Consider the following 57,671-nt stretch of genomic DNA (forward strand, 5'->3'; position numbering starts at 1 on the left):
ATCATTAGTAAATAAGGATTCAATTTTTTCTTACCCATCATAATCCTCTCCTTTTATGAGGAAAGGGGCTCTTGTGGTCCCTTTTTTGTATTATTGTCTCGATTGTACTTTATCCCACTCATTGTCCATTGTTTGCAAGAATTGATCGACGTCTTTGTTAATTAAAAACTCTTGAATTAAGTTCTCTACTTGCATACCTGGATAGTAGTAGTGATCAGCAAAACTTGTAATCGTACCTTCTTCAAAGTGTACTTGCAAATCCGCAACTGTTGGGTCTTTTTGGAAGACATTTTCTACAGCTGAAAATAGTTTTTGCTCATCAATGTAGAATTGAACGTTTTCTTCTTCTAGTAGAAATTCCACAAATGTTCTCGCTTCTTCTGGATGTTGAGCTGTTGCTGAAATTGTAAGGAGCGTATCAACACCAGAGACTAAACGGTTTTCATCCGCGTTGTTTGATGCAGGTAAGGCAAATGCACCCAATTCGATATCAGGGTTGGCTTCTTGAATTTGGCTAATTGCCCAAACACCCATCATATACATCACCGATTCGCCATTGGCAAAAGCTGTGTTTGCTTGGTTATAGTTTGTTCCAAATACATCGTTATCTGTATACTCTAAAAGGGTTAGCATTTTTTCTGACACTTCTTGATAACGATCAGCAAATGTTGTTTCTTCTGCGTGGCGCTTTTCAAAGAAGTCATCTCCATGCAAGTTTGATGCTAATGCGTTAAAAGGTGGTAATGCCGTCCATGCTTCCCCGTAAGGAGAGTAGAAAGGTGTTTCTCCTGCCGCTTCAATTTCTTCAGCTAGCTCGATAAACTCATCCCACGTTGTTGGGATTTCTAATCCTAGCTCTTCAAATTTGGTTTTGTTATATAATACGGTGTTTGCGTTTGCAGAGTGTGGTAATCCATTAATCTGCTCGTTATCTGAGAGTAGGTTGATCATATCAATATAAGATGGAATAATTTTTTCAACTATTTTATCACCTGTAAAATCAACAAATGCACCACCCTTAGCCGCTTCACCATAAACTTTGTCTCCGTTATAAGCAACAATTTCCGGAACATCATTTTGTGATAAACGAGACATTAATACCGTACCTGGTTCAGGAACATGATTTTGTTCAATTTTGATGTTTGGATGTTCCTCTTCAAACTTAGCGATTAACGTATCATACGTACCTACTGCTTCTGATTTGAACTGGAAGAATTCTAATGAAACTGTGCCATCATCACTAGCACCACTTTCTCCTCCGCCACAACCAGTTAATAAACCTACTACTAAAAAGCCTGACATTATAGTACCTAATAATTTCTTCATTTCATTTTCCTCCTAAAATAAATTCTTTTTTATTGTTTGCAGTATTTACTACTAATTCAGTAAATGATTCCAGAATCAAATTTCTAATTTAAAGTCGCTCCACATGACTCTCTAACAACTAATTTAGTCGGAACAACAACTTTTAGTGGAATGACTCTGCCTTTTATTCGTTCTTGCAGCAAATTAACGGCTGTCCTCCCCATTTGTTCGGTGTAAACCTTTACAGTTGTGAGCGGAGGACTAACAAAATTGGATATTTCAATATCATCCACACTCACTATTGCTACTTCATGTGGAACTTTAATACCAGCTTCATGTAAAGCGCGAATTGCTCCAATCGCCATCGGGTCACTTCCAACAAAAAACGCGGTTGGCAGATTGCCTTTTTCAATCGCCTTTTTCATCGTTCGGTAGCCTCTAGGCGTTCCCCAATTATCTAAATAGATATCGCTTTCATTTAATCGATTATGTTTTTTCATGAACGATTCATATGTTTTCTGTCGTATATCCCCCGTTTTTCCTGACTCAAAAACTTCATGCATTTTCATGCCACTTCCAGGTCCACCAATGTAGCCAATTCTTTCATGACCTAATTCAAGTAAGTGAGACATGACTTTTTCACTTGCTCCCTCTAGATCACATATTACAGAATCAAAGACTTCTATTTCAGCAGGTGCATCGACAAAGACGATATTTTGGTTGTGGTTGTAACGCTTGTTAATTTCGCTTTTATCAATATGACCGACTACAATCAGTCCATCTAAATCTTCAAATGACTGTTCATTCGAAGCGTTCTGCAATCGAACAAATCTAGAAATTCTTATATTTTTTTGTGTACATTGCTTTTCAATCCCTTTTCGAATTGATAGAAAATAAGGATCATCAAATTCGTCTTCTTGACTACAGCCCATTAACAACCCAATCTTAGCGCTTTCATTTCGGGATAAATCCTTGATTACATTTTTCTTTTTAGAAGAATAATTTAATTCTTTTGCGACCGCTAAAATCCGGTCTCTTGTTTGTTCCATCACTGTAATCGTCTCATCATTATTTAACACTCTTGACACCGTTGAAATTGAAACATTTGCTCGTTTTGCAATATCCTTTATTGTAGCCATCACATCACCGCTTTTCTTTTACCGGTAAATTTTGTGTAATTTATTTACCAACTATTTTAGTTTAGCAAACTTTTTTCATTAAAACAATCTTTTATTTTACTATTTTTTTGTTATTTTTTACTAATAAAACAAATTACCGATCGTTTTAAATGTGTTTTTCGATAAATACCAACAATAAACTTACTTACATCATAAGTTTACCGGTAAAAAAATTATTAATTTTTACTAAAAAACGCATACCTGATTAAGATATGCATCCCTAGTATCTTTAACCTTTCAATTCATAACTATCCCTTGTCACTTCTTTCTTTCTTACCAATGCTAGACGGTATATTATAAAACTAATTGTTCCCATTGCCGCAAGCATCGCCATGCATAAATATAGGTTTGCCATTCCAAAATGATCAATGATAACTCCTCCAGCTAAAGAACCTATCAATCCTCCTACTCCAAAGATAACTGTCAGAAAGAAAACATGACCTGTCGCTAGTAAATTTTTCGGTAATATTTTCGTTACATATTGAAAAGCACTTAAATAAAACACACCAAAACTCGCTCCATGTAAGAGTTGTAGAAAAAGAATGCTTTCCGGGGAACCAATAAGGGCCATGCCTATCCAGCGAAAACTATACAGTGCTCCACCAATCATAATAAATGTTAGCTCATGAAATCGTCTAAACCACAACCATCCAAAAACAAAAACAAGCGATTCTGTTATCACTCCAATAAAGATCGCCCATCCAATTAAAGATTCGCTCCCACCCAATTCAACGATATAAATACCCATGAAGTGGTCATTTGTACGATGAGTGGTAGTAATCAGCAATGAAAAAATCAAAAAACAAAGGAACTTACGATCTGTCCCCATTTTGAGTGCATCAATAATCGTAGCTTTTTTATCAGTTGTATTTACATCAGATAATTTAAAACTAATCAATAAGGTGAGGGTAATGACTAATAAGAAAGGATAGAGAATGTTTTCAATTCCAATAGCGGCTAGTATGTATCCTGACACCAACGCTGTAATCGCAAACCCAAGAGAGCCCCACACTCTAATTTTCCCGAATGACACGTTTTCTTTCATTGCTGTCTTCTGTGCCAGGCTTTCCCCTAAAGGATTAATTGGTGAGAAAAAACAAAAGAAAATAAATAGCAGTAAAGCAATTACCGCAAAAGACTGAACTTGAAATAGAATGCAAGCCATTAACACGACACATCCCAAACAGACAATTAAAGTCCCCTTTATCGATTTGTATTTATCACTCAAATACGCACAAAAAGGCTGGGCAATTATTGAAGCTACAGAAGCAATGGCTAATAACCAGCCTATTTCCACACTCGAAAATCCAATATCTTTTAGATAAACAGGCAAATAGGTCCCCAATATGGTCATGGCTGAAAAGAAAAAAAACATGAAAGCCATTAAACAAACAGATTTATTTTTTAATGGCATATAGACCTCCTTCCAATTCTTGAATAACTAAGTTTACCGCAATTTCTAAAAAGATATAGTTATATTTGGGAATTTTTATTAAGTAATCTTAGTTACTCTTTATTAATTACACATGACAGCCTTTTATACACTTAATTGTGTATCACCTTACCTCATAATCTCTCAAAAAAAAGAAAAGAGCAAATCTAATTTTAAATAAATATAATAAGCTAACATCCCGTAATGGTAAGTATGCTCCTGAAAAATTAATCATGAAGCAACAATTTGAAAAAATTTTTTTATCGATTAAATAAAAAGAACCGCATGACCTCTGCAGTCATGCGGTTCACGGTATGGTTTTGGTGGAGACGGTGGGACATGTTCTTCCAAGCTTTCGCATTGGCACTGACTATATCTTGAACTTAAGATACCTCTCAAGTCCCTTGGCGTATTATGAAGCATATAAATTTGCCAGACTCCTGACTGAATGCTCCATCCTAGTACTACCTAAGCTAAGCAGGCAGCCTATAAGTCGATACACGGCTGTTGGATTGCTCCACATACCGCTCGATATTACCTTATCATCTGATTAGATGACGTAGACTTCATCGATAAAGCCAAGTTATCACTCATGTGTCACCACACGAGGCGACTATTTCCATAATCGAACCCACGTCCAAGAATAACGACACTTACGCTTCTACGAGCGTATTCACTGTATTAGCATTTCGCCAACACTTCGGCCCAGCAACAGGCTTCTGTGAGGCTAGTCTGATTGTTCTCTTCCTTCACCCTCAGACGGAGGGTAACCGGCGTAGCCCACTTAGAGTGAGTCCCAGATCCTACCACATGGGCGATGGAGGGTGGAACCGCAAAGCGCTATTAAGCTGCTAGTGCGAAGTTATTGTTTTCTTTGCCAGTTAATTGGCTTTGGCGTTTTAACGAGGCCGACCCCCTCGACTCGCAACGCAAGCACGACCTATCCCTGTCGAATCCAGAACGTCCCCAAGTTTGTGTTAGCTAAGAGGTTTTCTCTAAAGCTAAGCGATAAAAAATAATTCGTCCAGAACAAGAAGATATAAGTAACTCTCGCTCTGGATCTAATTATAGCATATTGAGTAATTGTTGCAACTGGTAATTATCTACCAGAAAAACCAAAAGAGCTGTTACCCTTTCATACGCTCTTTCAATGCACGGTCGACTTCACGCTTGGCATCCTGACGTTTTAACGTCTCACGCTTGTCGTAGTTCTTCTTACCTTTAGCAACACCTATTAATACTTTGGCAAAGCCATTTTTGATATACACTTTCAAAGGAACAACTGAATACCCTTTTTGCTGCGTTTGCCCGATCAATTGGCTAATTTGCTTTTTATGAAGAAGAAGCTTGCGCGCACGTGTTGGATCATGGTTGTATCGATTTCCTTGCTCATACTCACTAATATGAGCATTGTGAAGATACATTTCTCCATTAGAAATACGGGCAAATGAATCCTTTAAATTCATTCGACCTGCCCGCATTGATTTGATTTCCGTTCCTGTTAAAACCATTCCTGCTTCATATGTTTCTTCAATAAAATAATCATGACCGACTCGCTTGTTTTGAGCGACCACATTACGATCTTTATCTTTTACAGCCATTTGCTACACCCTTTTGCTTCATGACATTTTCTTAATGATAGCAAATACTAGAGAAAGGCGTCAAAGAGATTATTAAAAAAGGTTGATTTTCACCTTTTTTAATAATCTCGAAGCGATGAGCGGAGCCACTGCCTTGTTTTGAACAAGCGCAACTACTGAAACTCGGACAAAGAGAATCAACTTTTACTCTGTTTGACTCCAAGGATGAGTAAATCAATTACCTACACCACCCTTTATTTCCGACGCTTCTTCCCTTTCTTTCGCTTCGCACTTGGTGCATTCTCGTAAAATTTCTTTTTCTTACGCTTTTGTCCTCCGGCTTTTTCCTCTGTTTTCACAGCATCTTTGCCACTGCCATTGCGTCCTTCTCCACTAGAGCCACGCCCTCCACGGCCTTTTCCACCGCCTCGTCCGCCACGAGGTTCACGTTTCCCACCGACAATAACTTTCGGACGATCTCTCGGTTCTCGGCGTTCTCTCGGTTTCATGCCGACTACTTCAAAATCAATCGAGGCTTCATCAACATTGACATTCGTCACTTTAACTTCGATTTCATCCCCGATGCGGAATGTTTTCCCTGTCCGCTCACCAATCATCGCATATTGCTTTTGATCAAAGTGGTAATAATCGTCTGTTAAATAACTAACGTGAACAAGCCCTTCAATTGTATTCTCAAGTTCCACAAACATTCCAAAGTTCGTGACCCCGCTTATCATCCCAGTAAATGTTTCACCAATTTTATCTTCCATGTACTGAGCTTTTTTAATGCTATCTGTATCACGTTCTGCTTCAACTGCACGTCTTTCCATTTCAGAAGAATGGCGAGTGAGATCAGGCAATATGGCATTCATCTTCTCTTGTGTTGCCTCATCGACATTTTTATTAATTAAGTATGTTCGAATGAGACGGTGCACAAGTAAATCTGGATAACGTCTAATCGGTGACGTGAAATGTGTGTAAAACTCTGTTGATAACCCGAAGTGACCAAGGCTATTCGTGTCATACTTTGCTTGTTGCATCGAACGAAGCATAACCGTGCTAATTACCGTTTCTTCAGGTTCTCCCTTTACTTCTTCAAGAAGTTTTTGCAAGGCACGAGGATGAACGGTATTGGCATTGCCTCGAACAACATAACCAAAGTTTGTGATGAATTCAAGGAATTTCGTTAACTTTTCAGCATTTGGGTCTTCATGTATACGGTAAACAAATGGAAGTTTTAACCAATGAAAGTGTTCAGCAACCGTTTCATTTGCCGCTAACATAAATTCTTCAATTAATTTTTCCGCTACAGATCGCGTTCTGAGCACAACATCTGTTGCTTTGCCTTCTTCATCAACAAGAACCTTTGCTTCTTTGAAGTCAAAATCAATCGCACCACGATCAAAACGCTTTTTCCGTAAAATCCCGGCAAGTGCCTCCATCTCTTCAAAAAATGGTACTAGTGATTCATAGCGATTGCGCGTCTCTTCATCTTTATCGACTAGAATTTTATTTACATCTGTATACGTCATTCGTTCGGTCGTATTAATTACACTTTGAAAAATTTCATGATTGACGACTTGCCCATTTGAATCGATCTCCATCTCACACGATAGCGTTAAGCGGTCAACTTTCGGATTCAAACTGCAAATTCCATTCGAAAGTCGATGCGGAATCATCGGGATAACACGATCAACCAAGTACACACTCGTTGCTCGTTCTGCTGCTTCTTCGTCAATCGGTGAGCCTTCTGTTACATAATGAGTCACATCAGCGATTGAAACACCTAAAAGATAATTTCCATTTTCAAGTTTTTTCACATGAACCGCATCATCTAAGTCCTTCGCATCGGCACCATCAATTGTAACAATTGTTTCAGCACGTAAATCACGGCGGTCCTTGAGATCATTTGGATCAATTTGATCTGGAACTGAATTTGCATGCTCAATTACTTCATCTGGAAATTCAATTGGAATTCCGTGCTTGTAAATGATCGAAATGATGTCCATTCCAGGATCATTTTTGTGTCCGAGCACCTTAATCACATGACCTTCCGCACTCATCCGTCCTTCAGGGTACTTCGTAATTTTCACAACAACTTTATGCCCATCAACAGCACCTTGCGCATTGTTTTTCGGAATGAAAATATCGTTTGCAACCCTCTTATCATCAGCAATCACAAAACCATAGGAATCTTGATCAACATAGGTACCGACTACTTCTGTCGTCCCACGCTCAATAATTCGGATCACTTGCCCTTCTGGTCTTGTTCCAGAAGATTTTTGATTTAAACGGACAAGAACGATATCTCCGTTCATTGCACTATTCATATCTCCACTTGTTACATACACATCATCCATGCCTTCTACTTCAGGAATGATAAAAGCAAAGCCTTTCGCATGACCTTGTACACGACCTCGAACTAAGTTCATTTTCTCAGGAATGCCGTAGCGGTCTGTTCTTGTTCGAACGACAAGCCCCCTGTTTTCTAATTCATTTAATGCCTTAACTAACTCTTTAAAGTTGTCACTGCCCTCTACCTCAAATGCTTCTTCAATTTCACTTATAGAAAGAGGCTTCTCCGCTGTTTCGCGGAAATATGTTACTAGTTGCTGTATTAATTTTTCATTCAATGTTACTGACTCCTTTCATTCAAACAGCTTCTTTCTACTCGTGATTAACTCGTCCAATCAAGTTTCTCTAAAAATTGATAGACATCCTCATGAAGCTGTTCTTTCTCTTTATCTAATGTAATGACATGTGTTGAATCTTCGTACCATTTTAAAGTCTTTTCTTCTGATTCAACATGATCATGAATGAGATTCGCACTTTCAATATCAATCATTTGATCATGTCTAGCCTGAACGACAAAAACCGGCGAGTAGATGAAATCGAGATTGTCTCTCACGTCATCAATTAAGCCTTGTAATGCTTGCAGTGTTCCCATCGGTGTTTCTTCAAATGCTGACATCTCTTTTTCAATTTGTTCTGGTGATTTTTTTTCAAGTTGTTTGTATTGTTTAGCGTAAGCTAAAACTCCTTTGTAAATCGCATCTTTTGTTTTGGGCCTCACCGGTGCACACATCGGCACGATGCCCTTTATAGGTAGAGTGTACCCGATTTTAAGGGAGAATACCCCTCCAAGCGACAGGCCGCAAACAGCTATCTCTTCATGCCCTCTCTCTTTTAAGTACTCATATCCATTAACAACGTCTTGCCACCAATTTTTTGGACCTGTATGTACTAATTCTTCAGGAGGGACACCATGTCCTTTATATAACGGAGCATGACACGTATAGCCTTGCTTTTGCAAGTGACGCCCAAGCATTCTTACATCAGCTGTTGTCCCTGTAAAACCATGTAATAACAATACGGCACGATCTCCTCCTTCAAACGTAAATGGTTTAGGAGTCACCACTTTCATCTTCATCTTCCTCTCTACACAAAAATGCCTCAATCTTATTAATTAATAAAGCTTTTTCAAAGCCATGGCAAATCAAATGCTTCGATTCAGGCAAAAAAGCAAGTTCTTTTACTTTAGATCCTATCATTTCATATAAATACAATGCACTTTTCCGTGGCACAATACCATCTAATTCTCCTTGTAAGATAAGGGAGGGGACGGTTACTTTTTTTAAAGACGGTTTAATTTTTTTCACAACTTGCATAAATTGAAGAACGGCACCTAAAGGTGTTTCAGTGATTTTTTTTCGGTAAAGTTGGTAGTGTTCATCGTTGTCGTGCTCACCTAGAACACGCAACCATACTTTCTCTTTTAAATCTTGTATGAGTTGCAGCGGATTTCCGTAGTAAGCCGCTGCACTTAACAGAACGAGCTTTGACACTGGATATTTAGCTGCGATATAACATGCGAGCATTCCACCCATCGAAAAACCAATCACATACACTTTCTCACAGCGGTTTAACAACTCACGAACAGCCACTTCCGCTGTATAGACCCACTCTTGATAAGTCACATCTTTCAAGTTTCCGTTTTGACCATGTCCAGGCAAAGTCGGTGTATAAACAAGCCAATGTTTTTTCTCGAGAAAATATGTTGAAATCGGCTCTACTTCCCACGGCTCTCCTGTAAATCCATGCAAACATAGACAACCAATCATATTCCCCTCACACCTTTCTTAGCATCGCTTTTGGAAAAGGACCAGTTTTCTTATGGTAGTGAGTTTCTTGTGTTTTACTTTTGACTGTTTGTGATCGCGTTCCGGACTTGTGCTCATATCTCGATCTGTTGCTCGTTTTCCCGTCTTTCACAGTCGAATTCTGGTCTTTTCTTCTCATATTCCGGTCGATCCGGTTCACATTGCGGTCTTTTCCACTAAGATTCCAATCAATTGCTTTCGTACTCCAAACATTCCCATTTTACTCTTACCGCTAATTCAATTCTCTAAATCCACAGTACTACAATACCCGATCTACCTTGCCACTAATCTTAATTATTGGAAGATCCTACTATTTTATAATATAAAGAAAGCAGCAGGCTTAGCACCTGCTGCTTTGACATTACAAGAAATATGCAACCGTAACGGTTAAGACAAAAAACAATACAGCTAAAACGACAGTTGCTTTACTTAGTACCGCATCAATTCCACGTGCTTTCTGTTTTCCGACAAGTTGTTCAGCACCGCCAGAAATCGCTCCTGAAAGACCTGCACTTTTTCCAGATTGTAATAATACAACTGCAATTAAGCTAATTGATACGATAACGAGTAAAATTGTTGCTAACGTTTGCACTGCTCTACACCTCCAAGCACAGTATGCGCTACTACTAATGTAGCATAGAGTTTGTCAAGAACGCAATATTATTTTGCATCGTAGTCTCAAGAGTTTGCTCAAACTTCCAGGAATATTAGTAATCACTAACATAAAATAACTCTACCCTTTCACCTAACAAAAACTCTTTTGGATTTTTCACCGCTTAGGAAGCTTAGTCACCCTCTGTTTTGAAACAATAAATGCTACGTTCACTATTTAAGTGTTGACTGTCGTACTATTAGCTTGATCGGTAAATAGTCAATTGACTTTTCTATTTTTCGTTTATTATCAATGACATCAAACATCACTTCCATTGCTTTTTTTCCAATCTCATTTACTGATTGTTCAATTGTTGTTAAAGGTGGATCGATCACTTCAGCAAGCGGCTGATTATCAAACCCGACAACCGCCATGTCATCAGGTACTTGCAAGCCCCTCTCTTTAGCTTCAAGAATAACACCTACAGCGACCTCGTCACTTCCTGTAAAAACGGCTGTTGGTCTATTTTCTAATTCGAGAATGGATTGAAGAACCGATCTTCCATCACATATACCAAATGAGTCTGGAAACTCCCAACTTTTGTATACTGGCAATCCAGCCTCTTCCATCGCTTTCCAATACCCCTTTTGGCGATCTTGGGAAAGATGGCCAGACATGTCTCCACCACAATAAGCTATTCTTTTATGGCCCAAATCAATCAAATGCTTTGTACCAATATAACCACCTTTCACTTGATCCAGCCGAATCACTGGTATCGTTGCGTCATCATGATACTCATTACACATAATAATCGGCCCATATTGACAGAAAGGTTCGATATCTTCCCACTTATTTTCAATTGAGACTAATATAATCCCATCTACTTGTTTTGTTTTAAGCATTTCTAGGTACTTCAATTCATTTTCTTTGTTACACCTTGTATTACACAAAATGAGTTTAAAGCCGCTCTTTGAAGCAATCAACTCCATTTCATCCACTAACCGGCTAAAGAAAGGGTTGATGATTCTAGAAATCAAAACAGCAACGGTTTCTGTTTTATTTTTTCTTAATCGTTGGGCGGACGAATTAGGTACATAACCCAATTGGTCCATTGCTTCTAATACTAATTTTCTTTTTTCTTCTGTAACAAATGGTTCATTGTTTATAACACGTGAAACTGTTGTACGTGATAGCCCAGCTAGCTCTGCGACTTCTTTGATTGTTGCCATGCTACTCCCCCAAACTCTCTGTTACTCGATGCATTCTATTCTTAATTATATCACCTATTTAAAAAAAGGAATGAAAATAAAATGGCTACCAATCATTAGTTGGCAGCCATTCTATCAGTAAGAACAGAGTCAAGTAGACAAAATTCCAATCCTAATCATATCATTATTCTTTAACCGCACCTGAAGTTAATCCCGACACAATTCGTCGTTGGAACATGAGAACAACCAGAACGATTGGAATCGTCACAAGTACCGTGGCTGCAGTAATATCTCCCCACGGGACCGTGAATTGACTTTGATACATGGAAATACCTACAGGAATCGTTCTCCAACTATCAGTAGTATTAATCGTTAATGCAAATAAATATTCATTCCAAGCAGCAATAAAAACGAGAATGGCCGTTGTAAATACCCCCGGAGCTGCTAGTGGGAAAATAATTTTCCTGAATGTCTGGAACGGTGTTGCCCCGTCTAGTTTCGCTGACTCCTCTAAGTCAATCGGAATTTTCTTGAAAAAGGTCGCCAAAATCCAGATTGCAAGAGGTAAGCTTACTGTGATATAAGGGATTACTAGACCCATATGACTATTTCTTAAACCAAGACTCGTTATCATATTATAGATCGGTGAAATAATAGCGATTTGTGGAAACATCGCTGCCGCTAGCACGGTTCCAAGGATCAAACCTTTAAAGCGAATCGGTAAACGAGTGAGCGAATACGCAGCAAATGATGCTACTCCTATTGCAATGATTGTTGTTAACGTTGAAACGACAAGACTGTTCCACATATAAGTAAGCAGTGGTCTCGTTGTTAAGGCCGACACGTAAGACTCAAAAGTAGGATTTGCTGTAAACCAACGATAGGACGAAGCGAATATTTCACTCGGTGACTTAAACGACGTTAAGAATACCCATATAAATGGAAACATCACAAGAAAGATAAATATTGTCAAAAACACATAAAAGCCAATGCCAGTACGCTTATTCATAATCAACTTCCTCCTTTCACGCGTTTATCAAACAAATCAGAACCAATGAATTTAATAAATAAGAAGCTAATGAAAGCAACAGATAAAAAGACAATAACTGACAACGCTGAACCAGCACCAAAGTTTTGCTGTGCAAACAACGTTTTATAGGCATAAACAGAAATGGACTCTGTTGCATTAGCAGGGCCCCCACCTGTCAGAACATAGATTAAGTCAAACACACGGAACGCATCTAATGTTCTAAATAACAACGCTACTAAAATAGCTGGTTTCAACAACGGTAACGTAATTTTATAGAACTGCTGAAATTTATTCGCACCATCTACTCCTGCTGCTTCATATAAAGGTTTTGGAATCGTTTGAAGACCTGCTAATAATAGTAACGCCATATAAGGGGTTGTTTTCCATACATCAGCAAAGATAATTGAAAACATTGCTCCCGAACTAGTTGTTAATAAGACAGAGGCATCAGATATAATTCCTATTTGTTCAAAATAATGAGCAACGATACCCGCTTGACCATCGTATAGATAACGCCACATCATGGCTGCTACTGCAGTTGGTACAGCCCAAGGGATTAAAACAGATACTCGAACAAGTCCCCGTCCTTTAAATGAACGGTTGATCAATAGCGCAATCATTAGCCCTAATACCAATTCACAAAATACTGAAACAATTGTAAATAAAGATGTATTCCACATGGAAGCCCACATACGACTTTCTTGGAAATATCGTTTATAATGAGCAAGGCCAATAAAGTTCGAATCCATAACCGATTGACTCGTTGTTTCAAGATAATTGCTTAAATTTTGTAACTGCTCGCCTTCAACTTGTTGAGTAAGCAATTCAACTTGCTGAGATGACTCTTGTAAGAATATTTTGTAATCTTCAGCGAAACGGTTATCAATCTTTACATATCGTAAATCACTATCTCTAACCGGTTGAAAACTCATAACGATTTCCTCAACCATTTCATAGCGCTCCTGAACATCAGATTTGCTTAAAAGCTGGTCATGATGAGCTGAAACCCCTTCATTAATGGTTATGATTGTTTCGTAATGGTCACTTTCTACATTCTCATTTACAAGTCTATCCATCTCTCGTTCTAAGTAGTAATAATTGTCTACATAGTTTTCTAAATCTATTGTAGAACTAAGCATTGTTTGTGAACGTGCGGGATCATTTAGTTTGTAATCAAATAAACTATTGTAAAAGGATATAAAGACCGGCCAAATAATGATTGTTACCACAAGTAATATAGCTGGAAAAACCATTAGATATCCTAATTGTTTTTCATTTAAACTAAAATTTCTTTTCTTCTTAGGTTCTATTGGTTCTGTATTAGGTTTCGTATTGAGATTCGTTCTATCATTCTTTTTAGGATTTGTCAGCATAAAAAACCACCCTTTAAATGATAGGAGAGGAATATTCCTCTCCTTTACAATTATTCTGCAATTGCTGCATTCATTTTCTCTTCCATACTTACAACCGCTTCTTCCGGTGTGCTTTCACCAGCCAATACTCGCGATAACTCGATTTGCATAATATCTGAAATGACAGGATAAATTGGCGTTATAGGACGTGGAACAGCATTTTGTAATGTCTCAACAAATTCTTCATTTGCAAACATAGATGATGCTTCTCGAACTTCCTCGTCTTCATATAAAGCTTCTAATGTTGGAGCTCTATTCCCATGAATTGCATTAATTTTTTGACCTTCTGGACCAGTCAAAAACTTCACTAACTCCCACGCAGCTTCAGGATTTTCGGAGTAACGATTAATCATTGTCATCCATCCGCCAAGACCCGATGCAGACCCAGCATCTCCAGATGGAAGCATTGCAAAATCTACTTTGCCAGCAACCTCAGATTCCTCGCCATTCGCCATTGATTGCATATACGGCCAGTTTCTTGCAAATATTGAACGCCCTTGAGTGAAGTTGTTAGCTGTTTCTACCTCAGTAAATCTTAAAATGTCTCCCGGCACAAAATCAGATTGGACAATTTCAGCTAGTTTCTCAATCCCTTTGATTGCCTCTGGGCTATTAATCGTTACATCGCCATTTTCATCAATCACCTCACCACCGTATGCAGCGATAAATTCCGTGGCGTTAACAACAAGACCTTCATACTGATTAGACTGTAGTAAGTATCCAAAATCAGTTCCTTCCACACCTTGGAACTCACTTGCCATTTCAATTAACTCATCCCATGTAGAAGGAGCCTCATCAATAATGTCACTACGATAATAAAGCAATCCCGCATCTGTAAATGTTGGCATTGCAAATTGTCTACCATTTACATTACCAGCCTGAGCAGTTCCAGGGAAATATTCATTCATATCAATATCATCTCGTTCAATAAAACGGTCAAGTTCTAGCCCATAACCTGCTTGTGCAAATTCAGCCGGCCAAATGACATCAACAGCAAATACATCTACTTCTGAGCTTTGCGAACTAAGTGCTGTTACATATTGATCGTGTTGAGCACCTGTATCTGCTGGCATCTCTTGATATTCAACTTTAATATTAGGGTTCTGTTCCATAAATGCATCTAGAATTTCTTGTATTGTACCCGTTGCATCATAACCACTTGAATATGTAATTTCTACTACTTCTTCATTATCCGTGCTTTCATCTGGCGTGTCACTTTGCCCATCTGGGTCTGCGGATGTTTCACTGCCACCTCCACATGCTGTTAACAAAATTGATAGTGACAAAGCAACAGATCCAAATAAATTTCTTTTAATCGCTTTCATTTTTTATTCCCCCTTTAGTTTTTTGGAATCGATTCCAATAAGTTTTTTTGATCCCATTACATGTTAAACAAAAGATTAATCAATCATTTTGGAATCGATTCCAAATAAAGTAATCGCTTTCATAAACAAGTGTAAATGAAATATTTAAAAGATTCAATATGTAATTATAAAATATACCCTTTTTTATCGACAATATGTTACAGGACATGACAATAAACTAATTATGAATAGTGTCATGTCCTACTATGAGTCCTGTATACCTTTTCAATTACTCAAACGGTTTTGCAATTGTAAATGATTTCGCCACTCGTGCAACCCGCTCACCTAAACGCCCAGCCATTTTCAGTTCATCTTGACAAGGTGTTCTCGAACCATCCGGTCCTGCAAGAGTAGATACACCATACGGGGAGCAACCTACCGCCTTATCTGTTAAGTATTCAGGATTTTGTGTATAGGGAAGCCCGATAAAAATCATCCCTAGATGCAAAAGTGGTACAAGCGAATTAAGCAACGTCGCCTCATGTCCGCCATGGATCGAACCAGCACTTGTAAACAAAGCAGTTGGTTTTCCTTCAAGCTCTCCAGTCGTACAAAATTGACCTGCCTGATCAAGAAATGATTTCACTTGAGCCGGCATTGATCCTAAATAAGTTGGAAAGCCCCATACGATTCCATCTGCTTCAGCTAAATCATCAAGTGTGGCGACCGGGATATGAAGCTGTTCTTGTTGGACTCTTTCATAGTCTTCCACTCGTTTGGTCAGTTTAAAGTGCTGTCCCAACCCTTCTTCATCTTGATTACTTCTTTGATTGACAACACGAATGCTTCGGTCTGCAAACTCAGGAATTCGAGCATGCTTGTAGGTCACTCCATCAACTCTTTGAACACCATCTGCTATCGCTTCGCTAAGCGTTGCAATGTGACCAAAGGCACTGTAATAAATAATTAAAATTTTCGTCAACGTAATCCCTCTTTACATTTTAATAGTTGGATTAAGGCTATACTCACTTACTGCATTGGTCATGGCTACCCAACGCCCCGCACGATACACTGCTCGAGTTTGCGTAAGCTCTGCAAATAGTCCTTCAATCGTTGTTGCATTTAATAAAACAAAGTCTGCCTCCTCACCAACCTTTATCCCTTTTGATTGTTTTCCCACAAGTTGCGCCGGTACATCGGTAATCATTTGCAAAAGCGTATACAGATCAGCTTTTCCTCCCATATGCGCTGTGTAGCCTGTTAGTTGAGCGATTTGCAAAAGGTCGCCTCTCCCAAACGGATGAAACGGGTCACATACATTGTCAGAAGCTGTAGCTATCGGAACATTTGCTTCTAAAAGTTGGCGTACGCGTGTAATGCCACGCCTTACAACACCTCGATCTTCTCTTCCTTGTAAATAGAGGTTTGCGGCCGGTAACGTAATCGCTCCTAATTCTGCTTCTTTCATTTTGGCAATTACCGATTCGGCTTTTTCATGATCCATTGCCGCTAACGAACATAAATGATCAACAACTACTTTTCCTTGGTAGTTAGCTTCGATTGTTTTTTCAGCAATGTACATGACCGTATTGACAGTCGGGTCATCGCTTTCATCTGTATGTAAGTCAATTGGTAAGGTAAAGCGTCTAGCATAAGAGAAGATTTCATCGATACACTCAAGTGGACATTCGCTTATATGCGGCGCGCCACCGACACCGTCCACACCAAATGTGAGCATTGTTTCGATCTTCTTCCGATCTTGTTCTTCGTAAGGATAGTAAGGAAGCATCGGAAACACTTGTATATCCATAATAGGAGCCAGTTCTTTTTTTAACTCAAGAGCCATTCTTACACCACGAAAAGTCGTTTCTTCGTTTACTCTTGTATTAAAATCGATATGTGTACGAATCGTTGTTGTTCCATGAGCTAACGCTGACAGAGCTGTTTTTCTCATTCTTGCTAAAACATTTTCATCTGTAAACGTTTCAGAGGCTTTCGTGTAACTTTGAATCGCTTCAAGCAACGTGCCACTTTTATTCTCGGCAACTAAAAGAGAATGCGATTTATCCAAATGCATATGAGCGTCGACCATTCCTGGTAGGAGAATTCGCCCCTCTGCGTCCCAACTGACATTATCATCCTGTTCATGTTCAGACAGAAGAAACGAAAACGGTCGGTCTGCCTTTTTCTTCTGTTGGTAAGAATCCATTTTCGTAATCTGATCATGTTCGATTGTCACATCATAATATAAACCTTGATCTAAAGTTGGTATTTTCACGTTCATTATTCTCATATACGCGACCCTCTTTCGTTATCCTATTCCTTCTAAAACCTACGCTGAAACATTCATACTTATTCAAATTTGCTTGTTAGCCTTTATCTCAAAAAACCGCTCCATTTTGTTTCCTGATTTGGGGTTTCCGCAAGTATTTGACCATTAGCTATTACAAGTTCAGCTACTGGCTGTCTACGCAATAAGTCGTGGGCATTTGTCGCTGATACGAGGATAAGATTCGCTCGATGCCCTTCCTTTATTCCGTAACTTTTGATCCCTAACACTCTCGCTGCATTAATTGTCATCATTTGTAAGATGGCATCAAAATCATCTTCTCCTGTCATATGAGCAAGATGCAAAAGCATATGCCCAGCATTTAGCATCGATCCCGTTCCTAGCGGGTAAAACGGACTTAAAAAGTCATCATGAGCAACGGCAACGGTAATTCCAGCTTGGTGGAGGTCTTTCACACGGGTGATTCCTCTTCCTTTCGGCCATGAATCAGATCTTCCTTGCATCGCACTATTGATTAGCGGCGCTGTCACAATATTAATCCTAGAAGACTGGAGCAACCCTAGTAACTTCCGCACGTACGCCTCGTCGTAATAGCTCATGGCATTGGCATGACTTGCCGTAACCTTCTCATGTAACCCTGTCTCAATCGCCAGGGATGCTACGACTTCTAGAAAACGAGACTGACGATCGTCGATTTCATCACAAAAAATGTGGACAAAACGCTTATGCTCTAATGCTAACTGAAAGCATAACTCTAGCGATTTAACCCCTTTTTCACGTGTTGCTTCAAGATGAGGAACTGCACTAATTCCATCCACTCCTAATTTAATCGCTTTTTTAAGTTGTGAGACTCCATCGCTAGAAGACAGTAGGCTATTTTGAGGAAAGCCAACAAGTTGAAGGTCCATAAAGGGTGAGACCGTACGTTTTACCTCTAACAGCGCTTTTAGCGCAGTCAACTTAGGGTCGGAAACATCAACCATACTCCTCATAAAAAGAACGCCCTGTCCTGCCATCATTTTGATAACGTTTTTTGCACGAGCGACAACATCTTCATGAGAAAGAAACTCCTCTTTATATCTGTTCCACACTTGAATCCCTTCAAACAATTCCCCTGATTGATTAACATATGGCTTTCCACTTGTTAAGGCTGTATCCAAATGCAAATGAGATTCTACATAAGGAGGTAAAACCCATCTTCCTTTTCCATCAATTATTTGGTTTGCCGGCTCGGAAATGGAGCCAAGTTTGTAAATGCAACCATCTTTTATCGCAATGTCTATTGTCACTAACGGATCGACTCGAACTTCTTTGATAATTAGATCATACATCTCGTTCACCCGCTACTGTTGCCGTTGTTTCACTTGAAATCAGCTTTGTTTTCCCTGAATTGAGAAGAGAATAGTGTTTCACTTGTTGCAAATAGTGATCAAGATGAAAGCGACCTTGCAAATACGTATCGTTGTTATGCTGTTTTAGCCACCATAGCGTAACATGGTTCCAATTAAAATCACTAACACGTAGTTTATTTGTTTGAACATAGTTGGAAAATATATCATCATGTTCAGCGTTTCGCGGGGTTTCTTCCATGGTTATAATCGTTAACGCCAACTTATTTTCTTCATCCCACAACGTACCGTATTCAATGGAGCCGATGCCCCCTGTCCCTCCAGCAATAAATCCTGCTAATGTTGATTTCATAAACGTACTCGGAAAGAATCGCAACTCTTGATTAGATTCACGTAATGTTCTTTCGATCATACCAAGTTTTATTCCTGCTTGAAACGTACCTTTCCCTTCTTTGATTTCAATCGTTTGATTCAACTTACTCGTGTCTAACACAATTCCTCCATCTAAAGGAATGATTTGACCATAATTCCCCGTTCCTCCTCCTCTTGAAATAAGTGAAATTTTCTTTTTCGCTGCAAACGACAAAACCGCGATAAGTTCATTTTCATTTCTTGGTGCAATGACACAATCACCATAGCGATTTTCTAACTGTTTTTTTAAAATAGGAGAATACCAATAGTAGTCTTGAGACATTCTTTTTACATCAGAATCTTTCATGTTGATCATATCTGCGTCAAACACTTCTGCTAGTTCATTTAACCAGGTAATCGAACGATTCATACGTGCCTCCTTTGAATAGATTACTTGAATATCAGTACTTTTCTGTTCTCTTGACTAAATAATAGCTGTTCTTTCTACAAAAGAAGACGAGCTTTTCAAAGAGGGCACTGAAAAAGGTTGCTTTTTACCTTTTTCAGTGCCCTTTAAGCAATGAGCGTAGCCGTTGCCTTGTTTTAAAGCCCGCTATGAGTGGGTTTCTCATAGCAGGCGCGCAACGTGCGGAGCCATTGCCGCTTCCTCGATGGACTTTTTCAGTGGCCTCCGGTTTTTACCTTTTCCAGTGGCCTTTAAGCAATAAGCGCAGCCATTGCCGCTTCCTCGATAGACTTTTTCAGTAGCCTCGAGGTTCTTTTTAAGGTCGTTTTTTAGTGCTCCTTTTTCATGCGTGTTTACTTATGTTTCAGCCACAAATTGCTGAATCGTTTAATGTTGTAATCCTTTAGAAATCCCCCCTACTAAATTACTAAATTCAGGAGTGCTACGGAACGACTCATCCCGATCATACGGAGGAACTTCAAATACATTTGTAACTCTCCCAGGTCTTGCACTCATAACGGCAATTTTTGTTGATAGAAACACAGATTCAAAGACATTATGTGTAATAAATAAGACCGTCATCCCTGTCTTTTTCCATATTTTTAATAGTTCATAATGCAAATTTTGTCTTGTCATTTCATCCAATGCTCCAAATGGTTCATCCATTAGAAGCAGCTTTGGTTTTGCAATAAGAGAACGAGCAATCGATACCCTCATCTGCATCCCACCAGAAAGCTGCCTTGGAAGAGCTTTTTCATAGCCTTTTAATCCAACCATTTCTAGCACTTCCATACCTTTTTCTTGACGTTCTTTTTTTGATACACCCTTTAACTCTAGGGGCAAGCCGACATTATCCAATACGGACTTCCATGGTAATAATGTCGCATGCTGGAAAACGAACCCAACCTCGTTTCGATCCATCATCGTTTCGGTTTTCGCTGGACTCACCATCTCGATCGAACCTGATGTTGGTTCACTTAAGCCTGCAATGATTTTAAAAATAGTAGATTTTCCGCAACCAGAAGGTCCAACAAACGACATAAATTCACCTTCTGAAATGTCCAAACTTACTTCACTTAAAGCTGTAATCGTTCCATCATAAATTTTACTGACGTTGTTGATTCGTAGCATTGCCCCGTTTTCTTTTTTCACCTTGTTCGTTTCTAGCGTTGCAGTATTCATTGTTATTGCTCCTCTCTTTAAGTTTGTTCATGAGGTTGCCATTGTCTTTTTCAAATTTTCCATTTCAAATGTACTCATTGTAACAAGTGTTTTCGCTATCTTTTTACTTAACAAGGCGATTGATTCTTCCCCTTTGCTCTTCGTTGCTGCTTGTGCATTTCCTGCAACACCAGATTCCGAAATATCATCAACAACCCACGCTACATACGGCGCACCTTTTATATCGAGGTGCTCGTGATGATAAAATTCATTGGGGGCTTCCTCCATCTGAACCCACTTCTCTTTTAAAGCTAAAATTACCGATGTTTCTATATCACCGCCATGAATCCCGTAAGTCAGCTCCTCTGCCGAGAATAGATGCTCTAACTCTGACTTATAATCCATTCCGTTCATTCGAAACACGATTAAACCCGTTTCAATCCTCAATTCACGAGCAACCATGTTTAAGAGGTCGTTGTTTCCTCCATGGGTGTTAAACAAAACGATTCTTCTAAATCCACTTGTACTTATACTTTTCCCGATGTCGAGCACCACTTGCTGAAGCGTTGCAGCAGACAAGGAAAGCGTTCCTGGATGCCCTAAATGTTCTGTGCTTTTTCCGTAAGGGAGTGGCGGCAACATCCATATATTTTGATCATTTGATAAGTGGTTGAATGTCGCTTCTAGTATTCCAGTTGCTATTAATGTATCTGTATAGACAGGAAGGTGAGGGCCATGCTGCTCAACAGCGCCAACTGGTAAGACAACTAACCCTTTGTCCTTGTCGAGCTCTTTTACTTGTTTTGTAGATAAGCGTGGCAAAAATAATTCCTGCCACGCTTTGCTATTAGAACGTGTCAAAGCGAAGTCCTCCTTTTAGTTAGTGTAAAAAATCTGTCGTAAACACATCTGTTGCTGGGATTTGAGAATCGACTAATTCAAGTTCATATAGTTGATCAATCAATGTTTCCCAACGTTCCTCCCTCATGTAGCCGACACCATGTTCAGCTGCATCACCACCAAAGACGAGATCTTCCATTTGTTCAGTCGCATAGGCCATTTGTTCTGCCGTTTTTTCTGGCTCTAGCTCAATAATATAATCATAGATTTTTTCAGGGTCAGCTTTAAACGCTTCCCACCCTTTTGTAATAGCATCAACGTACGCTTGGATGATTTCAGGATGCTCTTCCATAAAGTCTTTTGTTGTAAACAATACGTCGCCATACGGTGAATAACCAGAATCAGCAATCATCAAATGACCTGTTTCCACCCCTTGCTCCTGTAAGTAGAATGGTTCAGATGTGACATACATTTGTGAAGCAGCTTTATCGTTTGAAACAAAGGCTGAGCTATCCCCTGTATAAACACGATTTTGAGATTTCTCAATGTTATACTGACTAACTAAGTACTCCCAATACCCAGCACCAGCCGCCGTGTAAATTTCATAACCATCAGCTAAATCATCAAATGTTTCAATAGGCTGATCTACATGAAACATAATCCCTTGTGGCGTCTTTTGAAAATTGGCAAAAATCGCAACAAGTGGAATTCCTTCATTAATCGCATAGAGCACTTGGTCAGCTTGAGCCATCCCTATTTGTGCACTTCCTGAGGATACGATAGAGATTGAAGATACTTGCGGACCACCTGGTTCTGTCGTCATATCAAGTCCAGCTTCTTCATAAAAGCCTTCCATAGCAGCATAGTATTGACCGGCATTTTCAACTTGAGGGAACCAGCTTGTAATTTGCTTCATTTCAAACAGCTCAACAGCTGCCTCATCATCACTTTCTACTTCTAGTTCTGTTTCCGGTTCTGTTGTTTCCACTTCGGTCTCATTTGTTGTTGCTTCTTCGACAGTTCCGTCTCCGCAAGCTGTCAGGGCCAATAATAATGTTAGACTTACTAGGAAAGTAGGTTTCTTTATCCATTTCTTCAGCAATGTGATACCCCCAAGTAATAATTATTTATTTATTTATTCTTGTTCCATTTCAGATTCATGCCAAGACCCTAAGAATATTCTTGAGATGTAACTTACTAGAAGGAAAAATGCAATTCCGAGTACGGCAGCTGATAGTCCAAGAGCAAAAAGGTACGGTGTTTGTAATCTTGATGCAGCAACTGTGATCGCATAACCTAACCCACCAGCTCCTCCACCAACACCTGCAATGTATTCACCAACAATCGCTCCAACAACAGCTAACGTACAAGAAATTTTCGCACCGGCAATAATGTAAGGAAGGGCTGCTGGAAAACGCAACTTCCACATAACTTGCCATCTCGAAGCATTGTATAAGTAAAATAAATTTTTCATATTATGATCCGTTGTATTAAGTCCAATTAACGTATTTGATAACATCGGGAAAAAGCCAATTGTAAAAGCTATAATCACAATCGCATTCATTCCAGAACCAAACCAGATCACAATAATAGGAGCGATTGCTACAACAGGAATCGTTTGTAAAATGATTGCATAAGGATAAAAACTTCTTTCGACAAGCTTGGAACTCGCCATTAAAACAGCCACGCCAATTCCACCGATGACACTTAAGATAAAGCCTGAGACAGCACTAATGATCGTAGTCGTTAATGCATCAGATAAATTGCTCCAGTTTTTCACCGCCGCCTCATAAATATCAGTAGGTTTAGGTAAAATGTAATGCGGTGTTCCTATTAGTGTGACAACTAGTTGCCATAATACAATAAAGGAAACCATTGCGATAACAGGTGGTAAAATCTTTTTTGTCCACTCGTTATTTTTATTTTTCACCTTTGCCCCACTAGGACTTTTCACAACAACTTGACTTGCTTGATTCACTGCTCCTCTAGCCATATAGAACACTTCCTTTATTTGTATTCGGTATACTTGTTCCGCTTTGAATAGTAAGAAAAACCTCATTAACATTACACTTCTTCATCATTCGTCCTCCTTAAATAGTAAAAAATGATGTGCTGACTACTTTCATTGCTTCATGGTGCTTTAACAAAGTCATGTGTTGGCATTTTTTCTTGGTTCAGTAATTCAAACGGATCATTTTCTTTCTTTTTGTTTGCGATCGATTCTAGATGCAAGTTCCAGCCTCCTGCTCCAAGCAAATACGTATGTGGATCATTCACAGTAGCTCCAATTTCATTAAAATAGTCGATGATCTCATACAAACGTTCTTTCGAATGATAATAGACAAGTGGCAAACCTGCTGGAATGAGCTTCCCCTTATCACGTAACCACTCGATATGAACGAGAACTTCGTCGCCAAATCGTTCTTTTATTTTTCCTACTTGATCGTGAACATCTTTTAGTGAGTAGAAATTTTGTAAATACGTCCATTTTTTATCGTTCTTTAATGCCCACAAGGTTGTATGATTCCAAGTAAAATCTGATATCCCAATTCCTTTTCGATAAAAAGCAGCCTCGGCCGTGTAAATGCTTGTTCCATTAAACCTCGCCGCTTCCTCTAATAATCGATTATGGTTTGATTCTTCAATTTCGATAAGAGCTACGTGCTTGTCTTTTTCCTTAATTACTTTCTTTAATGGTCTAAAAAAAGTAGGGATCGGTGCTTCGACAACTGTTACGAGTCGTTTCTTCCACTGATTTCCTTCCGCAATGTTTTGCGTGAAGTCAATAGCGTCTTTTATTGTTGCGAAACTGATCATCTCTTGAACCCAATTTGATTTTGGCTTAATGGGAATCGTCACTTCTGTAATAATTCCAGTTGTACCATAACTATGAATATAATCGAGTAATTCTTCTCCATTCACAGTTCGTTCAACTACCATTTCGTTCATCGTAAGAACTTTCGCTGAAAGGACATTGCCGTCCCAGAGATTTCCCCATGTGACTGAGCCAATCCCTCCAGACCCACCTGCTATAAATCCTCCAATGGTCGCCTTAACAAATGTCGATGGATAGATCGTTAATTCTTGATCAGTTACCATAATTTTCTTTTCTAGATCTCTTATCCTCATGCCAGCCTGTACGGTTACAAATCCATCCCCAATTTCAAGTACATTGTTTAACTTACTTAAATCGACAACAAATCCACCAGTCATCGGTACAGCCTGACCATAATTACCAGTACCAGCTCCTCTTGCAGTCACAGGAATTTTTTCATCTACAGCCAGTTGCAATACAGCTTTTAATGTTTCATGTGAGTCTGGAATGATGACATAATCAGCTCGTTTATTTTCTAATTGTTTGTCTAACACAGGAGAATACCAATAGTAATCTTTTGATAGTTTCGTTACCGTCTCCTCTACCTGAACAACGTTTTCTGAGCCCACTGTTTCAAATAGTTTCCCCAGTAATTTTGTACTCATCTACCACTCCATCTCCTCTCAAATAAAGCGATCACCCGCTAGTCAAATGTCACAATAATTTGATCTGTTTTTATTCAAATCGAATATATGGTAAGAGTAATGGAAATGTTTTGAATTTTGTTGGAAGTAGTCAGGTTATCTATCGTTCTTTTTTCATGCAAAAGAAACTGTTTCGCATATAGAAATGTCGGCATTTTGGCTTGTTTAACCAATAGGAAACGGGAATAGCAACTCGTTGTAGAACACCAGTTTGAAAGCATTTACGCACTTTGTTATTGAGGGTTATAGCATAATAACAAAGATATCAAATGACATAAAACCTTACATATATAATAACTAAAATGAGCCACTTTTTTCGTTGCTCTTCTACAACTATCTTTCATGTAACTAGTGCGAGCCAAAACGGGAACATTGCAAATGAGTAGGTATTTTTTTAAGTTCCAAAGGATCTCTAACTGTCATTCATTTAGTAACAAAATCAGAATATTTATCACCCGTACTACAAAGAAATCGACCTTGAGTAGGTCGATTTACTTCCATCTGATTATGACTCAATTAATAATGCGACCGCGCGTATTGGCGAACCTGTTCCATTGCGGATCTTTAGAGGTAGACCAATATACAAAAAACGTTTATTCACTATTTCAGCGAGGTTGCATAAATTTTCGGTATTTGTGATTTGGTATTCGCGACAAGCAAGATGACCGGAAAATTTTTTATCTTCAGGATGATCAATAGAGGGCGCATCGATTCCAATATTTTTAACTCCTAACTCAGCAAGCCATTTCGCAGCTTGATAATTCAATCCAGCATGGCGGTTAAACCAGTCATCCGTACCATACGAACGCTCATAATGCCCAGTATGAAGTAGGACGATATCTCCTTCTTCAATCGTCTGCTCCGATCTTTTTAAAGCCTCTTTTACGTCACGCTTTGTAATAAACTCATCAGGTGAGATTGAAGTGAGATCGAGGCAAATAGCCGGTCCATAAAAAGAGCCTAAATCCATCTCATCAATCGTTGGGCCATCTGGATCGTATTCATATATGGCATCACTATGAGTAGGTCCATGTTCATTAATGAGTAAACTATTTGTCGCAAATTCGAATCCTATTTTTCGCTTTGTCATTTCATGAGTTTTATTTGGAAAAATAACCGTTTGTTGGTGGATAGGTAAAACTGGCATCCCTTGAAAAATTTCTTGAGATAAATCGATGAGTTTTGTCGTCGTCATATAAAGTTTCTCCTCATTTTTTTATTTGTTTCTTGTACTGGTTATCAGAATTACAGAATGATTAGGAATACACCGATAACATACTACAATAGGAATATAGGAATAACGTGTTCGAGTTTATACCATCGCAAATATGTATACGAAGTTATGACTTGTAGATTAAGAGTAATCTAAAAAGACATATTTTTGGTAAATTAAGTTATCTTTTCTAACATACTTTTGCGTTCGGCTTGTGAGATTACTGTATGGATAGGAAGTGTTCTACGTGCGAAGTTATGTTGACTATTATAGATCAATCTTCTTTTTTAATATTAATACAAAAAAAATGACGCACCCACTAGGGCACGTCATTTTTATCATTACTTCTTCAAGTTATAAAATGCAGAACGTCCGCCATATGTAGCTACGTTTGCAAGCTCGTCTTCGATGCGAAGAAGTTGGTTGTATTTTGCAACACGGTCCGTACGAGACGGAGCACCTGTTTTAATTTGTCCAGCATTAGTCGCAACAGCGATATCAGCGATTGTTGCGTCTTCTGTTTCACCAGAACGGTGAGAAATAACAGCTGTGTAACCAGCACGCTTCGCCATTTCGATTGCTTCGAACGTTTCTGTAAGTGTACCAATTTGGTTTACTTTGATTAGGATTGAGTTACCAATTCCTTTTTCAATACCTTCAGCAAGTTTTGTTGTGTTTGTAACAAACAAGTCATCACCAACAAGTTGAACTTTGCCACCAAGACGATCTGTTAGAAGTTTGAACCCATCCCAGTCGTTTTCGTCTAAGCCATCTTCAATTGAGATGATTGGGTATTTTGAAACAAGATCATCGTAGAAGTTAACCATTTCTTCCGATGTAAGACTCTTGCCTTCGCCAGCTAAATGGTACTTGCCATCTTCTTTGTTGTAAATTTCAGAAGCAGCAACGTCCATTGCAAGCATTACTTCTTCACCTGGCTTGTAACCAGCTTTTTCGATTGCTTCAATGATCGTTGAAAGTGCTTCTTCGTTTGAAGAAAGGTTTGGAGCAAATCCACCTTCGTCACCTACAGCTGTGTTGTAACCTTTTCCTTTAAGTACAGACTTCAGGTTGTGGAAAATTTCCGCACCCATGCGTAGAGCTTCGTGGAAGTTTTCAGCACCTACAGGCATTACCATGAACTCTTGAATGTCTACGTTGTTATCAGCGTGCTCTCCACCGTTGATGATGTTCATCATTGGTACTGGAAGTTGCTTTGCATTGAATCCACCAAGGTACACGTATAATGGTACACCTAAAGCGTCAGCAGCAGCATGTGCTACAGCCATTGATACACCAAGGATCGCGTTCGCGCCTAGCTTGCTTTTGTTGTCTGTTCCGTCTAGATCGATCATTAATTGGTCAATTCCAAGTTGGTCAAGAGCGTCGAACCCAATTAGCTCAGGAGCAATTGTTTCATTCACGTTATCAACCGCTTGAAGAACTCCTTTGCCCATATAGCGCTCTCCACCATCACGTAATTCAACTGCTTCGTATTCACCAGTAGAAGCACCACTTGGTACTAATGCACGTCCCATTGCACCTGACTCAAGATATACCTCAACCTCAACTGTAGGATTACCACGAGAATCTAATACTTCGCGAGCATAAACATCTGTAATCATTGTCATTATTAGTCACTCCTTAGAATAGTAGTATTTTCATTAGTTCAATTTATTTTCGGTTATCGGGATCATTTTCATGCAAATTTCTGACCCCAACCGTATGTTATGTTCGATTTCTTTTCAAATAATCCTGCTTCATTCACAAAATTATTTTTGAATCAATGAAACCCCAGTCATTTCTTGAGACTGTTTGCCACCTAGTAACGTTAAAACAGTTGGTGCAAGGTCAGCCAATTTTCCGTCTTGACGTAATGTAACGCCATTTTCCGTTACGATTACTGGTACACGATTCGTCGTATGAGCAGTCATTGGCTTGTTTTCAGGTGTTAAAACTTCGTCAGCATTACCGTGATCAGCAGTAATAACAGCAGCTCCACCTTTTGCAACAATCGCATCTACAATCTTACCAAGACATTCATCTACAACTTCAACCGCCTTAATGGTCGGCTCAAGCATTCCTGAATGTCCTACCATGTCAGGGTTAGCCAAATTCAAAATAATAGCGTCATGCTTATCAGAAGCAATGTCAGCCAGTAACGCGTCCGTTACTTCATAGGCACTCATTTCAGGCTGTAAGTCATACGTTGCCACTTTGGGTGAATCAATTAAGATTCGCTCTTCACCAGGAAACGGCTCTTCACGTCCACCACTAAAGAAAAACGTGACATGTGGATACTTCTCCGTTTCCGCAATGCGAAGTTGTTTGTAATTTTGTTGAGCTAACACTTCACCGAGTGTATTATCCAAGTTTGATGGTTTAAAAGCGACAAACCCATCAACCGATTCACTAAAGTGAGTTAAGCACACATAATGAAGGCCTCTTGGATGCATGTCCCCACGATCAAATCCTCGGAAGTCTTCGTTCGTAAATACTTGAGACATTTGAATCGCACGGTCTGGACGGAAATTAAAAAAGATTACCGCATCATCATCTCCGACAGTCCCAACAGGTGTACCATCTTCCTTTGTAATAACAGAAGGAATAATGAACTCATCAAAAATCTCATTTTTATAATTATCTGTTACAACATCAATGGGATTCGTATAAGCAGGACCTTCTCCGTACACCATCGCACGGTAAGACTTCTCCACACGATCCCAACGACGGTCGCGATCCATCGCATAATACCGGCCGTGTAGAGAAGCAATTTGCCCAACGCCTAAATCCTCTAATTTGCTTTGCAATCCACGGATGTACATTTCAGCTGATGTTTGGCCAACATCTCGTCCATCAAGGAAACCATGAACATACACTTTTTCAACATTTTCTCGTTTTGCTAGTTCCAGTAAAGCAAAAAGGTGTTCAATGTGACTATGAATACCGCCATCTGAAAGAAGTCCATAAATATGCAAGGCACTCTTTTTTTCTTTGACATGATCCATAGCTGCATGGAAGGTATCATTCTCAAAGAAATCGCCTTCGCGAATTGATAAATTCACGCGAGTTAAACTTTGATACACGATGCGTCCAGCACCGATGTTCAGATGTCCTACTTCAGAGTTCCCCATTTGACCTTCAGGTAAACCAACCGCCTCACCTTGAGCTTCAAGGGTTGCGTGCGGATATTGATTCCAATAACGATCAAAGTTCGGCTTATTTGCCTGTGCAACTGCATTTCCTTTTACTTCATCTCTCATCGCAAATCCATCTAGGATGATAAGAGCGACTGGCTTTTTACTCATTTGCCTTCCTCCAAAAGTGCAAGGAATGAATCTGATTCAAGACTAGCACCACCAACAAGAGCTCCGTCAATATCTGACTGTGCCATATATTCTTTAATGTTAGCTGGCTTTACACTTCCACCGTACTGAATACGAACCGCTTCAGCAGCATCTGGTGAGAATGCCTCTGCAACTACTTTACGAATGTATGAACATACTTCGTTTGCGTCACTCGCAGAAGACGATTTACCAGTACCGATAGCCCAAATTGGCTCATATGCGATAACTGTGTTTTTTACTTGATCATCTGTTAGTCCAGCAAGGCCAGATTCAACTTGAACTTTTACAACATCATTCGTTTTGCCAGCTTCACGCTGTTCATCTGTTTCACCGCAGCACATAATAGGTACTAGGTTATGCTTGAACGAGGCATGAACTTTTTTGTTTACTGTCTCATCTGTTTCAGCGAACATTTCACGACGCTCAGAATGACCAATAATTACATAGTCTACGTTCATATCAGCTAGTGCTACAGGACTGATTTCGCCTGTAAATGCACCATTTTCTTCAAAGTGTACATTTTGAGCACCGACTTTAAGGTCTGTTCCTTCTGTAGCACTAACTAAACTTTCTAAAAATAGAGCAGGTGAACAAACAACTGCATCCACTTCACTATTTTCTGGAACGCTTGTCTTTACAGCTTCAACAAATTGCTTAGCTTCCCCTAGCGTTTTGTTCATTTTCCAGTTACCTGCAATAATTGGCTTACGCATAGTACTTCACCTCTTTATTGGATTAAAACGGGGTCTGACCCCTTATTTTTCATTCAATGCAACAAGTCCTGGAAGCTCTTTGCCTTCCATGAACTCAAGCGATGCGCCACCACCAGTAGAGATATGGCTCATCTTATCAGCAATACCGAACTTTTCAACCGCTGCAGCAGAGTCTCCCCCACCGATGACAGAGTACGTGCTTTCACTATTAGCAAGTGCTTCACCAACGCCTCTTGTCCCTTTAGAGAACGCTTCTAATTCGAAAACTCCCATTGGGCCATTCCAAATAACAAGCTTTGATTCGCTGATCGCTTTACGATATGTATCAATCGTTTTTGGTCCAATATCAAGTGCTTCCCAATCAGACGGGATAGAGTCGATATCAACCACTTTAGTATTAGCATCATTTGAAAAATCATCAGCAACTATTGCATCAATAGGTAACAACAAGTTAACATTGTTTGCTTTTGCTTTTTCCATAAATGATGCTGCAAGATCGATCTTGTCTTCTTCAAGTAATGACTTTCCAATTTCATGGCCAAGTGCTTTTACAAATGTGTAAGCAAGTCCACCACCGATAATCAAGTTGTCTACTTTATCTAGAAGATTGTCAATAACACCGATCTTATCTTTCACTTTTGCTCCACCGATAATAGCTGTAAATGGACGCTCTGGATTAGATAATGCTTTACCAAGTACATCTAATTCCTTTTCCATTAAAAGACCTGCAACAGCTGGTAAATGGTGTGCAATCCCTTCTGTTGAAGCATGTGCACGGTGAGCAGCACCAAATGCATCATTTACGTAAACATCTGCTAGTGCAGCAAATGCTTTGGCAAGTTCTGCATCGTTCTTTTCTTCACCAGGGTAGAAGCGAACGTTTTCAAGTAAAAGTACATCACCTTCCACTAAAGCATCGGCAGCTTGCTCGGCTTGTGGGCCATATGCCTCATCTACCTTTTTGACTTCCTTACCAAGTAGTTCGCTTAAGCGAACTGCCACTGGTGTTAAACGAAGCTCTTCAACAACTTCGCCTTTTGGACGCCCAAGATGAGATGCAAGAATCACTTTCGCGCCTTGGTCCACTAAAGCTTGAATCGTCGGGATCGCTGCACGAATACGTGTCTCATCAGTAACTTGTCCATCCTTCATTGGAACGTTAAAATCAACGCGACAAAATACTTTTTTTCCTTTAAGGTCAACATCACGGATCGTTTTCTTGTTCATTTTGGCTAGGCCTCCTGTATCGTAATTGCTATTTTTACAGCGGAAAGAGGAGGAGAATGCTACCATCTTCCTCCTCCACCAACTGTTACCTATTATAGTCCTTGCTTAGCGATGTAATCAACAAGGTCTACAACACGGTGAGAGTAACCAGACTCGTTATCGTACCAAGAAATTACTTTTACCATGCTGTCTTCCATAACCATCGTTGAAAGAGCATCGATTGATGAAGAATGCGGGTTACCATTGTAGTCACTAGAAACTAAAGGCTCTTCGCTGTAGTTAAGGATTCCTTTTAATGGACCTTCAGCAGCTTCTTTAAAAGCGTTGTTTACGTCTTCAGCTGTAACGTCTTGGTTTAACTCAGCTACTAAGTCAACTAAAGAAACGTTAGGAGTTGGAACACGCATAGCTCCACCATTTAATTTACCTTTAAGTTCAGGAAGTACAAGAGCTACAGCTTTTGCAGCACCTGTAGATGTTGGAATGATGTTTTCAGCAGCAGCACGCGCACGACGGTAGTCCTTATGTGGAAGGTCAAGGATTTGTTGGTCATTTGTGTACGAGTGAACAGTTGTCATCATACCACGCTTGATTCCGAACTTATCATTAAGAACTTTCGCAAATGGTGCAAGACAGTTTGTCGTACAAGATGCGTTAGAAATAACGTGGTGGCTACCAGCATCGTACTTATCTTCGTTAACACCCATTACAATTGTGATATCTTCATCAGATGCAGGAGCAGAGATGATTACTTTCTTCGCACCAGCTTCGATGTGTTTTGCAGCATCTTCACGCTTTGTGAAGAAACCAGTTGATTCAACAACAACTTCTACACCGCGGTTAGACCACTCAAGTTTCGCTGGGTCACGCTCAGCAGAAATGTTGATTTCTTGTCCGTTAACAACAAGAGAATTACCATTTACTGATACTTCAGCATCTAAGTTGCCGTGTACCGTGTCATATTTAAGTAGGTGAGCTAGCATGTTTGCATCAGTTAAATCGTTGATTGCAACTACATCTACCTCAGGGTTGTTTAATGCCGCACGAAATACGTTACGTCCAATACGTCCAAAACCATTAATACCTATTTTTGTTGCCATGTTCAATCTCCTCCTAGTAACTTGTAAGAATTTATCAAAAAGAGCAAAGCCCTTTTATCTACGTAACATTAATAGTGACTTGGCAGCAGCTTCATCTGTAATCAATACATCACTTGGCTGATATTTCATATAGGCAGCAATTGCTTCCGCCTTTGAAGATCCTCCTGCAACAGAGATTACATATTTATGCTCTCCAAGTTCATCAAGTTGTAACCCTATCGTTCTTTGCTTGTGAATCGGTTCTCCAAGACGATTGAAGTAATAACCAAAAGCCTCTGCTACAGCCTCTTCTCGATTAAGCTTGTCAACAAACGAATTCACTGAATCGCGTCGGAGCGCCATCTTTCTCGCATCTCCAATCCCATGAATCACAGTACAAGCGGATTGAATCAGCTTTAGGATTTCCTTAACAGACGGTTCTAATACAAGAGATGAATAAGCTTCTTCACTTATTTGATCTGGCACATGTAACAAGCGATACTGTGCACCTGCTCGACTTGCGAGTTCCGCACTAATTGTATTGGCTTGATTTTCCACTTGCTCACCTAACCCGCCACGTGCCGGGACAAAAACAACTTCCCGCGTTTTTGCATCAGGCTTCATCATCTCCGCAACAGCAGCCAGTGTCGTCCCACCCATAACGGCGACAACGTCTTTTGGCTTTATCATTCGTTTCAGTTCGCTAATACAAGCGCGCCCCATCTCTCTTTTAACCCAATCATCTTCATCACTATTTCCAGCAACGACAATAACTTTCTTCACACCAAGTTCAATTTTCAGCTTGCTTTCAAGCTCCCTAAGGCCAAGTAATTCTTTCATTACATCTTCTAATTTCAGAAAAAGTTGTTCGCCCTCTTCTGTAATGCTCATCCCAGCTGTTGCAAAACGGACAAGTCCCTGCTCTTTCAAAAACGTGACTTCTCCTCTGAGAATTCGTTCTGATAATTGCAAGTTAGAAGATAAGCTTCTTCTGCCTATTGGTTGCATGAGTTTAATGTAGTGGAGGATTCGATAACGCTTGACCATTACATCAAGCAAATCAGGTAATAATTTTTTCTGAATGTCTAATAATAGTTGCATAGAGCCATACTCCCTTTTTCAAGTCTGGACTCACTATGTCCCGCATAGACTTTTCGCGTCCCGATCAGTTCAAAATAAGACCAAATCCTTCCTACAAGTCCATATTACCAAGGATATGGTCTTTACACAAGTTAAATTTGCCCATTTAATTCAAGTAAACGCTTTCTTATTTTTTTCGCTGATATTTGCCCAAAATCAACCTCTTCACCATTAATCAAAATAACCGGAATCATAATTTGATACTTCTCTAACAACTCATCGTCCTTATAAATGTCTGCGATCGTCATCGTAAACTCAAACTCATTTTTTAAAGGCTCTAATTTATTGATCGCTTTATCACATAAAGGACAATCAACTTTTGACATAACGACTACTTCTAACATTTCCAACATCACTCACTTTTATAGATTTTTTTCAAAAAGGGTTGAGGTTTACCCTTTTCGAAAAAAATCGAAGCATTGAGCGGAGCCGCCTGCTTTTAAGTCCACTCTGAGCAGGTTGCTCAGAGCGGACGCGCAACGTGTGAACCAATGCCCTCTTTGGATTTCCCCCAGAAGGGTCGGGTTTTAACTACCAATTATCATTACTCATTTTAGTTGGATACCGCTTTATTCAAACCGTTTCCTTTTAGAAGAAGCCGGAATCCCCAATTCATCTCGGTACTTGGCAATAGCTCTTCTTGAAACCGTTATGTCCTTTTTTTCCTGAATCCAACTTACAATCTTTGTATCAGACAGTGGCTTTTGTTTATTCTCAGACGCAATTATCTCTTTCATCCAATCTTTAATTGAGCGACTAGATGCCGATTCACCCATTCCATTTTGAATTGATGATGAAAACAACGATTTTAGTTCAATGATTCCTCGTGGAGTATCGGCAAATTTACTAGTAGTTGCTCGACTCACAGTAGATTCATGGACTTCAATCTCATCGGCAATTTCTTTTAACGTAAGTGGATTCAAGTTTCCTTTTTTATTTAAAAAATAATCTTTTTGATGTCTGGCAATCGCTTCGCCAACTTTTAGAATTGTTTGTTTCCTTTGCTGAATACTTTTCATCAACCATTGAACTTGTTGTATTTTTTCTTTAGCATAATGAGTCGCTTCATGATCCTGCTCTTTACGAAGTAATTCTTCATAATGATGGTTCAGACCAACACTTGGGATCAGATCATCCTCTATATGAACAAGCAAATCGCCTTCATATGGAACAATTCTAATTTCAGGTCTAACAAATTGAACAGGATCTGATATATATTGACTACCCGGCCTAGGGTCTAATGTTTGAATGACATCGTTCACTTCTTGCACATCTGCAAGAGTAATACTCAGCTTTTTCGATATATCTTTCCACTTTCGCGACGCAAATTCTTCCATATATAAGGATATAACCTGCTCAGCTATTATATGCGGCGTGTCTAACCGTTGCAATTGCAACAATAAACATTCTTGTAAATTCCGTGCGCCAACACCAGCAGGATCAAAGCTCTGCAATGTCTGGAGCAATTTTTCTCCTTCTGCTAGCGCAATCTGTAAATCATTGCAAATGTCTTGAAGTGGCCTCGATACATACCCGTCTTCTCGCAAGCTATAGACGAGATAGACCAATTCTTTTTTCTGCTTTTTTGTTATGTTTAACTCTTGTACTTGTTGAAGGAGATATTCACTTAAACTTATTCTATCAATATGGGCATAGTCAATTGGAGAGGTTTGATCTTCGAAAGCTTTTGAATAAGTGGAATACGTTTGTTCGGCTAATCCAGGTAGTTCCTTCACATCAAGTAATGGGTTTTCAAGTGCTTGTTCCTGAATATAGGTTGCTAACTCTTGCGCTGAAAACTGCAACAAGTGAATTGCTTGACGTAATTCTTGCGTCATGACCAAACTTGTTGTCTGTTGTTGATAAAGACCAAATTGCACTTGTATTCCCCTCCCTTCATTTTCATTAAAGAGTTACACTTTAAGTGTAAACGCTTTCTAATGCTTATGCCTATACTACTTTATTTCATACCATATCTTATTATATTTGATTTAATTCTTGAAAACTATGTTTAATCCTGCCTAATAATCGTTTAGATTATTTAAAAACGGATATTATGAAAGGAGGGTTTAAATAACTTCATATGGAATATATGTAGTAAGAGGTTGTTTTCAAATTCCTAAAAATGGAATACACCTCCCGTGCTGTCATCTATTTACATGCTTTGAAAATTTAGAATGATTGCGGAAAGTAGATTCTGTTTCAGAGACGCTAATGTTCAATTCGCGTTTCCACACCCTCATTGAAGCGAAGAAGTCTTATCATTTGACCTTCTTTGACCATTTAGGTATGATGTACATAGCTCAGTTATTTGAACACATTTGGCTTCACTAAAACAAAAGGAGGATTTTACATGAACTTAATTCCTACAGTTATTGAACAAACAAACCGAGGCGAACGTGCATATGACATTTACTCTCGTTTGTTAAAAGATCGTATTATCATGTTAGGCAGCGGGATTGATGATAATGTTGCAAATTCAATCGTAGCTCAACTGCTTTTCCTACAAGCAGAAGATCCAGAGAAAGACATTTCTATCTATATTAACAGCCCAGGCGGATCGATTACGGCTGGTATGGCGATCTATGACACAATGCAGTACATAAAGCCAAAAGTATCAACGATTTGTATTGGTATGGCTGCCTCAATGGGTGCATTCTTACTAGCCGCTGGTGAGAAGGGGAAACGTTTCGCTCTTCCAAACAGTGAAGTCATGATTCACCAGCCACTTGGTGGAACACAAGGTCAAGCTTCCGACATTCAAATTCATGCAAAACGGATCATTGAAATGCGCGAAAGCTTAAACAAAATTTTAGCTGAACGTACCGGTCAACCAATGGAAGTCATTGAACGTGATACCGATCGTGACAATTTCATGATTGCATCAAAAGCACAAGAATATGGCTTGATCGACAAAGTCATTCCTGCTTCGAAGTAGAAAAACTTGGCCTCCGCCAGATTCCCTTCAAACAGAGAAATATAGTGTTTATCCTACTTTCTCAAACGAAGAGCGAACTCAGGCGGAGGCCTTAGTTTTTCTTATTTCATATAAATTTAATAAGCCATCAAAAAGACACCGTTTACTTTTACAAGTAATCGGCGTCTTCCCTTATCATTATTCTGTTTCAATAAAAGCGCTTAACGTTTCAAGTGCCTCAGTCTCGTCGTTTCCATCTATTACAAGCGTAAATGTTGTGCCATGACCCATAGCTAAGCTCATTAAGCCCATAATGCTTTTGGCATTTACTTTTTTTTCATTTTTTTCAATAAATACCTCGGATGAAAATCGACTAGCTTCCTGCACAAATAATGCGGCTGGTCTTGCTTGTAAACCCGCTTTCCTTTTAACTGTTACTTCCTTTTTTACCATATTAATCTCCCCCTCATACCATATTTATATTCGATTTTTTTCATGTTTCAAATGCTTGACCATTCCTAAGTTTGTTTGCAATTTGGTCAATTTTTCGTAAGCGATGATTCACACCAGATTTGCTAACCGTTCCTCCATCAACCATTTCCCCTAACTCTTTGAGAGTAACATCTTGATGCAACACTCGTAACTCGGCAATTTCTTTTAGTTTCGGAGGGAGTTGATCAAGTCCAATCATTCGATCAATATATCGAATATTCTCCACTTGTCTAAGCGCTGCTCCAACTGTCTTGTTTAAGTTTGCGGTTTCACAATTCACTAGTCGATTTACAGAATTTCGCATACCTTTCATGATTCGAACATCTTCAAAATAGAGCAACGCTTGATGAGCACCAATAATATTTAAAAACTCGATTATTTTTTCGCTCTCTTTCATATACGTGATGAAACCCTTTTTACGTTCCAATGTTTTTGCATTTAATTGATATTCGTTCATTAATTCACATAATGAATCATTATGTTCCTCATAAATTGAGAATACCTCTAAGTGATAGGATGAAGTCTCTGGATGATTAATGGACCCTCCAGCTAAAAAGGCACCTCGTAAATAAGCTCGCTTGCAACAATTTGATTTTGTTAATTTTTTTGAAATCGTACGAAGAAAGACAAACCCTTCTCCTAATATCCCTAGAAGTTCGAGCAGCTCTTTTGCCTCGTGTTGCATGCGAACAAGATACACGTTGTTCTTTTTTAATCTCATCTTTTTTCGAACAAGAAGCTCGACAAACATCGATGGATACACCCGCTTAATAAGAGTGTAAATTCGTCTTGCAATCGCAGCATTCTCTGTCGTAACATCTAAACCAAGTTTCATTTGACTAAACGAAAGAGAACCATTCATACGAATAAGTGCAGCTAATTCTGCTGTGGCACAGCAGTCTTCTTGTTCTAGTTGTGTCAGTTCTTTTTTTGTTTTGGCTGCAAAGGACACGGTCCTCACTCCTTTCAGCCATGTAGCACGTATCTGCCTTATGTTTGCACAAAGCATTTCACATGAAAGCAAGAAAAGCTTTCGATCTAAAGAAAATTCCTACACGTACATTGGCTATTTATAATATGTGTTCAAGCTGACACGAACTCTACTTTGGATAGTCTTTATGCTCATCCTCTTACACACGTAAAATTGCTTTTGAAACCTTTATTGCATCATGCCGAAGCATATTTCCTAACTCTGTAACAAAGTGATCGCGGATAATTGAAACTCCTAATGACTGTAAGCGCTCTTCATCAATCTCAACTGGAACAGCCCCTTCTTCGGCATAACGTGACCGAACCTCGGTTGAAACAGTTGAACCATGAACAATCACCTCATCAACTAGTTCCGTACCACAATGATCAATAATTGCCTGTAGATGATCCGCAGCAGAATATTGATCCGTCTCACCACTTTGCGTCATCACGTTGCAAATATAAACTTTACGAGCTTTGGCCTTTTCAATCGCTTTTACAACTCCTGGCACAAGTAAATTCGGAAGAACGCTTGTATAAAGGCTTCCAGGTCCTAACACAATAATATCCGCTTCTTCTATTGCTCGAATACTAGATTGTAAGGGAGGAACATTTTCCGGTGTTAAAAACACTCGTTTAATTCGCTTTTTCTCAAGTGGAATTAGCGACTCCCCTGTGACAACGCTCCCATCTTCCATTTCAGCATGAAGAACGATACTACGATTCGCAGCTGGAAAGACATTCCCTCTTACATTTAACACTTTACTTAATTCTACGATTCCTCGTGAAAAGTCACCTGTAATTGACGTCATTCCTGCTAGCAAAAGATTACCTAGTGAATGACCAGATAAACCATTTCCATTTGAAAAACGATGTTGGAATAACTCCTCAATAAGTGGCTCTACTTCCGCTAATGCAATTAATACATTTCTTACATCTCCAGGAGGAGGAATGTCTAGCTCTTTTCGCAGGCGACCGGAACTACCGCCATCATCAGCAACTGTCACTATAGCAGATATTTCTACAGGAAACGTTTTTAATCCTCGTAGTAACACTGATAAGCCGGTTCCCCCTCCAATTACCACAACATTTTTTTTGTTCACTTCGATGGTTCCTTCCTTTTGTCTTTATCAATATCACGATGGCTCACATGAACCACATACTCATCTGCGAAAGCCTCAGCAAAGTACTCTGCTAATGTAACCGAACGATGCTTCCCGCCTGTACAACCTATGCCAATGACTACTTGACTCTTCCCTTCACGCTTGTATTGCGGAAGCATAAACTTGAGCAGATCCATTAATTTTTCAATAAACTGCTGCGTTTCAGTCCATTTCAATACGTAAGTTGATACTTCTTTTTCAAGACCTGTTTTCGGTCTCATCTGATCGATATAGTGCGGGTTAGGAAGAAAGCGAACATCAAAAACAAGGTCGGCATCAATCGGCATTCCATATTTAAAGCCAAACGACATGACGTTTACTGAAAATGGATGGCGCTCATTGGTTGAAAATCTTTGGATAATTTTTTCTCGTAACTGAATCGGCTTCATATCAGTCGTGTCAATAATTTGTTGCGATCTTCCCTTCATTTCCTCTAACATTTCACGCTCTAATCGAATACCTTCAAGTGGTAATCCATTGGGAGCAAGTGGGTGCGATCGCCTTGTTTCCTTATAACGCTGAACAAGTTTTGCATCCTTTGCATCTAGATAAAGAATTTGTAATTTAAAATGAAGGTGGGGAGAAAGACTAATCATATCGATCGCTTCAAAAAGATGATCAAAGAACTTTCGTCCACGCAAATCAATCACAAGCGCCACTTTATTCATTTTTCCATTCGAGCCTTCAATCAACTCGATAAACTTAGGAATGAGGGCTGGAGGTAGGTTATCGACGCAAAAATAACCTAAGTCCTCGAAGCTTTGTACAGCAACTGTCTTACCAGCTCCCGACATTCCTGTAATAATCACAATTTGAATTTCTTCCTGCTCGATCGTCAACCTCTTCACCCCTTTATTCTACTCTGTTGATAATCGATAAGACACTAAATCAAAGTCTGTTGTATAATAAAACGTTCCATGCATAACCCCTTGATCGTGCAATACATGTGAAAACATATGCCTGTCTCCAGCTGCCATTGGTAACTTTGCAACTTCACTTATGTTCTTCCACTCCAATTTCCCTTCTGGAGACTGTTCAAACAGTTGCCCTTTATAGCTTGTTGCCTGAAACGTGAACATCATCCATTCGTTTACGGGTTGATCATTCTCTACGATCACGATTGTGAAGACTGCTCGCAAGTTTACGTTTTCGACCTGCAAACCTGTTTCCTCACGAAATTCGCGCTCTGCTGATTCTTTTATTGATTCACCAAGTTCCATCTTACCACCAGGTGCAACCCACCAGCCACGACTTGGTTTTTGTAATAATAATGCTTTATCGTTTTTTGTTAAGACACAATTCGTAATCCGCTGCAACCGTCTCACCTCACGTTCAATAACTTCATTATACAATTAATTGAAAGGTCTAACAATTGCTAGTATCAGGGAACTTAATTTAAACAGAGGAAAAGCGGTATAAAAAAAAGGGCACGGACAAAGTGTCCGTGCAAATTATATAAAAAAGGGGGTCAATTACTTATTTATATCTTACCCTTTTTATATTTCAACCATGTTACAGAAGCATTAACGATTCAATACAAAAAGGATGATTTTCCCTTTTTGTATTGAATCGAAGCGATGAGCGTAGCCGGTGCCTTCTTTTAAGGCCTACTACGCCTTTGACTTCTCACCCAAACTCTCAAGATAATGCTGAACATTTTGTGCCGCTAAACTACCATCACCTGTTGCTGTTACAATTTGACGAAGCGATTTCTCACGAATATCTCCAGCTGCAAAAATACCTGGTATTTTCGTTTCCATTTCTTCGTTTGTTTCTACATAGCCATCAGCATTGGTAATCCCTAAATTTTTAACACTTTCATTAAGAGGTAACATGCCGATATAAATGAATACACCATCTGTTTTAAATTCTTGTTCTTCCCCATTTTCAGTGCTAACTAATGTGACACTTCCGACTTTTCCATTTTCTGCATTGATTTCTTTGATCGTATGATTCCAAATAAAATCAATTTTGTCATTAGTAAAGGCACGTTGTTGTAATATTTTCTGTGCGCGAAGCTCATCACGACGATGAACAACCGTAACTTTAGAAGCAAAACGAGTTAAATAGACCGCTTCTTCAACTGCAGAGTCTCCCCCACCAACAACTACTAGCTCTTTTCCTTTGAAAAAAGCACCATCACAAACGGCACAATAGGAAACACCCCGTCCGCTTAATTCTTTCTCACCCGGAACTCCTATTTTCTTGTATTCCGCACCTGTTGCAACGATTACGGCGCGCGCTTTGTACTGCTTACTTCCAGCTTTAATTGTTTTTACATCACCCTCGTCGATGATTTCTTTCACATCACCATAGCCATATTCCGCACCAAATTTCTTTGCATGCTCAAACATTTTTGTTGAGAGCTCTGGTCCAAGAATGTGATCAAATCCAGGGTAATTTTCAACATCTTCAGTATTCGCCATCTGACCACCTGGAATCCCACGCTCTAGCATTATCGTTGAAAGACTTGCACGTGACGTGTAAACAGCAGCTGTCATTCCTGCGGGACCAGCTCCAGCTATGATAACATCATAAATTTTTTCATCACTCATATTGATCCACTCCTTCAAAATACACATTGACTCATCTATGTTTTTTCTCTCTCATATCGTAGCGGATTATACGAACCGTGTCTATTTTCCTGCTCAGTTAGTTAACCCACATATCATACTTAATTAGCTCTTGTTTCCTTTCAATGATCGCATTACTTTTTATAATGGTTTCAGCCTGTTTCGATCCTTGTCTGACCGCACGCTGAATGATTACTGTTGCCTTTTTATGATCGCCTATATGATAAAGAGTAACCCCAAAACAGTAAAGCAGTTCCGAACGATGCTCCAATTCCCATTCATCTAACTCTTTTAAACGGTCATACGCTAATTGATATTCGCCTACCGCACAAAGCGTTTCAGCCACTTTCACATAATGATCACTATCAAGAGGATAGACGCGGCGTAATGCGTTAATAAATGGTTCAGCGCTTTTAGCATCCCCATTTTTTTGATAAAACAAAGCTAAATTGCAAACGGTAAAGAGATTTCCTGTATCCTTTTCAAGGATCGTCTCACAAATCTCAAATGACGCCGACTCATCCCCTATCCGAAATAAAGCCTCAGCTAAATAATTATACGCCGCCCAATAAGTAGGATGTTCATCAATGATTGCTTGCAATACAGGAATGGATGCCTGAACTTCTCCCTGCCTTAATAAATAACGAGCACGTTCATATTGTGCAATTAATTCATCTTCATCTCCGTCGAGATCATCCCACTCATCGTCCTCTTCTCGTTCAAATCTGAGCAGCTCCAAAAGGTCTTTTGCATCTTCTGTAAACCGGTCATTCGGACTTAATTCCAAGTAACGCAGCGTCATTCGCTCCGCCTTTTCAAAAAGACCTAAATACGCATAATTATTCGCCATAAAAAAATAACACTCTGCTACATCTTTTTTTTCAGCCAACACATTATGCAAAATTTCATTTGACCGTTCATATTCCCCAATCTCTGATAGAACGGCTGCTAATTGAACATAAAAAACCGGTTCTGTATTTGTTAATTTCACGGCTCTTTCTAAAAGTTTAATCGCACGTTGCAAATGGTTCTTTCGATATGCTTCGATTCCACGATGAAAGAAATAATCGCCACTTTGAAACAAAGGGACGACTTTACGGTTTTCTTGTTCATTTTTTGGTGTTACATCCATGAAGTTTTGTTACCTCCAGCTTCTCATTTCGTTGCACCTAGTATACATCATTTTCACTAAAGTGGGAACGGGATTCTAGCTTAAGAAAAACTTAAAGGCCTGACCTCTTAATACACCACATATGGTGCAAGCTGGTCAGACCCTTTCTCAAAGCTATTCTGTTATTTATGTCGTTCTTCTAAAACAGCCAATACTTCATCTAATGGTAATTTCTGTTCACGTAACAATACTAAAACATGGTACAGCAAATCAGCGACTTCCCATTTCAATTCTTCAGGATCACGGTTTTTCGCCGCAATGATGACTTCTCCTGCTTCTTCGCCGACCTTCTTTAATATTTTGTCTACACCTTTATCAAACAAATACGTTGTGTAAGCTCCTTCTGGCATTTCTGCTTCTCTTTTGGCAATGACTTGTTCAAGCTCGTCAATGATTGCAAAACGAGTTGGATTCACACGAACGGCTTGCTCGTCAAATAACGAATCAGCAAAGCAAGAATACTCTCCCTTATGACAAGCAGGTCCTGCAGGTACGACCAACACAACAAGCGAGTCGGCATCACAATCATAGCGCATATCAACAATTTGCTGAGTATTTCCAGAGGTCGCCCCTTTGTGCCATAGCTCCTGCCGCGAACGCGAATAAAACCATGTCTCTCTCGTTTCAAGTGACTTTTCTAGCGATTCTTTATTCATATAGGCCAACGTTAACACTTCTTTACTCGCGGCATCTTGCACAATAGCCGGAACAAGCCCGTTTTCATCAAACTTAATCGTTTCAATGCTCATCGTACGGTCACACCCTTTTCTTTTAAATACGTCTTCACTTCTGCGACCGATGTTTCTTTATAGTGAAAGATCGATGCCGCGAGCGCTGCATCCGCCTGTGCATCGTTAAACACATCAGCAAAGTCTTCTTTTTTCCCTGCACCGCCTGAAGCAATTACCGGTACCGTGACAGCTGCATTGACAGCTTTTGTTAGCGCCAGATCAAAGCCAGTTTTCGCTCCATCTTGATCCATACTCGTTAACAAAATCTCACCTGCACCAAGACGCACCGCTTCCTTCGCCCATGCCGTTACTTCCCAGTCTGTTGCTTGGCGTCCTCCATGTGTAAAAATCCGCCATGACCCTAGTTCTTCATCGTATTTCGCATCGATCGCAACAACGATGCACTGCGATCCGAAAAAGTCGGCCCCTTCTTTAATTAATTCTGGGCGCTTCACTGCTGCTGTATTTAACGACACCTTATCTGCTCCAGCACGCAACACTCGCTTCATGTCTTCAAGCGAGTTAATCCCTCCACCTACGGTAAATGGAATTGCCAGCGTACCAGCGACTTCCTCCACGACTTCCACCATCGTTTCACGACCTTCATGCGAAGCAGAAATATCAAGGAAAACAAGCTCATCAGCACCTTGTTCATCATAAAACGCAGCTAGCTCAACAGGATCACCAGCGTCTCGTAAGTCAACAAACTGAATTCCTTTTACAACGCGACCATCTTTTACATCTAAACAAGGAACGATTCGTTTCGTTAACATCCTATTCGCCTCCTTGTAGCGCTTCTTCTAATGTAAACTGATTTGTGTAAAGGGCTTTGCCAACAATGGCTCCACTCACACCACGGTTTTTCCGCTCGCGAAGCTCTGTTAAATCAGCAAGTGAACTGACCCCACCAGATGCGATTACTTGCTTACCTGTTGCTTCGGCTAAACTTGTTATCGCCTCCGTATTTGGACCTGATAGCATACCATCACGTGAAATATCGGTAAAAATAAACACCTCTGCACCGTGACGTGCTAACTCCTGCGCCAATGTTTCCGCTTTGACAGACGACGTTTCGAGCCATCCTTCTGTCGCAACATATCCATCACGAGCATCTAAACCAATGGCAATTCGCTCTCCCCCGTATGTAGCAAGCATTTCTTTCGTAAATTCAGGGTTGTTCACTGCAACACTGCCAAGAATGACACGGTCAACGCCTTGCTCGAGGTAAAATGCCACATCTTCAACTGTCCGAATCCCGCCGCCGACTTGTACCTTTGCATTGAGTTCTTTTGCGACACGGAGGACATGCTCATGATTCACACGTTTCTTTGCTTTTGCTCCGTCTAAATCAACCATGTGAATCCATTCTGCTCCGGCATCAGCAAAAACTTTTGCCATATCAAACGGGGAATCACCGTAAACCGTCTCTTGATCATAATCACCTTGCACAAGACGCACGCACTTGCCGTCTCTCATATCAATCGCTGGATAAATAATAAAGTTACTCACGATTTTCTCCTCCTTGCGTCACAAGCTCCCCGAAGTTACGAAGAATGTTCATGCCAACATGACTGCTTTTTTCTGGATGAAATTGCGTTCCCATGACGTTGTTTCGACCAACAACAGCGGGTACAGTTACGTCATACTCACTTGAAGCAAGTAACACGTCCTCGTCTTTATGCTTCACAACATACGAATGAACAAAATAAACATGTCCCTCTTCGACATCTAGTAAAAGCTTGTGGTCAGGCTTGTGAAACGACAGCTTATTCCAGCCCATATGTGGAACTTTGTACATTTCTCCGTTCACCGTATGACCAACAAAACGCTCCACTCGACCAGGAAGCAGTTTTAACCCTTCTGTTAGCCCGTGTTCATCACTTTCATCAAACAATAGCTGCATGCCAAGACAAATGCCAAGAAGCGGTTTGCCAGAGCCTACCCATTCTTGCAAAAAGGGAGTCAACCCCATTTTATTCAGTGTCTTCATCGCATCTGGAAATGCCCCTACTCCTGGAAGAAGAAGTCCATCGGTCATTTTCAATTGTTCGATATCATCCGTTAAAATGTAGTCTAGCTCTAAACGCTCCAGTGCTTTGCTTACACTGTGCAAGTTTCCCATGCCGTAATCAACAATGCCGATCATCTTACAACATTCCCTTCGTCGACGGGACTCCCTTGACCCGCTCATCGATACTCGTTGCTTCATCTAGTGCACGTGCGAGTGCCTTAAATACCGCTTCAATCATGTGGTGCGTGTTGTGACCGTAGTGAACGATAATATGTAAGTTCATTCGTGCCTCAAGAGCTAGCTTCCACATAAATTCATGAACAAGCTCGACATCAAACGTCCCGACTTTCTGGCTCGGAAATTCTGCACGAAACTCAAGATGAGGTCGATTGCTTAAATCAACGACGACTTGCGCTAACGTCTCATCCATTGGAACAAACGCATTTCCGTAACGACGAATTCCTTTTTTATCACCTAATGCTTCTTTTATTACATGACCAAGGCAAATTCCGATATCTTCTGTTGTATGGTGATCGTCGACTTCGGTGTCGCCATTTGCATTAACCGATAAATCAAAATGACCGTGCTTTGTAAAAAGGTCCAGCATATGTGTTAAAAAAGGGACGCCTGTTTCAAGTTCTGATTTCCCTTCTCCATCAACTGTAAAATCAAGTTTGATTTGCGTTTCTCCTGTATTCCGTTCAATTTGTGCGCGTCTTTCTGTCATTTACTTGTCCTCCAACCTAATATCAATTGCTCGTGCATGTGCTTCTAATCCTTCTAATCGTGCCAGTGCAGAAATCTTATGTCCATTTTCTTCTAACGCTTGCTTGCTATAAGCGATGATGCTTGATTTTTTTATGAAATCATCAACATTTAACGGACTTGAAAATCGAGCTGTTCCGTTTGTCGGCAAAACATGATTCGGTCCAGCAAAATAATCACCAACCGGCTCTGAGCTGTATGGTCCTACAAAAATTGCACCTGCATGACGGATTTTCCCGACCAAATTCATCGGTTCTTCTGTTAACAATTCAAGATGCTCTGGCGCAAGTTCATTAACAACATCAAGTGCTTCAACTAAATCACGAGCTATATAAATGACACCGTAGTCACGAATCGAGGCTCCCGCAATCTCACGCTTTGGTAACGTTGTAAGTTGTTTTTGCACTTCTTTTGCCACGTTCTCAGCTAGTAGCTTTGATGTCGTTACTAATACGGCCGATGCTTGTTCATCATGCTCAGCTTGAGATAATAGATCTGCCGCAATATAGCGTGGATCCGCAGACTCATCGGCTAACACGACAATCTCACTTGGACCTGCAATCATATCGATATCGACTTTTCCAAATACCGCTCGTTTCGCTAAAGCAACATAGATGTTTCCAGGTCCTGTTATTTTATCGACTGCAGGAATAGACTCAGTTCCATAAGCAAGAGCGGCAATGGCTTGAGCGCCGCCTACTTTGTAAATTTCTTTCACTCCTAGTTCCTTCGCTGTCACCAATACACTCGCTGGAAGCATGCCATCTGCTCCTGCTGGAGAAACCATCACAATTCGCTCGACACCCGCTACCTGAGCGGGAATGACATTCATCATAATCGACGAAGGATAGGACGCTTTTCCTCCTGGAACATAGACGCCAACAGAATCGAGTGCCGTCACCTTTTGACCGAGGATCGTTCCATCTTCTTTTGTCGTTAACCATGATTGGCGCTTTTGACGTTCGTGAAAATCACGGATGTTTGTAATCGCTTCGCGTAGTGCTTCGATTAACGTATCATTGATGTCAGCATATGCTCCTTCAAGCTCTGCTTCTGTCACTCTCAAACTACTAAGATCTGCTCCATCGAATTTTTTGGTCAGATCAAACAACGCCTGATCTCCCTGCTCCCTTACTTGGGCTATGATCATCTCAACCGCTGCGCGTTGCTTATCGGTTCCTGTATCGATATCACGTTTAATGCTGACATTCGCTCCAACATTCACGATTTTCATCGTTCATCCCCCTCAATCACTCGAGACAGACGCTCGACCATTTCGTCAATTCGCTCATCTTGCATGCGATAGCTGACCGGGTTAACAATTAAGCGTGATGTAATCGGAACAATTGTTTCAAGCTCGACTAAGCCATTTTCCTTAAGCGTGCGACCTGTTGAAACGATATCAACAATTCGATCAGCAAGACCAATTAATGGTGCTAACTCAATTGAACCATTTAATTTAATGATTTCAACCTGTTCGCCTTGCTCTTTAAAATATTGCGTCGCAAGGTTTGGATACTTCGACGCCACTTTCGGATTGATATCTTTCTTTTCATACCCCGGCAGACCGGCAACCGCTAAATAGCACTCACTAATTTGTAAATCAAGCACCTCATACACGACACGTTCTTCTTCGATCATCGTATCTTTTCCTGCCACTCCAACATCTGCCACTCCATGTTCGACATACGTCGGGACATCCATTGGCTTTGCTAGGATAAAGCGCATGTTTTCTTCTGGCACATCAATAATCAATTTACGTGAATCATCAAACTCAGCAGGCAAGTTGTAGCCGGCTTTACGTAACAATTCTAACGCTTCTTCAAATATTCGCCCTTTCGGCATCGCTACTGTTAACCAATCTGACATCTTACGCTTCTCCTTTCTTTGCACCAATGTAGTAGTATACTTCTGTAAATTGCTCTGACATCCCATCGACATCTTTCACACCAGCAATGTCTTGAACAACGACGGCTTCGCCCGCTTCTCTTAAGCTTGCTGCCTCTTTGAATGCGTCCGCTCTTCTTTCTTTACTAAAAACGATACACGTTGTTTTTCGTTTTGTTGCCAATTCACCGATCGCTTCAACGAGGAGATCAAGCCTGACACCAAATCCAGTCGCTTGACCAGGACGCTCGAACTTTCCAAGAAGCTCATCATAACGGCCACCACTACAAAGCGGTACACCTAGATTACTTCCATAGCCTTCAAAAACCGCACCTGTATAATAACTCATATGCAAGACAAGGTTTAAATCAAGCTTTACATATTGTTCAATACCGTAGCTTTCAAGCACGTTCCATAATTCTTCTAACTCCGCTAATGCTTTTGTTCCTTCTTCCGTTTGAACAAGCTTTGCTGCGTCTTCAAGCACTTCCTTGCTACCACGTAGTTTTAACAAACCGAGTAGTCTTCCTTTATCAATCGAGGAGATAGGCAAGTTTTTCACATGTTCTCTGAATCCTACATAATTTTTTTCATATAAAAAACGACGAAGCTCATCCGCTCGTTCGCCAACGATATCGAGCAGCAGTGCATTCACATAGCCAATATGACCAATCGCAATTTTAAAATGTGACAATCCTGCACGTTTTAACGCAGACGCCATTAACGCAATTACTTCTCCGTCTGCACTTACCGTCCCATCTCCAATTAACTCGACTCCAAGTTGTTCAAATTCTGCTGGTTTCCCACCTTCATGCTGCTGAGCACGGTACACATTTGATTGATAAGAAAGTCTAAGCGGATACGCCTCTCCCTTCATGCTTGATGCGACAAGCCTAGCAATAGGTGCTGTCATATCAGGACGAAGCACAAGCGTATTTCCTTGCTGATCCAATAACTTAAACAGCTGCTGATCTAAAATCGCCGATGCGAGACCCACTGTTTCGTAATATTCTAACGTCGGAGTCTCAATCATTTGATAACCCCATCCGGACATTTCTGTTTCTAATTGCTCACGTATTTGTTTCTTCATTTCATACATTTCTGGTAATGTATCACGCATTCCAAGCGGTTTTTCAAACATAAGTGGCTTAGACATCAACTACACTCCTTCGTTCTTCTCCGTAGTCTGCTCACGGCAGATTCCCACTATCATTTTTCTATCTTTCCCATCATTCGCCTTTTTTGTCAAAATACCTATTTTTCCATTATAGGAATTCTCTACTTTAGTTCGCTACTGTGCTAATAAGATAAAGTATAGTGTTTAGTTTACCTTGATGTACAAACATCGTCAACCGTTTCGTTTAAATTTCCACGGTACTCTTTTGAATTGCGCAAGTTTTCGAATATTTCACGGTAAAAAAATCAACTGGCTCGATGAAAATGAGGCTGCTTCAAAACTCAAGGGTCTGACCCTTAGAGTACAATATATGGGATCTTCATAAGAGATCAACACCCGTATATCGCACTGACTAGTTGGGGTCAGACCCTTTTTAGGCAGCCTCCTTATCAATCCTCTACCTTTTCACGAATAACTTGCATCGGGTTCCCTCCGACAAAGGCCCCTGCTGGCACATCACGATGCACAAGTGTTCCAGCCGATACAATGGCACCATCACCAATCGTTACACCTGGAAGGATCGTTGTATTTGCCCCAATCATGACTCCATCACCAATCACTACATCGCCTAGCCTGTACTCTTTAATTAAATATTCATGCGCTAAAATCGTCGTGTTGTACCCGATAATGGAATTGCGCCCAATCGAAATACGTTCGGGAAACATAATGTCCATCATCACCATTAATGCTACCGCCGTCTCATCGCCAACTTTCATGCCGAGAAACGTACGATATAGCCAGTTCTTGACGCCGATCAAAGGTGTGTAACGTGAAAGTTGAATGACAATAAAATTTTTGACCACCTTCCAGAAAGGAACGGTTTTGTAAATATGCCAGAGAGAATTCGCTGATTTCACAGGATATCGCTCTGTCTTTCTACTCATCGTTTTTCTACTCCTACTATCGCTAGTAAATCACGCATATTCGAAAGGATATAATCAGCTTCAAATGTTTGAATCTTTTCTTCCCCTTTAATCGACCAACCAACAACGGCAGTAGGCACACCTAAATTTTTACCAGCTTGAACATCAAAATGACTATCGCCAATCATCATCGCTGTTTCTTTTGTCGAACCAAGAGCGTTCAGCGCTTTTTCAAGTGGTTCTGGATCTGGCTTTGCGTTTTCGACATCATCAAGACCAATGACAACATCAAAAAATTGATCAAGTCCCGTTAGTTTTAATCCCATTAAAGCCGTTTTTCGTATTTTTGTTGTGACAATCGCTAGCTTATAGCCTTCTTTATGAAACCGTTCAACCGTCTCATACACACCTTCATATTCTGTTACTAGCTCATCATGCTTCGCATGATTAAACGTACGGTATGTTTGAATCATTTCATCCACTCGAGTGAAATCAACTGATTCGAAGCTATCTGCAAGGGACGGCCCAATGAATTCAATCGCATGCTCACGTGTATATTCACCTGGTTTATATTGCTCGAGTGTGTGCAGGAACGAAGCAATAATCAGTTCATTTGTATTAATAAGCGTACCATCTAAATCAAACAATAACGTATCAATGTTCATATGTCGCTCCCTCTCTCTCTATCTCTTGTTTTTTCTCGGACCGTTTCCAAACAAATGCAATCGCAATTGTTAATAGAATCGCTGTTATGACTCGAATGAGTAATAGCGGCCAAACTGGAATCCCGAGTGGAATGAAAATCAATGTATCCTCAATAACGGCGTGGCAAGCAACGAGAAAAATAAAGACTAAATACAAATCCTTCTTGGCAACTCCGTCTTCTTTCACTGCCTGAATCATTACCCCTGCACCGAATGCAAGACCAAACAATAACCCTGAAGCTAGCGTTGTAGATGTATTTTCTTTAATTCCTAGCATTTTCGTAAAAGGCGCCATTGCTTTTGAGACTACTTTTAGCCAGTCTCGTTCTTTCATAATTTGGACAACAACCATGAGCGGAATGACGATCATCGCTAGTTGGATAATTCCAAGCGTTGCACTCGTGACCCCTTGCCACGCAATCGCCAGCCACCCATCTACTTCAGGTTGACCTGTACTTGAGACGAATCCATACTGAGCTAGCTCTTGCCCCCCATTCCAAACAAGGTTGATGAGGAAAGCAGAGAAAATCGCTAACCCAATTCGAACAACAAGAACAACGGACATGTTGATGCCGACTTTTGTTGCAACAGCCGATTCTACAAATAAGTTATGTGAGAAAGAGAGCATCACCGCAAGGATAAACACTTCTTTCACTGACAAATCCATTGTTAAAATCGCTCCGATGCCCGCGTATAAATTTAAGACATTGCCTAAAACAAGTGGAATCGCCGCTTCTCCTGGCAGTCCAATCCACCCCATAACAGGCGCCAATAGTTTAGCTAGCCATTCAAGCACAGGTGTATAACCTAATATCGTTACAATTAGCGTAATTGGAAAAATGATTTTCCCGAGCGTCCAAGTCGTCAGCAACCCGACAAAGAGCCCGCGTTTTAGTATCCCCATTGCGCTACTCCCTCCATATGTTTCTCTCTCTATTTTTTCTTCTTTTTCTTTTTCTGTTTCTGTTTGTTCGTTGTTTGTTTCGGTGAACCCGTTAACGCTGGCACGTGATAGCGCGGAACATCTGGTTGCATGCGACGATAAACTGTAAAAATAATCGCTCCTACAATGAGAATAATAGACATGACTTGAGCCGTTTTTAACACTCCGCCGATTAATAAATAATCTAAGCGTACTGCCTCAAGGAAGAAACGGCCAACTGAGTAATACACTAGATATGTCATGAACATTTCACCTTGACGCAAGTTCAAACGTCTTAAATAAAGCAACAGGAGAAACCCTAACACATTCCAAATCGATTCATATAAAAAGGTAGGATGATAATACGTCCCGTTAATGTACATTTGATTAATAATAAATTCAGGAAGCATCAAACCTTCTAAAAATTCTCTCGTAACAGGTCCGCCGTATACTTCTTGGTTCATGAAGTTTCCCCAACGACCGATCGCTTGTGCTAAGATTAAACTTGGTACGGTAATATCGGCAATTTGCCAAAATGAGTAGCCGCGCTTCTTACAAAAGAAGTAAGCCGTCAGCATCCCCCCGATGACCCCTCCGTGAATCGCTAATCCGCCTTCCCAAATGTAGAAGGCACGGATCGGATGATCCGCAAATTGTTCCCATCTAAAAATGACATAATAGACTCTTGCTGAAAGAATGGAAATCGGCAGCGCAAACAGAAGCAAATCTGCATAAGTTTCCTTCGGATATCCTAACTTCACTGCCTCTTTTGTTGCGATCAGATATCCGATAAACACTCCTAACCCAATAAGAGCTCCATACCAATAGATGGTAAGTGGCCCTAGTTCTAGAAAAATCCGACCTAACGGTTCTATGTTTTCTTCCATTGTTCGCCTCTCCCTACATATACAATTTAAAATCTGATTTTTTCTACAGTCTTGCCCTTCCACCCATTAGGTAAGCATCCGGTATACATACGTTCTACTCTTTTCGAAAAAGCGCACTACTAATTAGCAGGCGCCATAAATTCCAGATTAACGAAATTCCTCGTGATCTCCTTCTTCAATCACATCGGTTAATCTCGCTGAAAACTCTTGTGCTGCATCATATCCAAGACGTTTTAGACGGAAGTTCATCGCTGCTACTTCAATAATAACCGCTAAATTTCGACCTGGGCGAACCGGTACGGTTAACCTGGTTATATCTGTATCAATGATTCTCATTTTTTCTTCTTCTAATCCTAATCGATCATAAGCTTTCTTTTGATCCCAAAGTTCTAAATTAATACAAAGAACAATCCGCTTAAATGGACGCACCGCCCCCGCTCCAAATAACGTCATCACGTTAATAATGCCCAAGCCACGTATTTCAAGTAAATGTTGAATCAAATCAGGTGATCGCCCTACAAGTGTTCCTTCATTTTCTTGACGAATCTCAACCGAATCATCAGCCACTAGTCGATGTCCACGTCGGACGAGGTCAAGAGCGGTTTCACTTTTCCCGACTCCGCTGTTACCCGTAATCAAAACGCCAATTCCATAAATATCAACAAGTACTCCATGGATCGCCGTCATTGGGGCCAATTCACTATCTAAGAAAGTCGTAATGCTACTACTTAAACGAGTTGTCGGGATATGTGAACGTAGTAAAGGCACACCCACTTTTTCAGCGGCTTCTATTAATTCATTTGGAACAGCTAGTCCACGAGAAATAATGATACAAGGCGTATCATATGTACATAACTTCAACATTCTTTCTTCTCTTTCATGCTGCTTTAATTGTTCAAAAAAGGAAAGCTCCGTTCTCCCCAAAAGCTGAAGTCGCTTTGCAGGATAATACGTAAAATAACCAGCCATCTCGATTCCTGGTCTCGAAAGATCACTAGTTGTAATCGGACGATAAATGCCCTCTTCTCCTGCTACAAGTTCTAAATTAAAACGTTCTAATAAATCATTTGCTGTTACCTTTGCCATTTGCTAATCCCACCTTCACTATCTCATATGCATTTCTAACTCAGTGAGTACGTTTTCCATTTTAGCATGTTTTAACTGAAATCATTTCATACTTGCCCAATCTTTTTTTCCTAAAACGAAATTTATAGCAACAACATCATAAGAACTCGTATTTTTTTCTCTAACGAAGGCCAAATCTAGGGGTGCTCTTGCTTAGATGTCAGTTATTTCAGCGATGATGATTGCCTATGGCCGTTTTCCCGTTCTCACTACTAATTGGTGCAAATTACGTCTGTAGAGCTAAACCTAAACAGACAAAAATCCTCACAAAAATAACTTTGTGAGGATTTTTTATCTTGCATGATCAAAACTCGTAGCACAACGCGTATGTTATCTCCGCTTGCGAATCGGTTTTACAACAAACGTTTGAATAATCGCAATGAGAATTGCCGCGAGGATCGCCATTCCAAATCCATCAATGACAAACGCACTTCCCATTAAGGCAGCTGTCAGCATTAATGTAATCGCACTAATGATGAATAAAAAGAACCCAAGCGTCAAAATAGTAATTGGCAATGTTAATACAACAAGAATCGGTCTGACGATCGCATTCACAATCGATAAAAGCAAACTGGCGATCATCGCCGCACCAAATCCTGATAAGTAAAAACCATTAAATAAATAAGCAATCCCGATTAAAATCAATGCATTAATGATGAGACCAATAATCCAGCGCATTAATCCCTCACATCCTCTTCATTCGGAATAAGCACAATCGCTATAATGTAACCAATGATAAAAGGAAAAAATCCTGTTATAAAAAATAGAATCACAGCTAATAATCTGATGACTGTTGGGTCTAATGACAAATAATTTGCCAGCCCCCCACAAACACCTGCAAGCTTGCGATCATATTGAGAACGAAACAACCGCTTCACACAAATCACCTTCTTTCTTTAGAAAAACTTGGCTCCCGCCAGATCATTTCAAAGTAAGAGCTACCTTATTTTCCTGTTCTTTCTCAAGCGAAGAAAGGATTCCGGCGGATGCCTTCGTTTTTCTTACTACCTAACCATTTTCCGCTCTTACCCGGAATAACTGATGTCAAAACGTTCTTTCCGTTTTGACATCAGCTATAGAGGAAGCTAGGAGGCCAATCCTTCCCCATATTACTACTGATCTTTCACAAGTACTGACCCTGTATTCGTTAACGCATTTACCTTTACTCGTGGCGACGATTGTTGATTGCCGATGAAACTTAATGATTTTTGTGCAAACTCTTTCTTTTCTTCGAGCACTTCATAATCACGAAGGTCGACGGTAAAGCCACCGACATTTGTTTTTAATTTCCCTTCTACACGAGTTGTTTTTGGTATAGACAAATGAATACTACCGGTTGTTGCTTTTAAATCTGCATAACCTGATTCTTTTAACTCATCCAAGTCATACGTAATTGAACCATTCACCGTCTCCGCATCAAAATCTTGGACGATTCCTGTTAAAGTGATTCCACCATTAATCGTTTTCGCGTCGAATACATCAATATTTGCCTTTTTATACTCAATCGCTCCATTTACCGTTTCCGCCATCACTTTCTTCGCTTTCACAGAAGAGAACGAAAGGGCACCGTTCATTGCATTGACATCAAGTGTATCGACATCAAGGGTATCGCCGCTAATTTGTCCATTAAACGTATACAACTTAATATGCGTAAACGTAACGCGAGGAACGTAGACAGTCGTTTGCACTTTTATCGATTTCGTTTTCGTATGAAATAACATCTTTCGTTCATCTACACGAAAAGTCGATTCATGTAAAAAGATACGACGAGCCTCTTCACTATTCTTTACCCGATACACTTTCGCCTTACACTCAACTCGCACATCTGACTCATCCCAAGGCTTAAACGTAATTGAGCCGTTTTCTAGTGAAATATCTAATGACGTCGGCGAAACATCTCGATGTTGAAAAATATGATCAATTTCAACCGCAGATCCAAAATTAAAATCAAGGTCAACATCTTTGATTTTTTGGATTGTACTTTCGATAAATGACGTAAACAAATTCGTGGTTGATGAAGCCGTTTGACGAGCACGCTCACGATAGCGATCGCCCTCATCCCATTTTACCTCCGTCGACACTTCTGATACTGGAGTAACGACTTTATGAGTTTGAGCAGGCTCCGTTTTTTCCATCGCTTCAAGGAGCTTAATTCCTTCTTCTGCCGTAATCTTTCCGTCTTCGATCATTTTTAAAATCATCTTCCGTTCTTCCAACAATCCCACTCCCTCATTCTCAAATATGAGCAAAGCAAAGCAAAGCACAACACAACGACTACTACACTATTGTATTACGAACGAATAGCAAAACATGTTTCATTTATCTTCAAAAGGTTGATTTTTACCTTTTTGAAGATAAATGAAGCAATGAGCAAAGCCGCCGTTTTCTCTTAAGCCGTTTGAGCGGTTTTCTCAAACGACGCACGGCGAGCAGAGCCATTAACTCTTTACTTTTTTGAAAACTCTCTCTAATTCTTTTGCAATTCTTTTTCACGAACCAATGCATCCATCCGTTGTTTATCCCGCACTAGTATCGGTTTTAAGTACGTTCCTGTATAAGATCCTTTGACCTCAGCCACTTCTTCTGGCGTCCCTTGTGCAACAAGTTGACCACCTTTGTCGCCTCCTTCAGGTCCTAAATCAATAATGTGATCAACCGTTTTAATGACATCAAGGTTGTGTTCAATGACTAACACGGTATCGCCATTATCAACGAGTCGCTGCAACACTTTCAATAAACGATCAATATCATCAACATGAAGTCCAGTTGTTGGTTCATCTAAAATGTAGATTGTCCGTCCTGTCGGCCTTTTATGAAGTTGAGAAGCGAGTTTCACTCGTTGCGCTTCTCCCCCAGACAAAGTCGTTGCTGGTTGCCCAAGTCGAATGTATCCTAAACCAACATCGACAAGCGTTTGGATTTTGCGGTTGATTTTAGGGATGTTCGCAAAAAACTCCAACCCCTCTTCCACCGTCATCGCAAGTACATCGGCAATGGTCTTGCCTTTATACGTAATATCAAGCGTCTCACGGTTGTATCGTTTTCCTTCACACACTTCGCAAGGCACATAAACATCTGGTAAGAAGTGCATCTCAATCTTAATAATCCCATCCCCGCGACAAGCCTCACAGCGACCACCTTTCACATTAAAGCTAAAGCGACCTTTTTTATAGCCTCTGACTTTCGCTTCGTTCGTCATCGCAAACACGTCGCGAATATCATCAAAAACCCCTGTGTATGTCGCAGGGTTGGAGCGGGGCGTTCGGCCAATTGGCGATTGGTCAATTTCAATGACTTTATCAATTTCTTCAAGTCCGACAATTTCTTTATGCCTGCCCGGTTTGTCTTTGGCTCTGTGTAGTTTTTGTGCTAATGATTTATAAACAATTTCGTTGATCAGCGTACTCTTCCCTGATCC

At 40.1% G+C, this 57,671-nt stretch carries 55 protein-coding genes and 1 other RNA gene (1 of these 56 running past the window's edge); 1 reads left to right on the forward strand and 55 read right to left on the reverse strand.

The genetic code is table 11. The annotated features are described in order from the left end of the window. Positions 1 to 90: 90 nt before the first annotated feature. From SAZ04_RS11695 to rpoN, 31 genes are all read right to left on the reverse strand, one after another. Positions 91 to 1,326 carry an ABC transporter substrate-binding protein gene (locus SAZ04_RS11695; protein WP_332695281.1) on the reverse strand — a complete coding sequence of 412 codons (1,236 nt, stop codon included), beginning with the start codon at positions 1,324 to 1,326 and terminating at the stop codon, positions 91 to 93. Positions 1,327 to 1,409: 83 nt separating this feature from the next. Next, positions 1,410 to 2,444 carry a LacI family DNA-binding transcriptional regulator gene (locus SAZ04_RS11700; RefSeq protein WP_332695283.1) on the reverse strand — a complete coding sequence of 345 codons (1,035 nt, stop codon included), beginning with the start codon at positions 2,442 to 2,444 and terminating at the stop codon, positions 1,410 to 1,412. 268 nt (positions 2,445 to 2,712) lie between these two features. Then, a complete protein-coding gene (locus tag SAZ04_RS11705) occupies positions 2,713 to 3,897 on the reverse strand; it encodes an MFS transporter (RefSeq protein WP_332695285.1) in 1,185 nt (394 codons plus the stop codon). A 640-nt stretch (positions 3,898 to 4,537) separates the two neighbouring features. Further along, positions 4,538 to 4,875: a transfer-messenger RNA gene (ssrA, locus tag SAZ04_RS11710) on the reverse strand. 167 nt (positions 4,876 to 5,042) lie between these two features. Further along, positions 5,043 to 5,516 (reverse strand): SsrA-binding protein SmpB, encoded by a 474-nt coding sequence (smpB, locus tag SAZ04_RS11715; protein ID WP_332695287.1) that lies wholly within the window; start codon positions 5,514 to 5,516, stop codon positions 5,043 to 5,045. Positions 5,517 to 5,749: 233 nt separating this feature from the next. Further along, a complete protein-coding gene (rnr, locus tag SAZ04_RS11720; protein WP_332695289.1) occupies positions 5,750 to 8,128 on the reverse strand; it encodes a ribonuclease R in 2,379 nt (792 codons plus the stop codon). A 44-nt stretch (positions 8,129 to 8,172) separates the two neighbouring features. Continuing rightward, positions 8,173 to 8,919 carry an alpha/beta hydrolase gene (locus SAZ04_RS11725; protein ID WP_332695291.1) on the reverse strand — a complete coding sequence of 249 codons (747 nt, stop codon included), beginning with the start codon at positions 8,917 to 8,919 and terminating at the stop codon, positions 8,173 to 8,175. Then, positions 8,900 to 9,616, reverse strand: coding sequence for an alpha/beta hydrolase (locus tag SAZ04_RS11730; RefSeq protein WP_332695293.1), 717 nt, complete (start codon positions 9,614 to 9,616; stop codon positions 8,900 to 8,902). Before SAZ04_RS11730 ends, SAZ04_RS11725 begins: the two co-directional genes overlap by 20 nt. 400 nt (positions 9,617 to 10,016) lie before the next feature. Then, a complete protein-coding gene (gene secG, locus SAZ04_RS11735; protein WP_332695295.1) occupies positions 10,017 to 10,247 on the reverse strand; it encodes a preprotein translocase subunit SecG in 231 nt (76 codons plus the stop codon). A gap of 233 nt (positions 10,248 to 10,480) precedes the next feature. Further along, positions 10,481 to 11,476: a LacI family DNA-binding transcriptional regulator gene (locus SAZ04_RS11740; RefSeq protein WP_332695297.1), complete on the reverse strand. Its 996-nt coding sequence runs from the start codon at positions 11,474 to 11,476 to the stop codon at positions 10,481 to 10,483. 163 nt (positions 11,477 to 11,639) lie between these two features. After that, on the reverse strand, positions 11,640 to 12,464 hold the full coding sequence (locus SAZ04_RS11745; RefSeq protein ID WP_332695299.1) for a carbohydrate ABC transporter permease: 825 nt from the start codon (positions 12,462 to 12,464) through the stop codon (positions 11,640 to 11,642). 2 nt (positions 12,465 to 12,466) lie between these two features. Further along, entirely contained in the window at positions 12,467 to 13,738 is a 1,272-nt protein-coding gene (locus SAZ04_RS11750; protein ID WP_332695473.1) for a carbohydrate ABC transporter permease, read from the reverse strand. Positions 13,739 to 13,908: 170 nt separating this feature from the next. Then, a complete protein-coding gene (locus SAZ04_RS11755; protein ID WP_332695301.1) occupies positions 13,909 to 15,222 on the reverse strand; it encodes an ABC transporter substrate-binding protein in 1,314 nt (437 codons plus the stop codon). Positions 15,223 to 15,490: 268 nt separating this feature from the next. After that, entirely contained in the window at positions 15,491 to 16,183 is a 693-nt protein-coding gene (wrbA, locus tag SAZ04_RS11760; protein WP_332695303.1) for an NAD(P)H:quinone oxidoreductase, read from the reverse strand. 12 nt (positions 16,184 to 16,195) lie between these two features. Next, positions 16,196 to 17,494, reverse strand: a complete 1,299-nt coding sequence (locus SAZ04_RS11765) for an amidohydrolase family protein (protein ID WP_332695305.1) — start codon at positions 17,492 to 17,494, stop codon at positions 16,196 to 16,198. Between the two features lie 83 nt (positions 17,495 to 17,577). After that, a complete protein-coding gene (locus SAZ04_RS11770; protein WP_332695307.1) occupies positions 17,578 to 18,822 on the reverse strand; it encodes an amidohydrolase family protein in 1,245 nt (414 codons plus the stop codon). Further along, positions 18,815 to 19,621, reverse strand: coding sequence for an FAD-binding oxidoreductase (locus SAZ04_RS11775; RefSeq protein WP_332695309.1), 807 nt, complete (start codon positions 19,619 to 19,621; stop codon positions 18,815 to 18,817). The genes SAZ04_RS11770 and SAZ04_RS11775 overlap by 8 nt, the downstream gene beginning before the upstream one ends. 423 nt (positions 19,622 to 20,044) lie before the next feature. Next, positions 20,045 to 20,839, reverse strand: a complete 795-nt coding sequence (locus SAZ04_RS11780) for an ABC transporter ATP-binding protein (protein WP_332695311.1) — start codon at positions 20,837 to 20,839, stop codon at positions 20,045 to 20,047. 27 nt (positions 20,840 to 20,866) lie between these two features. After that, complete coding sequence (locus SAZ04_RS11785) at positions 20,867 to 21,679, reverse strand: creatininase family protein (RefSeq protein ID WP_332695313.1); 813 nt, start codon at positions 21,677 to 21,679, stop codon at positions 20,867 to 20,869. A 19-nt stretch (positions 21,680 to 21,698) separates the two neighbouring features. Beyond that, a complete protein-coding gene (locus SAZ04_RS11790) occupies positions 21,699 to 22,760 on the reverse strand; it encodes an ABC transporter substrate-binding protein (RefSeq protein WP_332695315.1) in 1,062 nt (353 codons plus the stop codon). Between the two features lie 33 nt (positions 22,761 to 22,793). Beyond that, on the reverse strand, positions 22,794 to 23,651 hold the full coding sequence (locus SAZ04_RS11795) for an ABC transporter permease (RefSeq protein ID WP_332695317.1): 858 nt from the start codon (positions 23,649 to 23,651) through the stop codon (positions 22,794 to 22,796). 137 nt (positions 23,652 to 23,788) lie between these two features. After that, entirely contained in the window at positions 23,789 to 25,138 is a 1,350-nt protein-coding gene (locus SAZ04_RS11800; RefSeq protein WP_332695319.1) for an FAD-binding oxidoreductase, read from the reverse strand. Between the two features lie 544 nt (positions 25,139 to 25,682). Beyond that, positions 25,683 to 26,372, reverse strand: coding sequence for a cyclase family protein (locus SAZ04_RS11805; protein WP_332695321.1), 690 nt, complete (start codon positions 26,370 to 26,372; stop codon positions 25,683 to 25,685). A 359-nt stretch (positions 26,373 to 26,731) separates the two neighbouring features. Next, positions 26,732 to 28,021: a phosphopyruvate hydratase gene (gene eno, locus SAZ04_RS11810; RefSeq protein ID WP_332695323.1), complete on the reverse strand. Its 1,290-nt coding sequence runs from the start codon at positions 28,019 to 28,021 to the stop codon at positions 26,732 to 26,734. A 141-nt stretch (positions 28,022 to 28,162) separates the two neighbouring features. Continuing rightward, positions 28,163 to 29,698, reverse strand: coding sequence for a 2,3-bisphosphoglycerate-independent phosphoglycerate mutase (gene gpmI, locus SAZ04_RS11815; protein ID WP_332695325.1), 1,536 nt, complete (start codon positions 29,696 to 29,698; stop codon positions 28,163 to 28,165). Next, entirely contained in the window at positions 29,695 to 30,450 is a 756-nt protein-coding gene (gene tpiA / locus SAZ04_RS11820) for a triose-phosphate isomerase (protein ID WP_332695327.1), read from the reverse strand. Before tpiA ends, gpmI begins: the two co-directional genes overlap by 4 nt. A 42-nt stretch (positions 30,451 to 30,492) precedes the next feature. Beyond that, the gene (locus SAZ04_RS11825; RefSeq protein WP_332695329.1) at positions 30,493 to 31,677 is read right to left on the reverse strand and encodes a phosphoglycerate kinase; all 1,185 of its coding nucleotides are present in this window, start codon (positions 31,675 to 31,677) and stop codon (positions 30,493 to 30,495) included. Between the two features lie 92 nt (positions 31,678 to 31,769). Beyond that, complete coding sequence (gene gap / locus SAZ04_RS11830; RefSeq protein ID WP_332695331.1) at positions 31,770 to 32,777, reverse strand: type I glyceraldehyde-3-phosphate dehydrogenase; 1,008 nt, start codon at positions 32,775 to 32,777, stop codon at positions 31,770 to 31,772. Positions 32,778 to 32,831: 54 nt separating this feature from the next. Next, entirely contained in the window at positions 32,832 to 33,857 is a 1,026-nt protein-coding gene (locus SAZ04_RS11835) for a sugar-binding transcriptional regulator (RefSeq protein WP_332695333.1), read from the reverse strand. 131 nt (positions 33,858 to 33,988) lie between these two features. Next, positions 33,989 to 34,222: a glutaredoxin family protein gene (locus SAZ04_RS11840; protein WP_332695334.1), complete on the reverse strand. Its 234-nt coding sequence runs from the start codon at positions 34,220 to 34,222 to the stop codon at positions 33,989 to 33,991. A 243-nt stretch (positions 34,223 to 34,465) separates the two neighbouring features. After that, positions 34,466 to 35,776 (reverse strand): RNA polymerase factor sigma-54, encoded by a 1,311-nt coding sequence (gene rpoN, locus SAZ04_RS11845; protein WP_332695336.1) that lies wholly within the window; start codon positions 35,774 to 35,776, stop codon positions 34,466 to 34,468. 473 nt (positions 35,777 to 36,249) lie between these two features. On the opposite strand from rpoN, the gene clpP reads away from it, so the two are divergent. Then, positions 36,250 to 36,834 (forward strand): ATP-dependent Clp endopeptidase proteolytic subunit ClpP, encoded by a 585-nt coding sequence (clpP, locus tag SAZ04_RS11850; protein WP_332695338.1) that lies wholly within the window; start codon positions 36,250 to 36,252, stop codon positions 36,832 to 36,834. A gap of 177 nt (positions 36,835 to 37,011) precedes the next feature. Here the strand turns inward: clpP and SAZ04_RS11855 are convergent, their stop codons facing one another. The 24 genes from SAZ04_RS11855 to uvrA form a co-directional block, all read right to left on the reverse strand. Beyond that, positions 37,012 to 37,266 (reverse strand): HPr family phosphocarrier protein, encoded by a 255-nt coding sequence (locus SAZ04_RS11855; protein ID WP_332695340.1) that lies wholly within the window; start codon positions 37,264 to 37,266, stop codon positions 37,012 to 37,014. Positions 37,267 to 37,306: 40 nt separating this feature from the next. Continuing rightward, on the reverse strand, positions 37,307 to 38,257 hold the full coding sequence (whiA, locus tag SAZ04_RS11860; protein ID WP_332695342.1) for a DNA-binding protein WhiA: 951 nt from the start codon (positions 38,255 to 38,257) through the stop codon (positions 37,307 to 37,309). 178 nt (positions 38,258 to 38,435) lie between these two features. Then, a complete protein-coding gene (locus tag SAZ04_RS11865; RefSeq protein ID WP_332695344.1) occupies positions 38,436 to 39,377 on the reverse strand; it encodes a gluconeogenesis factor YvcK family protein in 942 nt (313 codons plus the stop codon). Then, the gene (gene rapZ / locus SAZ04_RS11870) at positions 39,374 to 40,276 is read right to left on the reverse strand and encodes an RNase adapter RapZ (RefSeq protein WP_332695346.1); all 903 of its coding nucleotides are present in this window, start codon (positions 40,274 to 40,276) and stop codon (positions 39,374 to 39,376) included. Before rapZ ends, SAZ04_RS11865 begins: the two co-directional genes overlap by 4 nt. Before the next feature lie 18 nt (positions 40,277 to 40,294). Further along, positions 40,295 to 40,762, reverse strand: a complete 468-nt coding sequence (locus SAZ04_RS11875; RefSeq protein ID WP_332695475.1) for an NUDIX hydrolase — start codon at positions 40,760 to 40,762, stop codon at positions 40,295 to 40,297. Positions 40,763 to 41,047: 285 nt separating this feature from the next. Beyond that, positions 41,048 to 41,992: a thioredoxin-disulfide reductase gene (gene trxB, locus SAZ04_RS11880; protein WP_332695349.1), complete on the reverse strand. Its 945-nt coding sequence runs from the start codon at positions 41,990 to 41,992 to the stop codon at positions 41,048 to 41,050. Between the two features lie 97 nt (positions 41,993 to 42,089). Continuing rightward, positions 42,090 to 43,142, reverse strand: coding sequence for a tetratricopeptide repeat protein (locus SAZ04_RS11885; protein WP_332695350.1), 1,053 nt, complete (start codon positions 43,140 to 43,142; stop codon positions 42,090 to 42,092). A gap of 161 nt (positions 43,143 to 43,303) precedes the next feature. Further along, on the reverse strand, positions 43,304 to 43,930 hold the full coding sequence (gene hisIE / locus SAZ04_RS11890; RefSeq protein WP_332695352.1) for a bifunctional phosphoribosyl-AMP cyclohydrolase/phosphoribosyl-ATP diphosphatase HisIE: 627 nt from the start codon (positions 43,928 to 43,930) through the stop codon (positions 43,304 to 43,306). Next, the gene (hisF, locus tag SAZ04_RS11895) at positions 43,927 to 44,685 is read right to left on the reverse strand and encodes an imidazole glycerol phosphate synthase subunit HisF (protein ID WP_332695354.1); all 759 of its coding nucleotides are present in this window, start codon (positions 44,683 to 44,685) and stop codon (positions 43,927 to 43,929) included. Before hisF ends, hisIE begins: the two co-directional genes overlap by 4 nt. A gap of 1 nt (position 44,686) precedes the next feature. Further along, on the reverse strand, positions 44,687 to 45,421 hold the full coding sequence (gene hisA / locus SAZ04_RS11900) for a 1-(5-phosphoribosyl)-5-[(5-phosphoribosylamino)methylideneamino]imidazole-4-carboxamide isomerase (RefSeq protein ID WP_332695356.1): 735 nt from the start codon (positions 45,419 to 45,421) through the stop codon (positions 44,687 to 44,689). Continuing rightward, positions 45,414 to 46,058, reverse strand: coding sequence for an imidazole glycerol phosphate synthase subunit HisH (hisH, locus tag SAZ04_RS11905; RefSeq protein ID WP_332695358.1), 645 nt, complete (start codon positions 46,056 to 46,058; stop codon positions 45,414 to 45,416). Before hisH ends, hisA begins: the two co-directional genes overlap by 8 nt. A gap of 1 nt (position 46,059) precedes the next feature. Further along, positions 46,060 to 46,650 carry an imidazoleglycerol-phosphate dehydratase HisB gene (gene hisB / locus SAZ04_RS11910; protein ID WP_332695360.1) on the reverse strand — a complete coding sequence of 197 codons (591 nt, stop codon included), beginning with the start codon at positions 46,648 to 46,650 and terminating at the stop codon, positions 46,060 to 46,062. After that, positions 46,651 to 47,922 carry a histidinol dehydrogenase gene (hisD, locus tag SAZ04_RS11915; protein ID WP_332695361.1) on the reverse strand — a complete coding sequence of 424 codons (1,272 nt, stop codon included), beginning with the start codon at positions 47,920 to 47,922 and terminating at the stop codon, positions 46,651 to 46,653. It abuts the gene before it with no gap. After that, positions 47,919 to 48,557 carry an ATP phosphoribosyltransferase gene (hisG, locus tag SAZ04_RS11920; RefSeq protein ID WP_332695363.1) on the reverse strand — a complete coding sequence of 213 codons (639 nt, stop codon included), beginning with the start codon at positions 48,555 to 48,557 and terminating at the stop codon, positions 47,919 to 47,921. Before hisG ends, hisD begins: the two co-directional genes overlap by 4 nt. 1 nt (position 48,558) lies before the next feature. Further along, a complete protein-coding gene (locus SAZ04_RS11925; protein WP_332695365.1) occupies positions 48,559 to 49,731 on the reverse strand; it encodes an ATP phosphoribosyltransferase regulatory subunit in 1,173 nt (390 codons plus the stop codon). A gap of 410 nt (positions 49,732 to 50,141) precedes the next feature. Further along, positions 50,142 to 50,636, reverse strand: a complete 495-nt coding sequence (locus tag SAZ04_RS11930) for an acyltransferase (RefSeq protein ID WP_332695367.1) — start codon at positions 50,634 to 50,636, stop codon at positions 50,142 to 50,144. Beyond that, a complete protein-coding gene (gene ppaX / locus SAZ04_RS11935) occupies positions 50,633 to 51,280 on the reverse strand; it encodes a pyrophosphatase PpaX (protein WP_332695369.1) in 648 nt (215 codons plus the stop codon). Before ppaX ends, SAZ04_RS11930 begins: the two co-directional genes overlap by 4 nt. Then, complete coding sequence (locus SAZ04_RS11940; RefSeq protein ID WP_332695371.1) at positions 51,270 to 52,223, reverse strand: nucleoside recognition domain-containing protein; 954 nt, start codon at positions 52,221 to 52,223, stop codon at positions 51,270 to 51,272. Before SAZ04_RS11940 ends, ppaX begins: the two co-directional genes overlap by 11 nt. A gap of 29 nt (positions 52,224 to 52,252) precedes the next feature. Then, complete coding sequence (gene lgt, locus SAZ04_RS11945; RefSeq protein WP_332695373.1) at positions 52,253 to 53,128, reverse strand: prolipoprotein diacylglyceryl transferase; 876 nt, start codon at positions 53,126 to 53,128, stop codon at positions 52,253 to 52,255. Between the two features lie 147 nt (positions 53,129 to 53,275). Continuing rightward, positions 53,276 to 54,214, reverse strand: coding sequence for an HPr(Ser) kinase/phosphatase (gene hprK, locus SAZ04_RS11950; protein ID WP_332695375.1), 939 nt, complete (start codon positions 54,212 to 54,214; stop codon positions 53,276 to 53,278). 369 nt (positions 54,215 to 54,583) lie between these two features. Then, positions 54,584 to 54,931: a phage holin family protein gene (locus SAZ04_RS11955; protein WP_332695377.1), complete on the reverse strand. Its 348-nt coding sequence runs from the start codon at positions 54,929 to 54,931 to the stop codon at positions 54,584 to 54,586. Next, positions 54,931 to 55,131, reverse strand: a complete 201-nt coding sequence (locus SAZ04_RS11960) for a PspC domain-containing protein (RefSeq protein ID WP_332695380.1) — start codon at positions 55,129 to 55,131, stop codon at positions 54,931 to 54,933. The genes SAZ04_RS11955 and SAZ04_RS11960 overlap by 1 nt, the downstream gene beginning before the upstream one ends. 234 nt (positions 55,132 to 55,365) lie before the next feature. After that, positions 55,366 to 56,478 (reverse strand): DUF4097 domain-containing protein, encoded by a 1,113-nt coding sequence (locus SAZ04_RS11965; protein WP_332695382.1) that lies wholly within the window; start codon positions 56,476 to 56,478, stop codon positions 55,366 to 55,368. Between the two features lie 242 nt (positions 56,479 to 56,720). Next, on the reverse strand, positions 56,721 to 57,671 hold the end of the coding sequence (uvrA, locus tag SAZ04_RS11970) for an excinuclease ABC subunit UvrA (RefSeq protein WP_332695384.1). It continues 1,923 nt past the right edge of the window; the window shows 951 of its 2,874 coding nt (coding positions 1,924–2,874); the start codon falls outside the window, past its right edge; it ends in the stop codon at positions 56,721 to 56,723.

The sequence above is a fragment of the Halalkalibacter lacteus genome (genome assembly GCF_036663595.1).
Lineage (GTDB): Bacteria > Bacillota > Bacilli > Bacillales > Bacillaceae_D > Halalkalibacter > Halalkalibacter lacteus.

Bases quoted from the DNA above. Each gene is read 5' to 3' on its own strand.
- SAZ04_RS11695 (WP_332695281.1), bottom strand. From the start codon at position 1,326: ATGAAGAAATTATTAGGTACTATAATGTCAGGCTTTTTAGTAGTAGGT.
- SAZ04_RS11700 (WP_332695283.1), bottom strand. From the start codon at position 2,444: ATGGCTACAATAAAGGATATTGCAAAACGAGCAAATGTTTCAATTTCA.
- SAZ04_RS11705 (WP_332695285.1), bottom strand. From the start codon at position 3,897: ATGCCATTAAAAAATAAATCTGTTTGTTTAATGGCTTTCATGTTTTTT.
- smpB (WP_332695287.1), bottom strand. From the start codon at position 5,516: ATGGCTGTAAAAGATAAAGATCGTAATGTGGTCGCTCAAAACAAGCGA.
- SAZ04_RS11725 (WP_332695291.1), bottom strand. From the start codon at position 8,919: ATGAAAGTGGTGACTCCTAAACCATTTACGTTTGAAGGAGGAGATCGT.
- SAZ04_RS11730 (WP_332695293.1), bottom strand. From the start codon at position 9,616: ATGATTGGTTGTCTATGTTTGCATGGATTTACAGGAGAGCCGTGGGAA.
- SAZ04_RS11740 (WP_332695297.1), bottom strand. From the start codon at position 11,476: ATGGCAACAATCAAAGAAGTCGCAGAGCTAGCTGGGCTATCACGTACA.
- SAZ04_RS11745 (WP_332695299.1), bottom strand. From the start codon at position 12,464: ATGAATAAGCGTACTGGCATTGGCTTTTATGTGTTTTTGACAATATTT.
- SAZ04_RS11750 (WP_332695473.1), bottom strand. From the start codon at position 13,738: ATGGTTTTTCCAGCTATATTACTTGTGGTAACAATCATTATTTGGCCG.
- SAZ04_RS11755 (WP_332695301.1), bottom strand. From the start codon at position 15,222: ATGAAAGCGATTAAAAGAAATTTATTTGGATCTGTTGCTTTGTCACTA.
- SAZ04_RS11765 (WP_332695305.1), bottom strand. From the start codon at position 17,494: ATGAGAATAATGAACGTGAAAATACCAACTTTAGATCAAGGTTTATAT.
- SAZ04_RS11770 (WP_332695307.1), bottom strand. From the start codon at position 18,822: ATGTATGATCTAATTATCAAAGAAGTTCGAGTCGATCCGTTAGTGACA.
- SAZ04_RS11775 (WP_332695309.1), bottom strand. From the start codon at position 19,621: ATGAATCGTTCGATTACCTGGTTAAATGAACTAGCAGAAGTGTTTGAC.
- SAZ04_RS11780 (WP_332695311.1), bottom strand. From the start codon at position 20,839: ATGAATACTGCAACGCTAGAAACGAACAAGGTGAAAAAAGAAAACGGG.
- SAZ04_RS11795 (WP_332695317.1), bottom strand. From the start codon at position 23,651: ATGGCTAGAGGAGCAGTGAATCAAGCAAGTCAAGTTGTTGTGAAAAGT.
- SAZ04_RS11800 (WP_332695319.1), bottom strand. From the start codon at position 25,138: ATGAGTACAAAATTACTGGGGAAACTATTTGAAACAGTGGGCTCAGAA.
- SAZ04_RS11805 (WP_332695321.1), bottom strand. From the start codon at position 26,372: ATGACGACGACAAAACTCATCGATTTATCTCAAGAAATTTTTCAAGGG.
- eno (WP_332695323.1), bottom strand. From the start codon at position 28,021: ATGACAATGATTACAGATGTTTATGCTCGCGAAGTATTAGATTCTCGT.
- gpmI (WP_332695325.1), bottom strand. From the start codon at position 29,698: ATGAGTAAAAAGCCAGTCGCTCTTATCATCCTAGATGGATTTGCGATG.
- tpiA (WP_332695327.1), bottom strand. From the start codon at position 30,450: ATGCGTAAGCCAATTATTGCAGGTAACTGGAAAATGAACAAAACGCTA.
- SAZ04_RS11825 (WP_332695329.1), bottom strand. From the start codon at position 31,677: ATGAACAAGAAAACGATCCGTGATGTTGACCTTAAAGGAAAAAAAGTA.
- gap (WP_332695331.1), bottom strand. From the start codon at position 32,777: ATGGCAACAAAAATAGGTATTAATGGTTTTGGACGTATTGGACGTAAC.
- SAZ04_RS11835 (WP_332695333.1), bottom strand. From the start codon at position 33,857: ATGCAACTATTATTAGACATTCAGAAAAAATTATTACCTGATTTGCTT.
- SAZ04_RS11840 (WP_332695334.1), bottom strand. From the start codon at position 34,222: ATGTCAAAAGTTGATTGTCCTTTATGTGATAAAGCGATCAATAAATTA.
- clpP (WP_332695338.1), top strand. From the start codon at position 36,250: ATGAACTTAATTCCTACAGTTATTGAACAAACAAACCGAGGCGAACGT.
- SAZ04_RS11855 (WP_332695340.1), bottom strand. From the start codon at position 37,266: ATGGTAAAAAAGGAAGTAACAGTTAAAAGGAAAGCGGGTTTACAAGCA.
- trxB (WP_332695349.1), bottom strand. From the start codon at position 41,992: ATGAGTGATGAAAAAATTTATGATGTTATCATAGCTGGAGCTGGTCCC.
- SAZ04_RS11885 (WP_332695350.1), bottom strand. From the start codon at position 43,142: ATGGATGTAACACCAAAAAATGAACAAGAAAACCGTAAAGTCGTCCCT.
- hisIE (WP_332695352.1), bottom strand. From the start codon at position 43,930: ATGAGCATTGAAACGATTAAGTTTGATGAAAACGGGCTTGTTCCGGCT.
- hisF (WP_332695354.1), bottom strand. From the start codon at position 44,685: ATGTTAACGAAACGAATCGTTCCTTGTTTAGATGTAAAAGATGGTCGC.
- hisH (WP_332695358.1), bottom strand. From the start codon at position 46,058: ATGATCGGCATTGTTGATTACGGCATGGGAAACTTGCACAGTGTAAGC.
- hisB (WP_332695360.1), bottom strand. From the start codon at position 46,650: ATGACAGAAAGACGCGCACAAATTGAACGGAATACAGGAGAAACGCAA.
- hisD (WP_332695361.1), bottom strand. From the start codon at position 47,922: ATGAAAATCGTGAATGTTGGAGCGAATGTCAGCATTAAACGTGATATC.
- hisG (WP_332695363.1), bottom strand. From the start codon at position 48,557: ATGTCAGATTGGTTAACAGTAGCGATGCCGAAAGGGCGAATATTTGAA.
- SAZ04_RS11925 (WP_332695365.1), bottom strand. From the start codon at position 49,731: ATGTCTAAGCCACTTATGTTTGAAAAACCGCTTGGAATGCGTGATACA.
- SAZ04_RS11930 (WP_332695367.1), bottom strand. From the start codon at position 50,636: ATGAGTAGAAAGACAGAGCGATATCCTGTGAAATCAGCGAATTCTCTC.
- ppaX (WP_332695369.1), bottom strand. From the start codon at position 51,280: ATGAACATTGATACGTTATTGTTTGATTTAGATGGTACGCTTATTAAT.
- SAZ04_RS11940 (WP_332695371.1), bottom strand. From the start codon at position 52,223: ATGGGGATACTAAAACGCGGGCTCTTTGTCGGGTTGCTGACGACTTGG.
- lgt (WP_332695373.1), bottom strand. From the start codon at position 53,128: ATGGAAGAAAACATAGAACCGTTAGGTCGGATTTTTCTAGAACTAGGG.
- hprK (WP_332695375.1), bottom strand. From the start codon at position 54,214: ATGGCAAAGGTAACAGCAAATGATTTATTAGAACGTTTTAATTTAGAA.
- SAZ04_RS11955 (WP_332695377.1), bottom strand. From the start codon at position 54,931: ATGCGCTGGATTATTGGTCTCATCATTAATGCATTGATTTTAATCGGG.